This window comes from Clostridium aminobutyricum (assembly GCF_017255415.1).
GTDB classification, from domain to species: Bacteria; Bacillota; Clostridia; order Peptostreptococcales; family Anaerovoracaceae; genus Aminipila; species Aminipila aminobutyrica.
On the sequence record NZ_JAFJZZ010000001.1, the window covers coordinates 229,060 to 286,730 of the forward strand.

54 protein-coding genes (2 of these 54 only partly in view) are annotated in these 57,671 nt (G+C 39.3%); 36 read left to right on the forward strand and 18 right to left on the reverse strand.

Translation table 11 applies throughout. The features are described 5' to 3' along the window. From addA to JYB65_RS01160, 9 genes are all read left to right on the forward strand, one after another. Positions 1 to 788, forward strand: the 3' end of a protein-coding gene (addA, locus tag JYB65_RS01120; RefSeq protein ID WP_206580742.1) for a helicase-exonuclease AddAB subunit AddA. It extends 2,788 nt beyond the left edge of the window; only the last 788 of its 3,576 coding nucleotides appear in the window; its start codon lies off the left edge, out of view; the stop codon is at positions 786 to 788. A 113-nt stretch (positions 789 to 901) separates the two neighbouring features. Beyond that, positions 902 to 1,072: a hypothetical protein gene (locus JYB65_RS01125; protein ID WP_206580743.1), complete on the forward strand. Its 171-nt coding sequence runs from the start codon at positions 902 to 904 to the stop codon at positions 1,070 to 1,072. A gap of 66 nt (positions 1,073 to 1,138) precedes the next feature. After that, positions 1,139 to 2,065, forward strand: coding sequence for an aspartate carbamoyltransferase (gene pyrB, locus JYB65_RS01130; protein ID WP_206580744.1), 927 nt, complete (start codon positions 1,139 to 1,141; stop codon positions 2,063 to 2,065). 20 nt (positions 2,066 to 2,085) lie between these two features. After that, entirely contained in the window at positions 2,086 to 2,517 is a 432-nt protein-coding gene (locus tag JYB65_RS01135) for an aspartate carbamoyltransferase regulatory subunit (protein WP_206580745.1), read from the forward strand. Position 2,518: 1 nt separating this feature from the next. Next, complete coding sequence (locus JYB65_RS01140; RefSeq protein WP_206580746.1) at positions 2,519 to 3,790, forward strand: dihydroorotase; 1,272 nt, start codon at positions 2,519 to 2,521, stop codon at positions 3,788 to 3,790. Between the two features lie 29 nt (positions 3,791 to 3,819). Next, on the forward strand, positions 3,820 to 4,722 hold the full coding sequence (pyrF, locus tag JYB65_RS01145; RefSeq protein WP_206580747.1) for an orotidine-5'-phosphate decarboxylase: 903 nt from the start codon (positions 3,820 to 3,822) through the stop codon (positions 4,720 to 4,722). A 14-nt stretch (positions 4,723 to 4,736) separates the two neighbouring features. Further along, on the forward strand, positions 4,737 to 5,543 hold the full coding sequence (locus tag JYB65_RS01150; RefSeq protein ID WP_206580748.1) for a dihydroorotate dehydrogenase electron transfer subunit: 807 nt from the start codon (positions 4,737 to 4,739) through the stop codon (positions 5,541 to 5,543). Further along, the gene (locus JYB65_RS01155; protein ID WP_206580749.1) at positions 5,536 to 6,468 is read left to right on the forward strand and encodes a dihydroorotate dehydrogenase; all 933 of its coding nucleotides are present in this window, start codon (positions 5,536 to 5,538) and stop codon (positions 6,466 to 6,468) included. The genes JYB65_RS01150 and JYB65_RS01155 overlap by 8 nt, the downstream gene beginning before the upstream one ends. Positions 6,469 to 6,568: 100 nt before the next feature. Further along, the gene (locus tag JYB65_RS01160) at positions 6,569 to 7,573 is read left to right on the forward strand and encodes an S-layer homology domain-containing protein (protein WP_206580750.1); all 1,005 of its coding nucleotides are present in this window, start codon (positions 6,569 to 6,571) and stop codon (positions 7,571 to 7,573) included. A 111-nt stretch (positions 7,574 to 7,684) separates the two neighbouring features. Here the strand turns inward: JYB65_RS01160 and JYB65_RS01165 are convergent, their stop codons facing one another. The 3 genes from JYB65_RS01165 to JYB65_RS01175 all read right to left on the reverse strand — a co-directional run bounded on the left by JYB65_RS01165 (position 7,685) and on the right by JYB65_RS01175 (position 9,884). Then, entirely contained in the window at positions 7,685 to 8,374 is a 690-nt protein-coding gene (locus JYB65_RS01165; RefSeq protein WP_206580751.1) for a hypothetical protein, read from the reverse strand. Positions 8,375 to 8,614: 240 nt separating this feature from the next. Then, complete coding sequence (locus tag JYB65_RS15180; protein ID WP_206580752.1) at positions 8,615 to 9,334, reverse strand: DUF4367 domain-containing protein; 720 nt, start codon at positions 9,332 to 9,334, stop codon at positions 8,615 to 8,617. Further along, complete coding sequence (locus tag JYB65_RS01175) at positions 9,327 to 9,884, reverse strand: RNA polymerase sigma factor (protein ID WP_206580753.1); 558 nt, start codon at positions 9,882 to 9,884, stop codon at positions 9,327 to 9,329. The genes JYB65_RS15180 and JYB65_RS01175 overlap by 8 nt, the downstream gene beginning before the upstream one ends. A gap of 296 nt (positions 9,885 to 10,180) precedes the next feature. On the opposite strand from JYB65_RS01175, the gene JYB65_RS01180 reads away from it, so the two are divergent. From JYB65_RS01180 to JYB65_RS01195, 4 genes are all read left to right on the forward strand, one after another. Further along, positions 10,181 to 10,729 carry an RNA polymerase sigma factor gene (locus tag JYB65_RS01180; RefSeq protein ID WP_206580754.1) on the forward strand — a complete coding sequence of 183 codons (549 nt, stop codon included), beginning with the start codon at positions 10,181 to 10,183 and terminating at the stop codon, positions 10,727 to 10,729. Beyond that, positions 10,710 to 10,937: a BhlA/UviB family holin-like peptide gene (locus JYB65_RS01185; protein WP_206580755.1), complete on the forward strand. Its 228-nt coding sequence runs from the start codon at positions 10,710 to 10,712 to the stop codon at positions 10,935 to 10,937. Before JYB65_RS01180 ends, JYB65_RS01185 begins: the two co-directional genes overlap by 20 nt. Before the next feature lie 120 nt (positions 10,938 to 11,057). Next, the gene (locus tag JYB65_RS01190; protein ID WP_206580756.1) at positions 11,058 to 11,516 is read left to right on the forward strand and encodes a hypothetical protein; all 459 of its coding nucleotides are present in this window, start codon (positions 11,058 to 11,060) and stop codon (positions 11,514 to 11,516) included. A 147-nt stretch (positions 11,517 to 11,663) separates the two neighbouring features. Further along, positions 11,664 to 12,146, forward strand: a complete 483-nt coding sequence (locus tag JYB65_RS01195) for a hypothetical protein (protein WP_206580757.1) — start codon at positions 11,664 to 11,666, stop codon at positions 12,144 to 12,146. A 15-nt stretch (positions 12,147 to 12,161) separates the two neighbouring features. Here the strand turns inward: JYB65_RS01195 and JYB65_RS01200 are convergent, their stop codons facing one another. Beyond that, positions 12,162 to 12,503, reverse strand: a complete 342-nt coding sequence (locus tag JYB65_RS01200) for a hypothetical protein (protein WP_206580758.1) — start codon at positions 12,501 to 12,503, stop codon at positions 12,162 to 12,164. Between the two features lie 255 nt (positions 12,504 to 12,758). Here JYB65_RS01200 and JYB65_RS01205 point away from each other — a divergent pair, with 255 nt between their 5' ends. After that, positions 12,759 to 14,198 carry a spore germination protein gene (locus JYB65_RS01205; protein ID WP_206580759.1) on the forward strand — a complete coding sequence of 480 codons (1,440 nt, stop codon included), beginning with the start codon at positions 12,759 to 12,761 and terminating at the stop codon, positions 14,196 to 14,198. Positions 14,199 to 14,383: 185 nt separating this feature from the next. Further along, positions 14,384 to 14,977, forward strand: coding sequence for a hypothetical protein (locus JYB65_RS01210; RefSeq protein ID WP_206580760.1), 594 nt, complete (start codon positions 14,384 to 14,386; stop codon positions 14,975 to 14,977). A 76-nt stretch (positions 14,978 to 15,053) separates the two neighbouring features. On the opposite strand, the gene JYB65_RS01215 is transcribed toward JYB65_RS01210, so the two are convergent. Then, complete coding sequence (locus JYB65_RS01215; RefSeq protein ID WP_206580761.1) at positions 15,054 to 15,809, reverse strand: LytR/AlgR family response regulator transcription factor; 756 nt, start codon at positions 15,807 to 15,809, stop codon at positions 15,054 to 15,056. A 205-nt stretch (positions 15,810 to 16,014) separates the two neighbouring features. On the opposite strand from JYB65_RS01215, the gene JYB65_RS01220 reads away from it, so the two are divergent. The 8 genes from JYB65_RS01220 to JYB65_RS01255 all read left to right on the forward strand — a co-directional run bounded on the left by JYB65_RS01220 (position 16,015) and on the right by JYB65_RS01255 (position 24,330). Next, positions 16,015 to 16,968, forward strand: a complete 954-nt coding sequence (locus JYB65_RS01220) for a LysO family transporter (RefSeq protein WP_206580762.1) — start codon at positions 16,015 to 16,017, stop codon at positions 16,966 to 16,968. 29 nt (positions 16,969 to 16,997) lie between these two features. After that, positions 16,998 to 18,509: a B12-binding domain-containing radical SAM protein gene (locus JYB65_RS01225; RefSeq protein ID WP_206580763.1), complete on the forward strand. Its 1,512-nt coding sequence runs from the start codon at positions 16,998 to 17,000 to the stop codon at positions 18,507 to 18,509. Beyond that, positions 18,499 to 19,467, forward strand: coding sequence for a KamA family radical SAM protein (locus JYB65_RS01230; protein WP_206580764.1), 969 nt, complete (start codon positions 18,499 to 18,501; stop codon positions 19,465 to 19,467). Before JYB65_RS01225 ends, JYB65_RS01230 begins: the two co-directional genes overlap by 11 nt. Before the next feature lie 228 nt (positions 19,468 to 19,695). Then, complete coding sequence (locus JYB65_RS01235; RefSeq protein ID WP_206580765.1) at positions 19,696 to 20,835, forward strand: acyl-CoA dehydrogenase; 1,140 nt, start codon at positions 19,696 to 19,698, stop codon at positions 20,833 to 20,835. A 22-nt stretch (positions 20,836 to 20,857) separates the two neighbouring features. Beyond that, the gene (gene pyrE / locus JYB65_RS01240) at positions 20,858 to 21,547 is read left to right on the forward strand and encodes an orotate phosphoribosyltransferase (RefSeq protein WP_206580766.1); all 690 of its coding nucleotides are present in this window, start codon (positions 20,858 to 20,860) and stop codon (positions 21,545 to 21,547) included. 70 nt (positions 21,548 to 21,617) lie between these two features. Beyond that, positions 21,618 to 22,175, forward strand: coding sequence for a DUF2284 domain-containing protein (locus JYB65_RS01245; protein WP_206580767.1), 558 nt, complete (start codon positions 21,618 to 21,620; stop codon positions 22,173 to 22,175). Between the two features lie 170 nt (positions 22,176 to 22,345). Continuing rightward, entirely contained in the window at positions 22,346 to 23,986 is a 1,641-nt protein-coding gene (gene hcp / locus JYB65_RS01250) for a hydroxylamine reductase (protein WP_206580768.1), read from the forward strand. A 74-nt stretch (positions 23,987 to 24,060) separates the two neighbouring features. Next, the gene (locus tag JYB65_RS01255) at positions 24,061 to 24,330 is read left to right on the forward strand and encodes a TIGR04076 family protein (protein ID WP_206580769.1); all 270 of its coding nucleotides are present in this window, start codon (positions 24,061 to 24,063) and stop codon (positions 24,328 to 24,330) included. 45 nt (positions 24,331 to 24,375) lie between these two features. Here the strand turns inward: JYB65_RS01255 and JYB65_RS01260 are convergent, their stop codons facing one another. Beyond that, entirely contained in the window at positions 24,376 to 25,431 is a 1,056-nt protein-coding gene (locus JYB65_RS01260; protein ID WP_206580770.1) for an HD-GYP domain-containing protein, read from the reverse strand. Positions 25,432 to 25,711: 280 nt separating this feature from the next. On the opposite strand from JYB65_RS01260, the gene JYB65_RS01265 reads away from it, so the two are divergent. After that, positions 25,712 to 26,638 carry a chemotaxis protein gene (locus JYB65_RS01265; RefSeq protein WP_206580771.1) on the forward strand — a complete coding sequence of 309 codons (927 nt, stop codon included), beginning with the start codon at positions 25,712 to 25,714 and terminating at the stop codon, positions 26,636 to 26,638. A gap of 152 nt (positions 26,639 to 26,790) precedes the next feature. Here the strand turns inward: JYB65_RS01265 and JYB65_RS01270 are convergent, their stop codons facing one another. The 4 genes from JYB65_RS01270 to JYB65_RS01285 all read right to left on the reverse strand — a co-directional run bounded on the left by JYB65_RS01270 (position 26,791) and on the right by JYB65_RS01285 (position 31,070). Continuing rightward, the gene (locus JYB65_RS01270) at positions 26,791 to 27,198 is read right to left on the reverse strand and encodes a hypothetical protein (protein ID WP_206580772.1); all 408 of its coding nucleotides are present in this window, start codon (positions 27,196 to 27,198) and stop codon (positions 26,791 to 26,793) included. 74 nt (positions 27,199 to 27,272) lie between these two features. Then, complete coding sequence (locus JYB65_RS01275; RefSeq protein ID WP_206580773.1) at positions 27,273 to 28,106, reverse strand: deoxyribonuclease IV; 834 nt, start codon at positions 28,104 to 28,106, stop codon at positions 27,273 to 27,275. A 138-nt stretch (positions 28,107 to 28,244) separates the two neighbouring features. Beyond that, complete coding sequence (locus tag JYB65_RS01280; RefSeq protein WP_206580774.1) at positions 28,245 to 29,882, reverse strand: DUF5711 family protein; 1,638 nt, start codon at positions 29,880 to 29,882, stop codon at positions 28,245 to 28,247. 15 nt (positions 29,883 to 29,897) lie between these two features. Further along, positions 29,898 to 31,070 (reverse strand): stalk domain-containing protein, encoded by a 1,173-nt coding sequence (locus JYB65_RS01285; protein ID WP_206580775.1) that lies wholly within the window; start codon positions 31,068 to 31,070, stop codon positions 29,898 to 29,900. Between the two features lie 205 nt (positions 31,071 to 31,275). Here JYB65_RS01285 and JYB65_RS01290 point away from each other — a divergent pair, with 205 nt between their 5' ends. Genes JYB65_RS01290 through pfkA form a run of 3 tightly spaced genes read left to right on the forward strand, consistent with a single transcriptional unit; the run spans position 31,276 to position 35,990 of the window. Next, positions 31,276 to 31,461 (forward strand): hypothetical protein, encoded by a 186-nt coding sequence (locus tag JYB65_RS01290; RefSeq protein WP_206580776.1) that lies wholly within the window; start codon positions 31,276 to 31,278, stop codon positions 31,459 to 31,461. A gap of 44 nt (positions 31,462 to 31,505) precedes the next feature. After that, positions 31,506 to 34,970 carry a DNA polymerase III subunit alpha gene (locus JYB65_RS01295; RefSeq protein WP_206580777.1) on the forward strand — a complete coding sequence of 1,155 codons (3,465 nt, stop codon included), beginning with the start codon at positions 31,506 to 31,508 and terminating at the stop codon, positions 34,968 to 34,970. 57 nt (positions 34,971 to 35,027) lie between these two features. Next, positions 35,028 to 35,990, forward strand: a complete 963-nt coding sequence (pfkA, locus tag JYB65_RS01300; RefSeq protein ID WP_206580778.1) for a 6-phosphofructokinase — start codon at positions 35,028 to 35,030, stop codon at positions 35,988 to 35,990. 84 nt (positions 35,991 to 36,074) lie between these two features. On the opposite strand, the gene JYB65_RS01305 is transcribed toward pfkA, so the two are convergent. The 3 genes from JYB65_RS01305 to JYB65_RS01315 all read right to left on the reverse strand — a co-directional run bounded on the left by JYB65_RS01305 (position 36,075) and on the right by JYB65_RS01315 (position 39,917). Further along, entirely contained in the window at positions 36,075 to 36,758 is a 684-nt protein-coding gene (locus JYB65_RS01305) for a GntR family transcriptional regulator (protein WP_206580779.1), read from the reverse strand. 1 nt (position 36,759) lies between these two features. Next, the gene (locus tag JYB65_RS01310; protein ID WP_206580780.1) at positions 36,760 to 37,896 is read right to left on the reverse strand and encodes an isocitrate/isopropylmalate family dehydrogenase; all 1,137 of its coding nucleotides are present in this window, start codon (positions 37,894 to 37,896) and stop codon (positions 36,760 to 36,762) included. Positions 37,897 to 38,000: 104 nt separating this feature from the next. Next, positions 38,001 to 39,917 (reverse strand): aconitate hydratase, encoded by a 1,917-nt coding sequence (locus JYB65_RS01315; RefSeq protein ID WP_206580781.1) that lies wholly within the window; start codon positions 39,915 to 39,917, stop codon positions 38,001 to 38,003. Positions 39,918 to 40,275: 358 nt separating this feature from the next. Here JYB65_RS01315 and JYB65_RS01320 point away from each other — a divergent pair, with 358 nt between their 5' ends. Both JYB65_RS01320 and hydA read left to right on the forward strand, forming a co-directional pair. Then, on the forward strand, positions 40,276 to 41,859 hold the full coding sequence (locus tag JYB65_RS01320) for an NCS1 family nucleobase:cation symporter-1 (RefSeq protein ID WP_206580782.1): 1,584 nt from the start codon (positions 40,276 to 40,278) through the stop codon (positions 41,857 to 41,859). A gap of 134 nt (positions 41,860 to 41,993) precedes the next feature. Then, entirely contained in the window at positions 41,994 to 43,397 is a 1,404-nt protein-coding gene (gene hydA / locus JYB65_RS01325; protein ID WP_206580783.1) for a dihydropyrimidinase, read from the forward strand. Between the two features lie 92 nt (positions 43,398 to 43,489). Here hydA and JYB65_RS01330 read toward each other — a convergent pair whose 3' ends face one another. Genes JYB65_RS01330 through JYB65_RS01340 form a run of 3 tightly spaced genes read right to left on the reverse strand, consistent with a single transcriptional unit; the run spans position 43,490 to position 48,411 of the window. Beyond that, a complete protein-coding gene (locus tag JYB65_RS01330; protein WP_206580784.1) occupies positions 43,490 to 44,104 on the reverse strand; it encodes a TetR/AcrR family transcriptional regulator in 615 nt (204 codons plus the stop codon). Beyond that, complete coding sequence (locus JYB65_RS01335; RefSeq protein ID WP_206580785.1) at positions 44,101 to 47,247, reverse strand: efflux RND transporter permease subunit; 3,147 nt, start codon at positions 47,245 to 47,247, stop codon at positions 44,101 to 44,103. The genes JYB65_RS01330 and JYB65_RS01335 overlap by 4 nt, the downstream gene beginning before the upstream one ends. Positions 47,248 to 47,259: 12 nt before the next feature. Next, positions 47,260 to 48,411, reverse strand: a complete 1,152-nt coding sequence (locus JYB65_RS01340; protein ID WP_206580786.1) for an efflux RND transporter periplasmic adaptor subunit — start codon at positions 48,409 to 48,411, stop codon at positions 47,260 to 47,262. Positions 48,412 to 48,694: 283 nt separating this feature from the next. On the opposite strand from JYB65_RS01340, the gene nth reads away from it, so the two are divergent. Then, positions 48,695 to 49,324: an endonuclease III gene (gene nth, locus JYB65_RS01345; RefSeq protein WP_206580787.1), complete on the forward strand. Its 630-nt coding sequence runs from the start codon at positions 48,695 to 48,697 to the stop codon at positions 49,322 to 49,324. 149 nt (positions 49,325 to 49,473) lie between these two features. Here the strand turns inward: nth and JYB65_RS01350 are convergent, their stop codons facing one another. After that, positions 49,474 to 49,974: an SEC-C metal-binding domain-containing protein gene (locus JYB65_RS01350; RefSeq protein ID WP_209010469.1), complete on the reverse strand. Its 501-nt coding sequence runs from the start codon at positions 49,972 to 49,974 to the stop codon at positions 49,474 to 49,476. 11 nt (positions 49,975 to 49,985) lie between these two features. After that, entirely contained in the window at positions 49,986 to 50,957 is a 972-nt protein-coding gene (locus JYB65_RS01355; protein ID WP_206580789.1) for a homoserine dehydrogenase, read from the reverse strand. Positions 50,958 to 51,220: 263 nt separating this feature from the next. Here JYB65_RS01355 and trmL point away from each other — a divergent pair, with 263 nt between their 5' ends. The 6 genes from trmL to tpiA all read left to right on the forward strand — a co-directional run. Then, complete coding sequence (trmL, locus tag JYB65_RS01360) at positions 51,221 to 51,691, forward strand: tRNA (uridine(34)/cytosine(34)/5-carboxymethylaminomethyluridine(34)-2'-O)-methyltransferase TrmL (RefSeq protein WP_206580790.1); 471 nt, start codon at positions 51,221 to 51,223, stop codon at positions 51,689 to 51,691. Positions 51,692 to 51,765: 74 nt separating this feature from the next. Further along, positions 51,766 to 53,271 (forward strand): RNA polymerase factor sigma-54, encoded by a 1,506-nt coding sequence (gene rpoN, locus JYB65_RS01365; protein WP_206580791.1) that lies wholly within the window; start codon positions 51,766 to 51,768, stop codon positions 53,269 to 53,271. 161 nt (positions 53,272 to 53,432) lie between these two features. Beyond that, positions 53,433 to 54,449, forward strand: coding sequence for a type I glyceraldehyde-3-phosphate dehydrogenase (gene gap, locus JYB65_RS01370; RefSeq protein ID WP_206580792.1), 1,017 nt, complete (start codon positions 53,433 to 53,435; stop codon positions 54,447 to 54,449). Between the two features lie 163 nt (positions 54,450 to 54,612). Then, the gene (gene gap, locus JYB65_RS01375) at positions 54,613 to 55,623 is read left to right on the forward strand and encodes a type I glyceraldehyde-3-phosphate dehydrogenase (RefSeq protein ID WP_206580793.1); all 1,011 of its coding nucleotides are present in this window, start codon (positions 54,613 to 54,615) and stop codon (positions 55,621 to 55,623) included. Between the two features lie 11 nt (positions 55,624 to 55,634). Further along, entirely contained in the window at positions 55,635 to 56,822 is a 1,188-nt protein-coding gene (locus tag JYB65_RS01380) for a phosphoglycerate kinase (protein WP_206580794.1), read from the forward strand. Between the two features lie 187 nt (positions 56,823 to 57,009). After that, on the forward strand, positions 57,010 to 57,671 hold the 5' portion of the coding sequence (tpiA, locus tag JYB65_RS01385) for a triose-phosphate isomerase (RefSeq protein ID WP_206581743.1). Its footprint extends 85 nt past the window's final position; the window shows 662 of its 747 coding nt (coding positions 1-662); it begins with the start codon at positions 57,010 to 57,012; the stop codon falls past the right edge of the window.

A 57,671-nucleotide genomic window follows, 5' to 3' on the forward strand; every position in this document is an offset into this window, starting at 1 on the left:
TATCCGCACAACTTTGGACTCAAGTGGATTTGCAGCTTTCTTTCCAATACGGATATCCTTATGCAAGGCTGCTGAAATCAAAGTTTTCGGTCAGCAAGTTGAACGAGATCAGTGCATTGCTTGAAAAGGAAGATTTGCAGCCTGAGGAATATCAGCAGATGTATTTTGACAGCGATTATCAAACGGCATTGGCGGTTCCTCAATTTGCTGAAATGAAGAAAAAAGGCTTCTCTGCTGCGGAAAGAGGCACCATCCTCCATGAAGTCATGGAACGATGGGACTTTAAAAAGGGCTATGAAATTTGCTGCCAAACAGCGGTAAGTAAGGACAACAACGGTGAGAAAGATGCTGCATGGGTGTATACGGTGGACTTTATTCAACACTTAGAAGACAGGCACATTTTAACAGCAGAAGAAGCAGAGGAAGCGAAAAATAATACGGAATTAATCATCCGGCTCCAACGTTCTGAGCTGGGGATTCGATTGGCTAAAGCAGATGCAATCTTTAGAGAAATACCTTTCAATTTGATGAAGGAGATTCATGGGGAGAAGATCATTGTTCAAGGTATCATTGACTGCTATTTCAGAGAAGGGGATCACTATATTCTGGTGGATTATAAAACCAACCGCATCGAAGAAAGTCCGAATCCTGAAAAAATAGAGCTGTTAAAAGAGCAGTATGAGGAACAGATTGCGCTGTATCGAGAAGCGATAGAAACCATAAGGGGGGTACAGGTCAGCGAGGCATATTTATACATGGTGAATTCAGGAATTATGATTAAATTTTAAAGAACCCTATTGACGCTTTAAAAAAATCATGATAAAATATCGAAGATTTGGGCATGTGAAAGAAAAATCACGAGAATGCAAACGATAGTGTAATGTAGGAAAGGGAGGAAAATATGTTATTATCTTTTGAAAAATATTTGATGGAAGAAAGGGACAGGGCGAAGAGAGAAGAACTTCTGATCGCTTACCCGTCCGTTTTTGAATTAATTTGTTTACTTCCGCTTTCTGGGAATAACGTATCTCTTGATACCGCGAATATGTCCTCAGATGATTGTCTTATTTAATCTTCCTTTTAGGAAGATTTTTTTTATGTGCTAGGAGCTATCCGCTCAACAGGAAAGGAGATTGAAATGTTAAAAGGCAGAAGTTTATTAGAACCAATGGATTTTTCAGTAAGTGAGTTAGAGGAAATCTTTGATTTAGCAGATAGAATTATAGAAAATCCCGTAAAATATGCACATGCTTGTGACGGGAAGTTATTAGCAACCTTGTTTTATGAACCAAGCACAAGAACAAGGTTCAGCTTTGAAGCAGCGATGCTGAGACTAGGGGGGCAGGTAATCGGTTTCTCAGAACCAAACTCCAGCTCTGTCGCAAAGGGAGAAAGCATTGCGGATACCATTAAAACGGTTGCCTGTTATGCAGATTTGGCGGTGATGAGACATCCGAAGGAAGGTGCCCCGAAAGTGGCAGCGCATAGTACGGATATGCCTGTCATTAATGCCGGAGACGGAGGCCATCAGCATCCGACACAAACCTTGACGGATCTGTTGACGATCAGAAGAACGCTGGGAAAAGTGGGGGATATTACGGTTGGCTTCTGCGGTGACCTAAAGTTTGGAAGAACGGTACACTCTCTGATAAAGGCACTTTCCCGCTATAAAGGAATCAAAATTGTGCTTATTTCACCGGAAGAGCTTCGGATTCCGGACTATGTGAGAAAAGAAGTTCTCGTAAAAAACGGGATTGAGTTTGAAGAAGTCAAAAGCATGCAGGAAGCACTTCCTAAGCTGGACGTCCTCTATATGACAAGAGTCCAAAAGGAACGTTTCTTTAATGAAGAGGATTACATTCGTTTAAAAGATACATACATCTTGGATAAGCCAAAGATGAAGCTGGCGAAGGAAAATATGATTGTACTGCATCCGCTGCCAAGAGTAAATGAAATCGCTGTAGAAGTGGATGACGATCCAAGAGCAATGTATTTTGCACAAGCGAAAAATGGAATGTTCGTCAGAATGGCATTGATTATGAAGTTACTCGGGATGGAAGAGTAAAAGGAATAGGAGGGTTTAATATGTTAGTAAATAGTATCGAATGTGGAATCGTAATAGATCATATTACAGCAGGCCTTGGAGCCAAAATACTGGAGTTCTTAGATATTGATTTGAATACAAACACCATTGCTTTTATCATGAACGCATCCAGCAAGAAACATGGAAAAAAGGATATCGTTAAAATTGAGAGGGTAACGGATATTGACTTAACCGTTCTTGGATTGATCGAACCAAATGCAACCGTAAATATCATAAAGGACGGAAAGATCGTAGAAAAGATTGCCTTGGAAGTGCCGAAAACGGTGACGAATGTAATCAAATGCAAGAATCCAAGATGTGTAACGTCCGTAGAAGCAAATGCGCCTCATGTGTTCCATCTGATTGATGAAGAAAACAGAGAATATCGGTGTGAATACTGCGATGAAATTGTATCCATGAAGGGAGAATATTAATATGAGAATACTTGTCAGAAATGGCTTGATTCTTGATCCGGATATAAATTTGCAGGAAATAGGAGATCTTTGGATCGAAAACGGTAAGGTAGTATGCATCAAGACAGCTTCCATATCTGAAGGTGAAATACCGGCAGAGGAAGAAGAGCTAACAATTGATGCCCAAGGGAAATGGGTCGTGCCCGGTTTGATCGATTTGCATGTTCATTTCAGAGATCCGGGATTTGAATATAAAGAAGATATTTTTACAGGCTGTCAGGCAGCGGCAAGAGGCGGATTCACCACCGTTTGCTGCATGCCCAACACAAAACCGGTTATTGATTGTCCGGAAGTCGTGAAATATATTGATGAGAAAGTAGAAAAGGCGAACGGTGTCAATGTGTTGGCGGTAGGAAGTATTACACAAGGCCAAAAAGGAGAAACGCTTGCCGACATAAATGGAATGGCAGAACTTTTAACCAGATCGACGAAGGTGGTGGGTAAAGGAATCTGCGCGGTTAGTGAAGACGGTCGTTCTGTTATGAATGCAAAATTGATGCTGGAAGGAATTCTAGAGGCAAAAGAGAACGGATTAATGGTTTTCTCACATACCGAGGATGATAGTCTGGCAGGAACGAAAATAGGTGAGGAACTGATTGTAGCACGTGATATCATGCTTGCAAAAGAAGCAAAAGCACCGATTCATCTATGCCACATCAGCACAAAAGGCAGTTTGGACATCATTCGTCAAGCGAAGACAGAGGGGGTTCACGTAACGGCAGAGACGGGGCCGCACTATTTTGTTTTCGATCAATCTTGTGTGAATGATGACGGAAATAAGAAGATGAACCCTCCTTTGAGAGATCAGGAGGACGTGGAGGCTGTTATCGACGCTTTAAAGGATGGCACGTTGGATGTGATCGCAACCGACCATGCCCCTCACAGCAGTGAAGAGAAAGACCACGGGTATGAAAAGGCTATGAATGGTGTGGTTGGATTAGAGACCTCCTTTGCGGTGAGTTACACTATGCTTGTGAAGAACGGAATCTTGACGCCATTGGAACTAATTGATAAAATGAGCTGTAAACCCGCTGAAATACTGGGGGCTGACAGAGGAACGTTAGCAGTCGGAAAGACTGCTGACCTGGCGATTATCGATATAGATAAGGAATACGAGATTAAAGCGGAGGACTTTCTGTCTAAGAGCAAAAACTCCCCTTTCTTAGGGCTGAAGGTTTTTGGAAAAGTAGAATATACCATTGTAAATGGACAAATTGTTTATGCGGCACACTAGCCGCATAATTCTTAAAGAGGAGAAAGAGTATGATTGATGCACTGTTAAAGAAGATAGAAGAAATGAACAATCCAACGGTGGTTGGGCTTGACCCGACATTGGACATGATCCCGTCCGGATTAAAAGCAGAAATGATGGAACAATACGGAAAGACGCCAAGAGCTGTTGCGGAAATGTTCTTGACGTTCAACAAGTGCATTATGGATAGTGTTTATGATATCGTGCCGTCCGTGAAGCCTCAAATCGCCATGTATGAAAAGTATGGGCTTGAGGGAATCCGCGCTTATTTGGAAACCATTGAGTATGCAAAGGAAAAAGGGTTGATTGTGATCGGTGATATCAAGAGAGGGGATATTTCTTCTACCGCTGCAGCTTATGCGGCCCATATTGAAGGGACTCAAATTGAAGAGGAATATTTTGACTTGTGGAAAGAGGATTGGGTAACCTTAAATCCGTATCTTGGAATAGATGGTATTCAATCTTTTATTGATGCGTGTAATAAGAAAGACAGAGGAATCTTTGTTTTAGTTAAGACGAGCAATCCTTCCAGCAGCCAGCTACAGGATATCCTGGTCGGTGACAAGACGATTTATGAAACTGTTGCGGAGCTGGTAGAAGAATGGGGCTCGCAATCCATGGGCACGATGGGTTACAGCCGTGTCGGTGCCGTTGTGGGAGCTACTCATAAGGAGCAGGGGGAACAGCTTCGAAAGCGGATGCCGCATACCTTCTTCCTGGTGCCGGGATATGGCGCTCAGGGGGCAACGGGAGCGGATTTAAGAGGGTTTTTTGATAAAGAGGGTAAAGGATGTATCGTGAATTCCTCTAGAGGAATCATCGCTGCATATAAGAAAAATGAAAAGTTCGGAGAAGATATCGGTGCTGCTGCAAGAGAAGCTGCTTTAGAAATGAAAGCAGACTTACAGTACTAGAATCAGGAGCGAAAATGAAAAAGATTTTAACAGGAAAAATAATAGAACATGTCGAAATCGCAAGCGATGTTTTTAAACTGCAAATTCAGGTTGACTTTGAAGACGTGAAAGCGGGACAGTTTGTTAATATTTATCTGGATGACAAAAGCATGCTGCTGCCAAGACCGATCAGCATCTGTATGGCGGACAAGGATTCCATAACGATCGTTTATCGGATAGCCGGAAAGGGAACAACAGAACTCTCTACGTATGCAGTAGGTACAGTTATCAGAGTGAGCACACCCCTTGGAAACGGATACTTTATCGATGGTACGGCACTGGGCGGCAAGACGGAGACTTATGCCGACAGAAAGGTTGCGGTTGTTGGAGGAGGCATCGGGGTTCCTCCGATGGTACTGCTTGCAAAAAAATTGAAAGAAAAAGGCGCACTGGTGACTGCAGTAGTAGGATTTCAGGCCGAGCCTTTCTTAATAGAAGAGTTAAAGCTGTATTGTGAAAAGATTTATGTGGCTACCGACAACGGCAGCGTTGGTTTTCACGGAAATGCGGTGCAGTTGATTCAGAAAGAGGCCATAGAAGCGGATGAATTTTTCTCTTGCGGACCGAAGGTAATGCTAAAAGCTTTAAGTAAGCTTTGTACGGAAAAGGCGATTCCCTGTCAAGTGTCTTTGGAAGAGCGAATGGGCTGCGGTTACGGTGCTTGCGTCGGTTGTACCTGCAAAATAAAAGTGCAGACAGAAAACGGTGTAGAAATACAGCAAAAGGGAGTTTGCAAGCATGGACCTGTATTCTTCGGAGAGGAGGTAGCTTGGGATGAATAATGTAAAACTGAGTGAGAAAGACTTGGATTTAAGCGTGAATTTTGCCGGAGTTCTTTTAAAGAATCCGATTACCACAGCTTCCGGCACATTTTCTGCCAGAGAAAGCGGGGAGTTTTACGATATCAGCCAATTGGGGGCCGCGATTACAAAGGGTGTGGCTTCGGAACCGTGGGCGGGAAATCCTACTCCTCGAATTGCCGAAACCTACGGCGGTATGCTAAATGCTGTAGGCTTGCAGAATCCGGGGGTGGATTCTTTTATTGAAAATGAACTGAGTTATTTGAAAAATTTCGATACGAAAGTGATCGCCAATGTAGCAGGAAGAACCATCGAAGAATATTGCGCGGTAGTGGAGAAATTAAATGATACAGATGTTGCAATGATGGAAGTCAATATTTCCTGCCCCAATGTCAAGAAGGGAGGGATCGGATTCGGAACGAATCCGTTGATGGCTGCTGAAGTGACGAAAGCCGTTAAAGCCATTGCCAAAAAGCCGATCATCATCAAATTGACGCCGAATGTAACAGACATTACTGAAATCGCAAAAGCAGTGGAAGCGGAAGGAGCAGATGCCGTTTCCCTAATCAATACCCTGCTCGGAATGAAAATTGATGTGCAACGAAAAAAAGCTATTTTGGCCAATATTATGGGAGGCTTTTCAGGACCTGCGATTAAGCCGGTGGCCGTAAGGATGGTCTATCAGGTGCGACGTGCAGTTAACATTCCGATTCTAGGGCTTGGCGGAATCATGACCGGAGAAGATGTGGCGGAATTCATCATGGCAGGAGCAGATGCCGTTTCTGTTGGTACAGCTGCGTTAGTGAACCCGACGGCGCCCATCGATATTCTGCAAGAGTTAAAACAGTATATGATGGAGCAAGGCTTCAAGACGATAGGAGAAATCCGCGAAGCATTTACGGAATAATTTACGAATGCAACATAAAAATGTTTCATAAAAAGTGAAACATTTTTATGTTTTTTTAGTCTTATTATATAGAAATCATAAGACCGAAAAGGAGATTGAAATGAAAAAGAATAAATGGACCAAGCTTTTACTGGTTGGCCTTGTTTGCAGCACGGTTGCATTGAATTATAGTCCGGCATTTGCGGCGAATAGCAGTTGGTCGGCACAACCTATAAGTGACTTTGTAGAGAATAAGATAGAGGCGCCCACCGTTTTAAACGATGAAAAATACACAAAATATATAACGAGAGAGGAATTTTCTCAATTAATTGTCGGGCTTTATGCAAAATCTGAAAACATCAGCAAAGAAAATATTCCTACTAAAGAAAATCCATTTAAGGACACGGCTAATATAGATGTGCAAAGAGCCTATTCTTTGGGGATTATTCAAGGCGTAGGTAAAAACACATTTGACCCAAACAAGAATATAACAAGAGAGCAGATAGCAACTATGTTAACTCGCTTTTTAAATATTAAGAAGATAGATACAAGTTCAACGAATAGCTTAAATGGTTTTACTGATAAAAATGATATAAGCACTTGGGCATTTGATTCATTGGCTTATTGTGTGGATAATCAAATAATCCAAGGATCTGAAAATCAATTGCAGCCTAAAGAATCAACGACAGTAGAACAAGCGATCACTATGTTGGATAGAATAGCCATTAAGAATAATTGGATAACTCAATCTAATGATTTGTATCTGTATGGATTTTTGCTTCCAAATAATACGGAATTAAATTATAAACTGATCGATAGTTACACATTTAAGTTAGAATTTAATTGGAATAATGTAAAAGATACTGAAAAAATTAAACAAGATTTAAATTATATGTTTAATAAAAAATTTAAAGAAAACAAAAATCAAATAAATGAAATCATTGAAGCTGTAATAAAGACAAAACAAGGAGGATTTCATAGTGACGATTTTACTATAAATGAATCTAAAACATATAGAATATGGGTATGGAGAAATGAATATACCACAGAAATAAATATTGAAAATTCTAGTGATATGGGTGAAATACCACCTATTCCATCTGCTCCAACAAACTTAATCCAATAGATTTTGAAGATTGAACATTTTATAATATAATCAAAAGAGCATTTGTGCAGAGATACCAAAAGGGAAAACTGCACGAATGCTTTTTTGTTTTTTACGTTGATATTTTACATATTAAACTGCAAAATTAGAATCTTTCTGATTAAAGCTTGCACTTGATGTATCTGAAACAAAAGTTGTCCCACTTGGAGTGTTAACACCTTTACAGTATGTGTCAAAAGTGCTTTGAGATACATTAGGATCTAGTTTATTTAGAACACACGTTGATTTAGAATCAAGTGCAACATAGGTTCCATTCACGTTAGTAAGTGTTGTATTTGCAAATTTAGCATTTTTATAATACGCATTTGCGGGGATTGTTGACTTTGCATTTGACGCAATTACCATTTCACGATAGATTTGAGATCCTTTATTTAAAGAGTTATACATTGTTGTTGAAATTGGTGCTTTATCTACAACAGAACCAAATTGAGTGACAATATATCTATTAGTTCCTTCAGCAGAAAACCAACTTTTCAATGTTTTAGTCCCAGTAGCTTTAGCAAGCGGACCGCTATGCCAAGTTCCGTTTATATTTGCAAAAAGCCTGTAATATCCGTTGTTTTCATAGGCAACACCTGCATCTATCGTGTATACTCCATTATAAAAAACATGGAAAAATTCCGGAACTGTGTTATAACTGGCATCATTTGGATTTGGATAGGATGCTAACGCGTCTGTCGGTACGGTTAGGTCGCTGGATACCGCATTAAAAATATTTTGGGCTGGTGATTTTCTAAACACTATATGTGCTCCTCCACTCATTTTTTTACCTCATTCTTTCTTTAAGTCTTTAGATGTAACGGTTTGTTATCACGTGACATAAAGAAAAACGAGAAAGTTTTTAATTTGTAAACCTTGATTTTTTGTTTTATCTAAGTTTCGGGATTGTTTGAAGATCAAGTAAAAAATAAAGTGCGTTTCCGTGTTATGGAAACGCACTTTTCCGTTTTCTAATGATACTTTCCTTTTTATGAGATCAAGATGTTGATAAAAATCTATAATTTATTTTTCAAAAGAAGAAATAACATCAATCATAGTTTCCTGATCTGAGACTCCGCTGATAGAAAGAAGGGTATTATTATCCAACAAACATACACCTCTTAAAGCTTCGGAAGTAGGGTCATACCAAACATATAAATCGGTATCGTCCAGCTTAACTAATTTGGTTTCCGTCGCTATTTCTAAAGTCCCAGGAGTAGTGGAAGAGTTTATAATAATGCTAATTATATGTTTGTTATTGTCACTGTAAATATAATTTACAAAGTATTCTTCATCAGCCAGTTTATCTATTCGGAGCTGTTGCAGTTCATATCCTTTAGGGATATAAGAGGGTATATAAAGGGCCGGATAAAATTCCTTTGCTTTATCAATATCTTTCGGCGAGGTTGTCTGATAAGATATGGCATCCTCTCTGACAGAGATATTGTCCGTATCATCTTTCATTTGATACATGATTTGATCCAGTTTAAATTTTGTAGCTACGGCTTGTTCTGAATTGATCCAAATAGCAATACCGCTTGAAAGAAAGATAATGATTAAAAAACTTACAGCAACCTTTGAAACCTGATTCCACCCAAAAGATGATAAAAAAGATTTACTCATGAAAGAAAGGTCTGGCTGAGGTTTACTTCCGTTTGCTCCTAAAATATAGTCATCATAAATTTGTTGAAATTCTTCTTTTATTTTCAATTCTGAATCATTCCATTCATTTTTATTATCCACAGTCGATATCCTCCTTCCCTTTCTCTAAAAAAAGATATACTTCTTTTAAGCGCTTCAATCCTCTCTTTAAATGAGTTCGAGTAGTATTGTAATTGATATCGAGGATATAGGCAATATCTTTAATATCAAGGCCGGCAATAAATCGAAGCTTGATAATTTGTGCATATTTCTGATCCAGAAGTTCCAATGATTTTAAGATTAATTTACTTTCTTCTCTTTTTAGAAGAATAGATAAAATATCAGATTCAATAGGTTCAGTAAATTCTTGTTCGTTTGGGATCAATTCGGTTTCATACGTTACTGTGTTCCCCGATTTTTTATAAAATGTCTTTGCCTCATTTCTAGCTATCTGAAAAATCCAGCTTTTTGATTTTTCGGGGTCTTTTAGCTGATATAAAAATTTCCAAGCTTTTTCCATCACATTTTGTGTTAAATCTTCAGCATGACTTCTGTTATTGGTTAATACCATAAGAAATCGAAATATATCCTGGTAGTATATTAAAATATGATTTTCAAAAAATGTTTTATTGTATTTTTTATTTAGTAACATCAAACACCCCTGGGAGTCTTAGCAAATCTCTTATATTATTCACAATTAAATATAGTGTTAGATTTAATTATAAACGGTAATGTTAAAATTACAAACACTTTTGAAATTATTTACATTATTAATATAAAAATACTGAAATATTAAACCAAATTATTAAAAATTTTACATTAAATGAAACAATAACCAGAATAAATTATCTAATCAAATAAATAAAGAATTTAAAAATAATTTGGTAAGGTTTACATCTTGTCCATTGAATTCGTTTTTTCCCTGAAACGGGGAAAAGGGGTGTATTCATGGATGAGAAAGGATTGCTAGAAATTTTACAACTAGCAAAAAATAATAACGAGGAAGCTATATATTATTTGTTAAAAAAATTTGATTTACTAATTAAAAAATACGCTAGACAATTAAATTATGATTGTGCTGAAACAGATTTAATTATATGCTTGCTGGAATTTACAAAAAAAGTACAGCTGAAGAAATTAGAAACGTATTCAGAAGGACAGCTTGTAAATTATATTGTTAACATCCTCCGTAATAAAAAAATCGATATTTACAGAAAAAGATGTTTAGACATTGAATTAGTTCATATGGAAGAAATTACAGAAATGAAAAATAATAATCAGATTGACGATCATATGAACCTACAATCACTTTTAAACTCATTGACGGACAAGCAGCGAGATGTTATTATTGCAAAATATTTTCAAGGCTATTCTGACTTTGAAATAGGAGAAAACCTTAACATTTCAAGGCAGGCAGTAAACAAATTAAAAAAGCGATCTTTAGATAAATTACGTGAAATATTGATGGAGGATAGTTATGGAAAACCAAATTATTGAAATCGCATCATCCCAAGGGGTATGGGCAGCTTTATCTATGTTTCTGATTTTTTATATTATTAGAACACAGGAGAAAAGAGATCAGAAGCAGGATGAAAGAGAAAAAAACTATCAGCATTTACTGGAAGATTTATCTGCAAAATTAAATATTGTACAAGAAATAAAAAACGATATATCGGAGATAAAAGGAGCCGTTAAAAAAGCATAAATAGGAAATTACTTTTCCAATCGGGAAAAGTAATTTTTTTATCCATAAGTGAAACATTATATGATTTTATTAGTCTTTAATAATATAGAAATTAATATTTAATAAAAAAAGGAGAAAAAAATGAAAAACAAAAAAAAATCTTTATTTATCATCGTATTGTTTATAATGTCTATGTTGATGATCCCCAATAGCATATTTACTACAGAATTTGTATTTGCTACATCATCTACTTCTGCTAATTCAACTTTAATTCATCCTATGAGTGTAGACACTAGTACATATTCATTTGTAAGATTATCTGCCACAAAAGCACAGGCTACAGTAAAAGGTTACTCTTCTGGAGTAACTCCATTTATTAAACTAAAGATTACGCTGCAATCGGCTCCATTAAACTCTAGTACATATACAAATGTAAGTTCCGTAAATTCTATAGAATATGAGGTATATGATGTGAATTTTATTTCAAAGACAAGTTCTTTTCCAGTCACTGCTGACAAAAACTATAGAATAAAAATTGAGATTACTGATAAAGTAAATGGAAATCAAACTACGCAAACGTATTATTGCAAGCTTTCTTAATAAAGGAAGAAAGAAGATGGGAAATTGGAGCAGTAGTTTCTGTCTTACTTTTATCCATTATTTATTCTGTTTTGCATAAAGTAAGATATGTTGTATTTGGTTATCTTATTTTTATTTATTTTATTTTTAAAGGGGGAATGAGGCTCTATGAATTTAATTTCTTATATAACCTTTCTAATGTTTTTATTTCCGTTGTTTTTAAAATGTTGTTATATGGAGGAAGAAAAAAAAGAAAGGTTTTTTTCAATAATAGGGAAAGTACAATATTTAGCCATATTTGTATTACTTGCAATAGCTGCTTTAAATATTGATAATGGAATAAATACAATTAAAACGTCTTATTTTTACATCACTGTGGGTAGTTTTGCTACAGTATCAACGATTATTTTTTGTTTAAAGATAGATATTTGGATAAATAACTTTTTAAATAAATGTATTGGAAGTAACTTTGTTAAATTTATTTTTATAATAGCAAATGTATGTAATATAATAATTTTTATTATTTATGCGTTTTTGACTGAAAATAAACATCCTTTACTTTTTAAACATTTATTCTTTATTTTAACAATAACACTCTCATTAAGCTTTGTTAGCGGAAAATATTTTCAAGAAAAAAATAGCATTCATTGAATGCTATTTTTCTTTTTAGTAAGGAACAACGCTAATACTGTCAATACTGTAGCCACTGACATATTCGCCAATTGATGGATTTAGCTTAGTAATATACTTCAATGTGACAGTTACGTTGAAACCGGAATTTCCAAAAGCAGTGTTAATTACTCCAATAAGTGCCACTGCTGCTGCAACCTGATTTACGATAGGGATAAATTTAACGCTAGTTGCAGCAGTTACCTCTTTAACAACTATTTCTGCAAACTTTTTAATACCTTCACTACCTAGTTTATTAACAGCTGTCGGAACTGCTGTTCCCGCAATTAACTGACCATTTGTAACTTTAAATTTACATGTTTTTACTTCATTAGCCATATTTTTTACCTCATTCTTTCTTAAATTTAATTGAGATTTAACAATTTGTTATCACGTGATATAAAGAAAAACGTAATACATTTTGATTTGTAAACCTCAAATTTTTAGCTTTATCTAAAAAAAATAGCGCTAATAAAAACAATCATAGGACTCAGTAAGAAAGAAGAGTTGTCTGCATTGCTGTTTCATGCATGATATTTGCCGTATTTTACATACTAATAACAAGTAATTTATTAGATAGAAACGGATGGGAAAATGATGCAAGAAAAAAATTATTTGGCTGATACATTAAGGACAGCTTTACCGATAGGGGAAAGTTTCGACTTAATGGAGAGAAAGTTAATGATCGGCGGGCGTGATGTTTCCATGTTCTTCGTGGACGGCTTCGTAAATAATCAAGTGATGCCTATCGTGATCGGATATTTGCAGGATATTACAAAGGACAGCATACGGAAAGCGGAAAATGCAAAAGAGTTAATTCAGATGAGTGTCCCTTATTTGGCCGCTTCTACAGAATCAAAGCTGGATATGGTGTTGAAGCAAGTTTTTTCAGGGCTGATTGCTGTAGCAATTGCCGGATTTGATGAAGTTATAATGGTGGATGCCAGAGTTTATCCGACTAGGAGTGTATCAGAACCGTCGAAGGAAAAGAGCTTGAGAGGGGCAAAGGACGGATTCACCGAAGCTTTTATGATGAATATTGCGCTGATTCGCCGAAGAATTCGAGATCCTAAATTGATCTTTGAAGCTCATGTTGTGGGAGAGCGTACTAAAACCGATGTTAGTTTGGTGTATATCAAAGGATTGGCCGATCAACAGCTAGTAAAAAATATATCGACCAAATTAGATCAGATAAAAATAGCCTCTGTATCGGTAGGGGAGCAGACCATTGTGGAACAGCTGCTCCGCTTAGATAAAAGTAAAAAAAGTTTTTTAGGCTGGCTGAATCCTTTTCCAAAGGTTCGATACACTGAACGGCCGGACGTCGTTACTGCACATCTCGCGGAGGGGAAGGTTGCGATTATTGTAGATACAAGCCCTACGGTTATCTTGCTTCCAACTGGGATATTCGAGTTCTTACAGAACGCAGATGATTATTATTTCCCGGCCTTAACGGGGAACTTTTTCAGATTTCTTCGTACCTTTAATTTTATTGGAATTCTGTTCCTTACACCAGTTTTTTTATTGTTTGCAGAAAAACATATTCCGTCCTATGAGTTTATTAAGTTTTTTATTCCGTCAGGAGACTATGCGATTCCGGTATTTTGGCAGCTTATTCTTTTGGAGATCGCAATAGATGCGTTAAAGCTTGCTTCGCTCAGTACACCGGATTCCTTAGGGATGTCTTTATCTGTGATAGGGGCATTGATTCTTGGTGAATTTGCCGTATCCTGCGGATGGTTTATTCCGCAAACTATCCTTTGCATGGCAGTACTTGCTCTTGCGGGCTTTACGCAGCCAAGCATAGAATTGGGCTATGCCATGAAATTTATGAGGGTGCTTATGTTATTCGGAATAGAAATTGGTGGAATATGGGGGCCTATCGGAGCTATTTCCGGTGCCATCGTAGCATTGATTATTAATTTTATCTCTTTATCTACGGCGAAAACATTATCGGGAAATTCTTATCTCTATCCGCTCTTTCCGTTTGACAAGGAAGCGATGAGGCACTTGATTTTCCGAACAAAGCAATAAAGACTAGTAAAAAACCACGAATCAATAAAGTAACTCTGCATTTTGAGAACACTTGATTGACGCGTGGTTTTTCTTTGATGAAAATATATGGGAAGAACTATAATTTATATATTGAAAAATTTTACTTTAAGGCATATGATTTACATATATTTCATCGGTATCATTTTTAATTAAAGAGGAAAATAATGGACATACAAATTGAATTGAATATAATTTCTGATACCGATTTAAAGAATCAATGGGATAATGAGATTAGTTTTAATATTGAATTAAGTAAAAATTCTTATAGAGTATGTGAAGTTATTTTTAAATACAATGATCTACTCGCAGGGACAGACTTAGAAAATATCATGGAAAAAAGCTATCAGTTCATAAAAGAGAAATATAACGATAAAACGAAATCATTTAAGTTTTATAGGATTATGCAAATTAATGATGGCGTGTTGTATTGTTATATAGTAGCCGAAAACTATAAACAGTTAAAAAAGGTGATTAGAAAATCATATAAAACAATATTAAATTATCAAACATATTTAAAATACCACTATTTAAAATTCATGGAATCTCATAAAACAGCAATAAATAATATTTATTTAATTGAACCCCAAAAAATATTAAAAAAAGAAGAGCATAGACTTTTGTATAATGTAATATCTATTTTAATTTCATTGGGTATTTTTCGTATTTATGATAAATTAATTTTTTTAATTTTAAGCTGTTTAATTATAATTGGTATTTTTATATATTTAGACAGACTAGGTGGAATAAAAAGAGCGTAGTTGATTACGCTCTTTTTAATAGATCAATATGATTATTTTATAGATTATGTGGTCATTTCTTTAGAGGGTGGATAACCTATTTTCTGTATGTATTATATACGTTTTTTATATAAGTAATACTGATGGGGCAAGTTTGATCTAGTTCGTTGAAGTATGCAGTCCAATTCTTCTTGCTGGATTTCTCTATGGAAGATAGATGATTTACATTTAATAAATAGCTGCGATGGCACTGAACAAATGAATCAATGTGAATCATAGATTGCAGCGTTATCAGATTTGTATTTTTTAATTCAAATGCTCCTTTGGCAGTATATAATTTACAACACTTGTTTTGAACCTCTATGAACGCTACCTTTTGTATATATACCTTAATATAGCCCTGAGAATGCTTGAAAACCAGGGGCTTATCTTTATTTTCCCTTTCCGAATTTTCCGATATAATGTTATCTAAATATAGGCCGAGCTTGCCTTGTACGTCAAGGTCGTCAATCGGTAGAGAGATGTAATTACGCTTTTTGTAAGACTGATAGGAAGATAATGGGGAAGAACCTATGAGGTCATAACTAATTTTCGTAATAAAAATAATAGGCGTTTCTTCGTAGATATTTATTTTCCTTATTTCTGTTTCAAGTTTATATCCTCCGGACTCTTTTAAATTGACATCCACAAAGAAAAGATCGATTGCTTGTTTCGTATCTTTAATTATATTCAAGGCCTCACTTGCAGTAGTTGCATAAAATATGCATACGGCATTACCCGTACTGCGGATTATGTTGCGCGCGATCTTTTCCATATTCAATAAATCACTGCAACTTAGTAAAATTGTAATCATAAAAAATCCTTTTCTACAATAAATATGTTAAATTATACCATATTCCTCTTCTGTTTTAAATTGATTTATTTATTTCTGCTTAATAATTTTTTCCAGAGTGCTTTTAGCGACGTATAGGACCTTTTAAGGAGCACGATATTGCATAAAAATATTTTTGCTCTATCATGAAAATATAAACATGTTTATATTTGAGAGGTGTAACTTTATGACATTAATACCATTTGTATGTTTGTTTATCGGAAGCTTCATTGGTTTGAAAAAATCGAATGATAGTTTCTTAAAGGGGGTTGATAGAGTAACCACTTTCGTTTTAATCCTATTAATGCTGACTATTGGCACAAACATAGGGGCAAATGATTCTGTCATGTATGAACTCGACACGATAGGTATAAATTGTGTAGTCATTGCTCTATGTGCTATTGTATTTAGCGTTTTAGGAGTCTGGATTATTGAGAAAACCATTCTACCATTGGAGAAAATTCAAAAGGAACTATCCCTAGATAACCTTGAATTGGATTATAAAGTGGATGCGGAAGCAGAAAAAGAGAAGAAAACATCGCCGTTAGTTTTTATCATGCCAGCCAGTATCGTTATTGGAATTATAATAGGCTTTTACATTCTCCCTAAGACGCATATAAATATGTTGGATAATATACTCACCGGCACCTTGATTGTACTGTATGTAGGTGTGGGTATCAGTATAGGAAGCAATAAAGATGTATTAAAATATATAAAAGTTGTTGGTCTCAGGGTTGTTTACATTTCAATAGCAATATTCCTTGGCAGTTTAATCGGTGGTTTCGTCTCAGGAATCATTATGGATATACCGTTTAGAGCCTCTGTTATTTCAGCAAGCGGCATGAGTTACTACAGTATCACAGGGGCCTATATGACAAAGGTATATGGAATAGAAATCGGCACCTACGGATTCATGGTGAATGTGATGAGAGAATTCTTTACCGTGTTATTGCTGCCCATTCTGATTAAAATCAGTAAGGGCAGTCCCATTGCCGGAGGGGCGGCGGGAAACATGGATACCATGCTCATGCCCGTCACTAAATTTGTCGGAGCCGAGCTGGGGCTTATCACGTTAATTACAGGTACCATATTGACTTTCGCAGTTCCGTTTATTCTGCCTATTCTACATAGTGTTCTCTAGGGATTGTCAAGGGGCAAGGAGAACTTAATATGAGAAAGATACGTGAGATATTATTTAGTAAACAGGAGTTAGACATCGCTTTAATACAACCCAACTTTTTAATGCCAATTTTGGAATCCGATCAAAATGAAATTGTTAGAGAATATTGGAAATCGATGAACAACAGCGAACCGTTAGGAGACACTCCGAACGAACCCAATCATGGACTTTTTAGTTTGGCGGCCTCATTACGCCAAGCCGGTCATTCCGTAGATGTACTAGATTTTCAAGCATTTGATCGCTTCCTTAGAGAAACTGAAAATAGACTAATCACGCTGGAAGATATAAAAGCTTCTATAGCAATGAAACAGGCAAGATATTTTGGCATATCCACCATAACTGTTGCATCAGAAAATGCCTTACATATAGCAAGGATAATCAAAGAGATACATCCGGACTCAAAAGTTATTTTTGGCGGCATGCATCCCACCCTATATGGTGAACATTTTATAAAGCATGAAGAGGTTGACATTATTATCCCTGGCGAAGGAAACCAAGTTATAGTTGATATAGTAGAGACTTCTGGCAGCGAAAGTGAGCTCGCTAAAATTGACGGAATACTATTTAAGGATCATACCGGAAACGTTGTCGTAACTAAAAAACGGTCTTGCTGTCACATTGAATTAGATGAGTTGCCTTATCCGGCATACGATTTAATTTGTCAGGAATCATTGCCGTTAATGCCACGAATATTTTCCGTACGGGGGTGTCCTTTCAGTTGTGTCTTTTGCTCTTGCAACGCATTTTATAGCATTGCATATGATGATTATGTCGTGGGAGTCAGAGACCCTAAAAAAGTTGTTGATGAGATTGAACATCTGTATAATAACTATTCTATTAAGTTCTATTGCTTTGGTGATTTAACTTTCATGACAAACAAAAAACAATCCCACGAAATATGCAATGAACTCATCAAGAGAGGGTTAGGCCATATTTCATGGTGGTGTCAAACGACAGTGGGCAGACTAAATTTAGACGATTTGCAGCTGATGAAGAAGGCGGGCTGTGTCCAAGTTGGATTGGGAGTGGAGAACAGTTCTCAAGATGCATTGGATTTAGTTGGGAAACCTTTCGATTTTAGAAGCACAGAACAACAATGTAAATTAATAAGACAAGCTGGAATCGATCCGATAACCTACTGGATGGTAGGCTTAGGTACGGAAAATTTCCAAACCTCTAAAAATATGATAGACCGAATTTGTTATTTTATTAGAAATGACTTAACGGAATTGTCACATATAGGAGTACCTGTACCTTACCCTGGGTCGCTATTGTGGAATACACCTGAAAAATATGGCCTTGAAATTGTAAGTAAAGATTTTTCTAATTATTGGATGAATTCCGATGAGTTGGGATATAGTTTGCCTGCTGTACGGACAAAGTATCTCTCCCGGGAGCATATTTACGCAATATGGCAATATGCATTGATTGCCACGGCAGAAGAATATAAAAATAGAAGTTTACGGAGATTAAATAAGGGGGAATCAAACAATGAACAATAAGACGGATGTTTTAAAAAATAAATTTACAAAGAAAATAGAAGAAATTATTGATTATGATCGTCCCAACGATCCGGTCAGTCTCCAATTCTTAACCGATATCGAGAAAGAATCAATCATTCTCAAGGAAGAAATAAGTGATCCGATAGGGGATGATCGATGCTCAAAAATTAAAGGAATCATTCATCGATACCCGGACCGGGTGCTCCTGATTCCAAAAGGCGATTGCCTGGTAACTTGCCGGTTTTGCTTTAGAAAATGGAAACTTCCTCATGAGAAGACAGAGTTAACATATGAAGAGCTGGAAGGAGCTTTGGATTACATTCGATCGGATCCGCAAATATGGGAAGTGGTCCTTTCCGGAGGTGAACCTTTAGCCACCAGTGAAGAAAAATTAGAGTATATTTTCAAGCAATTAAATAATATCCCACATATCGGCGTGATACGGATTCATACCAGATTGCCGATAGTCGCTCCGGAACTTGTAACAGAAAAGACCATCAAAATATTAAAAAAGAATAAGCCGGTATTTATTGTTATCCATTGCAATAATGAGAAAGAAATAACGGATGACGTTAAAAAATGTTGTGATCTATTTGTAGATTCCGGCATTCCATTATTAAGCCAAACCGCATTATTAAAGGGGGTAAACAGTGAGGCTGAAGATTTGGAGGCGCTTTTCAGAAAGCTCATAACTATAAGGGTAAAGCCTTACTATTTGCATCATTGTGACTTAGTGGAAGGTACCGGACATTTTAGAACTACCATAAAAGAAGGACAGGCACTCATGAGAAAACTAAGAGGAAATGTCTCCGGTATTTGTCAGCCTACCTATGTTTTGGATATTCCGAATGGGTACGGGAAGGTCCCTATCGGACCTGACTATGTCTCATTTGACGCAAATGAGCTTATTACAGTTATGGACTATGCGGGAACTCAACATCAGTATCCTCCACAATAGAAGAATAGATTCTACATAATGAGATCATCAGTGAAGACTGCCGGCATAACAGAGCCGGCAGTCTTCACTTTTAGAAACTAAATATCCTAGAACGTATTGTCATGCATTTTTAATGAGTATATAATAAAAAATGGTTTGATTTGCGATTTAATATAATAAATGGCTTGTACGAATATAGTTTAACTAGAATGAAAATCAGAAATGAAAAGGTAAAGCGAGGTATTAACAATGATTTTTGAACTGAATCCACAGCAGCAGAAATTGCAGGCCCAATTTAGGGAATTTGCGCAGCAGGAAGTGGCTCCGATTGCGGCTGAAATTGATGAAAATGCAAGATTTCCGAGGGAAACTATTGAAAAAATCGGACAGTTAGGCTGGATGAGTCTCCCGTTTCCCAAAGAGTATGGCGGATATGGAGCAGATTATGTTTCCTATGCGATCATGATTGAAGAATTATCAAAGGCTTGCGCATCTACCGGTGTTATTGTTCAAACGCATCATGGCCTATGTACTTGGCCGATCCTTACGTACGGAACAGAAGAACAGAAAAAGAAATACTTACCGCCGCTCATGAAAGGCGAGAAGATTGGAGCATTTGGCTTAACAGAACCGAATGCAGGCACGGACGCAGCAGGGCAGGAAACGATAGCAGAAGATAAAGGCGATCATTGGCTGTTAAACGGACAAAAGAAGTTTATTTCCAATTCAGGCGTAGCAGGGACTTATGTGATTATGGCGATGACGGATAAATCCAAAGGAACAAAAGGCATCAGCGCATTTATCGTAGAAGACACGTTTCAGGGATTCAGAGTCGGGAAATCCGAAAGAAAAATGGGAATTAAAGGTTCGGTGGCAAGAGAATTGTTTTTTGAAGACTGCATCGTACCAAAGGAAAATTTATTGGGAAAACTCGGACAGGGCTTTAAGGTTGCAATGACGTCTCTGGATGTCGGACGAATCGGAATCGCTTCTCAGGCACTTGGTATTGCACAGGGCGCCTTGGATGTCACCTTGGACTATGTAAAAAACAGAAAACAGTTTGGCAAAGCAATTGCAGAATTTCAGGGACCTGCGTTTGAACTGGCACAGATGAGAACGAGAATTGATGCAGCAAGATTTTTAGTATATAACGCTGCTTATAGAAGAGAAACCGGAAAACCGAGCACTGTCGAAGCAGCTCAAGCAAAATATTTTGCATCTGAGACAGCCATGTATGTAACCACAAAAGCGGTTCAGCTGCATGGCGGATATGGATATCTTCAGGACTACCCGGTAGAACGGATGATGAGAGATGCTAAAATAACCGAAATCTATGAAGGTACCAGTGAAGTTATGAAGATGGTTATTTCCGGATCCATGATCCGATAAAAGAATACAAACAAGGAGAGAGATGATGAGCTATAAGGAATACTTTATTGAATTTATGGTGAGATCGGGCGTATTAACGTTTGGTGATTTCACGACAAAAAGCGGAAGGAAGACACCGTATTTCGTCAATACGGGAAATTATAAAACAGGTGCACAGGCGGACAAGCTGGGCCATTTTTATGCAAGCTGTATTGCGGAAAACATTCGCAACGGTGTGATACCTTCCGATATTGCCGCTATCTTCGGGCCCGCATACAAAGGAATACCGATTGCTGTCGCGGCTGCCATCGCTCTGTCCAGGGATTTTGATATGGATGTCAACTATTGCTTTAACCGAAAAGAAGAGAAGGACCACGGCGAAGGCGGTAAAATGGTAGGATATAAGCTTCAAGACGGGGACTCAGTATTAATTGTAGAAGATGTTATCACAGCCGGCACGGCGATAAGGGAAACTCTTCCTCAAATTAAAGCAGCTGCTGATGTAAACATTGCAGGACTGATCATTTCGGTTGACCGTATGGAGAAAGGGCAGGGAGAAAAGACGGCTATTCAAGAAATTGAAGAGGAATTTGGTATAAAGACATACCCCCTCGTTACTGTAAGAGAAATCATTGATACGATGCACAACAAGGAAATCGACGGAAACATAGTGATCAATGATGACATGAAACAGAAAATGGAAGAGTATTTAGAAAAATACTGTGTGAAATAGTAAAAAAGGCTTTTGCTTTACGGCAAAAGCCTTATGACTATAGGGCTGAATATTTTAAAGGAGACTGAATATGTATCATGTTGAAAGAATGGATGCTGAAATTTCCATTGAAGAATATATGAGAGATTATGTGGATGTAGACACATTTTTGGAAGCTTGTAAAGTCTGTCCGAATTACAATAAAATTTGGACCTGTCCTCCCTATACATTTGATCCGGAGGAATATTGGGGACAATATAACACTTTTCATGTAATCGGAAAGAAAATTAATTTCGATACAGAGACCATAGAGAAAACATATTCCAGAGATGAGATGAGAGCACTATTGGATCAAACCCTTTTTAAAGAAAAACAGAAACTTGCAGAAGAACTTTGGGAGTTGGAATTGAAGGAACCCGGAAGCAGGAGTCTTTCTGCAGGAAACTGCTCCATCTGCGGAAATGGTAATTGTTCGAGACCCCAAGGAGAAACGTGCAGATATCCGGATAAAATGCATTATTCAATCGAATCGTTAGGCGGCAATGTGGGGAAAACTTGCAGCAAATTAATGGGCGTAGAATTGGAATGGCTTACTGAAGGAAAATTGCCAACGTATTTTATGCTCGTTTGCGGTCTTCTTAGAAAGTAAAATCTAAAATAGCAAAGATTTTTGCAAAATGTTTTTTTTGTTGGATTTACAACATACAGCATTTGACTTTTCAGATAAACTACATTCAATGATAAAACTATTACAAATTAGCGAATAAAAAGCTTTTATAAATTTTACTTTTAATGATTCGAAAAGAGAGGTTTAAGCGTATGGAAAATAAAATGTTTTGTTATCAGTGCCAAGAAGCAGCGGGATGTAAAGGCTGCACTCAGATGGGGGTGTGCGGAAAAACTCCTCAGCTTGCAGCAAAGCAGGATTTGTTGATATGGATGACAAAAGGAATATCAGAGGTGGCCACTCGTTTGAGAGAGGAAGGAAATGATATTCCGCCTATGATAAATAAGTTAGTTACTGAAAATTTATTTATGACCATTACCAATGCAAACTTTGATGAATTGGTTATACAGACTCGAATTGAAATGACTTGGCGATACAAAAAGGATTTACTTTCTATGTTAGAAAGTAAACGCGGATTATCGTATGCAGGGCTATGGGTACAGCAACAAGGGGCTCAAGATATGGATGCAGTCAGCAGCACAATCGGTGTGTTGACTTCGGATAACGACGACATAAACAGTCTCAGAGAGCTTCTAATCTATGGAGTGAAAGGGCTGGCAGCTTATTCAAAGCATGCAAACGTATTGGGAAAGCAAAGTGAAGAGGTGGATGCCTTTATGCAAAGGGCATTAGCTGCAACTCTTGATGACAATAAGACGGTCGACGATCTCATTGCGCTGGTGCTGGAGGCAGGAAAATTCGGTGTAGACGGTATGGCGCTTTTGGATAATGCAAATACACAGGCTTACGGGAATCCGGAGATTACCAAGGTAAACATCGGTGTTGGAACCAGACCGGGAATCTTGATTTCCGGACATGATCTTCGTGACCTTGAAATGTTATTGGCTCAAAGCGAGGGGCAGGGTGTAGACATCTATACTCACTCCGAGATGCTCCCTGCTCATTATTACCCTGCGTTTAAAAAGTATTCTCATTTTGTTGGAAATTACGGCAATGCATGGTGGAAACAGAAGGAAGAGTTTGATTCTTTCAACGGACCGATTTTAATGACCACAAATTGTATTGTTCCTCCGTCAGACTCCTATAAAGAGCGTGTATATACAACCGGAGCGGCAGGTTTCCCCGGATGCACTTATATTCCAATTCGTGCAAACGGAGAAAAGGACTTTTCAGAAATCATAGAGTATGCTAAAAAATGTGCTCCTCCTACCGAAATAGAAACCGGAGAAATTGTCGGAGGCTTTGCGCACAATCAGGTATTGGCTCTCGCAGATAAAATTGTTGACGCGGTTCAATCAGGGGCTATTAAGAAGTTTGTCGTAATGGCCGGTTGTGACGGACGTGCAAAATCCAGAAACTACTATACCGACTTCGCACAAGCGTTGCCGGAGGATGCGGTTATTCTGACTGCAGGCTGTGCAAAATATAGATACAACAAATTAAACTTAGGAGATATCGGTGGAATCCCTCGAGTTCTAGATGCAGGGCAGTGCAATGATTCCTACTCCTTGGCAGTCATTGCATTGAAACTGAAAGAAGTATTTGGCCTAGATGATATCAATGATTTGCCGATCATCTATAATATCGCATGGTATGAACAGAAGGCGGTTATTGTACTGCTTGCATTATTATATTTAGGTGTAAAGAATATTCATCTCGGGCCAACTCTTCCGGCTTTCCTTTCGCCAAATGTAGCGAAAGTCTTAGTGGAGAATTTTGGTATTGCAGGAATTGGAACGGTTGAGGAAGATATCAATCTGTTCTTTAAATAAAAAAATAAGTGATATACTTTTAAAGATTAGGCCGGAGAAAACGAGCCTAATCTTTTTTCCAAGGAGATGAGCATATGGCGAAAAGACCTAAGATCAGGATTAAGATGATTGATAAGATCGGCAGCGGCCCCTGTCATTATGGGCATAAAAAAGGAGATATTTTTGATTTTGATACGGATCGCGGAAAGATGTGCCCGATGATGCTGCACACGGCGTTCCCTTATATTGATATATTACGCTATGGAGGGCAGGTGCCGGGCGGAGAAACACCGAACAAATGTAAGTTCTGCTGCCCTGATGCCGATGTGATTAATGTTTTTGAGATAGAGAAAATAGAAGAGTAGGTATAGAACCCTACTCTTCTATTATTATTCGCAGTATACACTTGTTTAATCGACCATTTTTACTATACTAATCTCGGGTGTGACCGATAAATCTATAAACTGACCATCATCAACCTTTACAAGCGGTTTTGATCGTATATTCTTATTGATCAAAATAACTTTTGCCTCTTGTCCATTACTTAACAGCACTCTTGTATGAAGATAGGAATTTAATATTTTACTTAGAAATTTTAACACGTATTTCGTTTCAAATTTATGTAATCCTTCTTCTTCAAAATAGCCGACCACTGTAAATGGACAGATAGGTTCCCGATAGGCTCTTTCTGAGGTCATCGCTTCATAGGCATCGGCAATGGCTATAATTTTTGAGAATTTGTCAATCTGATCGCCTTTCAAATGCATATAATATCCGGAGCCGTCACATCGCTCATGATGCAATAGGGCTACTTTCTTTACCCGATCATCGATATCCTTAAATTGGTCCAGAAGTTCAAAACCTTTGGATACATGTGATTGCATAATTTTATTTTCTGCAGGGGTAAGCTTATCCGGCTTTTCTAGGATCTCTTTCGGAATAAGGAGTTTCCCAATATCATGGAAGAGTCCGCAGGTAACCAGAAGCTTTATTTCTTCTTCCGGCAGTCCCAGCCAGTGACCTAAATGGCTTGCTATCATTCCTACATTGACAGAGTGGGTATATACCGTGTCTGAGTATTCATGCATATTGTAAACCATATCGATTAAGTTAATATTCTTTTTGTTCTTTTCATATAACAATGCACTTAAGTCTTTAATCATGTCTATATTGCAATTATTGGGGTCCTCACTTAAAATGCTATCAAGTGAAGTAATCAGGTTTTCTTTTGCTTCAGTACATTCACTTTGAAATGTTATAAACCCCGGGGTACTTTTTATATCGAAAATAGTATCATCCAGACTATCCGAAATAACTTCGACACAACTGATCCTAAACTTTTTCAGCTTTGCAATTAACTCAGGCGTAACAACTGAATTCTTTGGTGTAATCAGTTGTCCGTTTTCTGTGTACAAATCTTGCCCAACATTCATACCAATTTTGATATTTTCTAATGACAGTTTCATTTTATACACACGCTCCTACTTTTGAAATTAAAATTATAGAATTTTCACTCATTTCGGTCAACCTGATTGTAACATTTTTCTTAAAATTTTACAATATTCTCTTTTTAAAGAACGAAAAAAGAGTTATAAACGGGGCATATGGATAGTAAAATTTGATTTAGATAGCGGCACATTTTAAAGAAGTCTATGCAAGTGAATTTTAATATTGTATAATAATAGTAATTTTTTAACATTCTTACGGTAAATTGATACAAATTGTATTTTTGTGGGAGGAATGAATATGGCAATTCCAGAGAATTTAAATAAGACCAGTATTCTTTTAGAATCAGGAACAAATGAACTAGAGATCATTGAATTTACAGTGGCGAATGAGATTTTCGGAATAAATGTTGCCAAAGTACGTGAAATTATGGTGGCTAAGGATGTAAAAGTTATGCCTAATTCACATCCTGTAGTGGAGGGAGTATTTAAACCGAGAGATGAGATTATAACTGTTATAGATCTGGCTAAATATCTAAACCTTCCGGAATGTGACTCTGAACGTGATATATTTATTGTTACCCATTTCAATAAATTAAATTTTGCATTTCATGTACACAGTGTTATAGGTATTGACCGAATTTCATGGACAGCGATTAAAAAGCCCGATCGCGCAGTTTATGGCGGACAAGATGGTGCGGCTACCGGAATTGCGGAATATCAAGGTCGTCTTATAACTATTTTGGATTTTGAAAAGATTGTTGCAGATATAAGCCCGGAATCCAGTATTCAGGTGGAATCCATAGCAAAGCTGGGAGAGCGCCATACGATGGAAAAGCCCATTTTGATTGCAGAGGATTCTATGCTTCTCTCAAAAATGATTATAGAGTCTTTACACAAAGCTGGATATAAAAATACGATTAAAACCGATAATGGACAGGAAGCTTGGGATTATTTACGGGAGGCAAAAGAATCAGGGGATCCTATCAAAGAACATGTTGCCTGTATTGTATCCGATATTGAAATGCCTTTGATGGACGGACATCGGTTAACGAAGCTGGTGAAAGAAGATCCTGTGCTTAGAAGTATTCCTTTAATATTATTCTCCTCTTTGATAAGCGAAGAAATGCGAATAAAGGGCAGACAGCTTGGTGCTGATGAGCAGATCAGTAAGCCGGAAATAAGTAAATTAGTTTCAATTATAGATCATCTGACAGGTGATCATTAATAAAACATTTCAATTATAGATCTATAACAACTTGTTGTTGAAAATTATGATATTTTTTGAGCAGAGTATAAATATACTCTGCTCAATTAAAATTTGTATTTAGTTTGCATTCGTAAAGATTATGTTCCATTTTCTTTGTATAAAAACAACCATTATTCTAAAGTAAGATCTACAGCTAATTCATCAATGTCTAATCTATAATCATTTTTATCATAGTGCTTAACTTTAAACATAATAGAATCACCTACTTTTAAATTGTCAATCGTTTCTCCCAGTTGCCCTAAATAAAGTTCCTTTCTTTTTTCATTTCGTTCACTTAATCCTGAAATCCCTATATCATCGGCAAATTCAATTTTATGAGCTGCTTTAATTTCAGATGCAAAACTACGGTTGCTTTGAACAGGTGAAACCTCTACTGTAGTAATACTGTCTTTTTTCTCCATGCTTTCGATTTTACCAATATAGTAATCGTGCTGCTTATTAATATTAATAATAAGAATCAAATTAATGATTGTTATAATAAATATGAAACATAAGAAGATATTTTGTCTCTTTTTCATAATCTTGCTCCCTCTTCTACTATAATGGATTGGAATGTCTCTTCAGTTTCCCTTGGCATCTTTCGAATGCAGAATCAATATTTATAATGATCTTTCAATAGTGAAATTTCTTTTGCGTATCCGTCAAGCTCGTTAGGTGTCTCAAGAATAAACGGCAGATGCCGAAGCTTGGGATGGTTTATGATGTTACTAATTCCATCCAGTCCAATATATCCTTCTCCTATTTTAGCGTGTCGGTCTTTGTGAGCAGAAAGGGTATTTAAGCTGTCATTGATATGCATGGCGTAGAGCTTTTCCAACCCTATGATGTTATCAAATTCTGATAAAACGCCATCTAGATCGTGAACGATATCATAGCCTGCATCGTTTACATGGCAGGTATCCATACATACCCCAATCCTATCTTTTAATTCAACTCGGTCAATAATTGCCTTTAATTCTTCAAATCTACTGCCGACCTCACTCCCTTTGCCGGACATGGTTTCCAGCAGTACAATGGTGGATTGATTTGGCGTCATGAGTTCATTCAGTAAATCGGCAATGATCTCAATTCCTGCATCTGCGCCTTGCCCTACATGGCTGCCCGGATGAAAATTGTAATAATTGCCCGGCAGATATTCCATTCTCTTTAAGTCGTCTTCAATGATCATACGGGCAAATTCACGGATATTTGCTTCTTTCGAGCAAGGATTAACCGTATAGGGAGCATGAGCGACCAATTTCGTAAAGTTGTTTTCTTCCGCAAGTTTTAAAAATTCTTGCACATCTTTTTCATCTATTTCTTTTGCCTTTCCGCCTCTTGGATTTCTTGTAAAAAACTGAAAGGTATTTGCACCAATAGAAAGGGCAGTGAGACCCATGTTTTTAAAACCTTTTGAAGAAGATAAATGGCATCCTATATGAAGCATATTCGGCACTCCTTACGTTATAAAATCATTTTAAGTTCTTGTAGAAATAATCTTTCCGAATGAACAGGATTTATTCGGATTCATTTCTAATTCATCATAATAGAGAAGGGTCGTAATTCAATCAAGGATATAAGCAAACTACCAATTACCCTTGCAAATCGTTTCGGTAGTATTGTTATAGAACATGATTTGATTTCCTTTGATCGATATATTATTGCAAAAAGTTTTGTCCGAGGTTTTGAACACCACCTTACCGGACTGGTCAAATACCATGAGCCGATATTTTGAAGCCTGCGTTTCTTCAAAGGTACAAACAAAATACTCTTCCTTGTCACCAAAGATGCCCATGCTGTCTACTTTCGCACCCGGGTTTAAAGATTCCGTTTTTCCCAGCATATGCAGCTCTCCGGTTGCAGCGTTTGTCCAATAAATCTTTTCGCCGGCCACAGCAAAGAGCCCATTCGAATCGGAGTTAGAAATTCCAGTAGCTGCACCTAAACGTTCTTCGGTTCCGTCTTTCAGTGAAATCCTGTAAAAATTTTCACTGTTGAAGTAATACAGAAAATCATCGGATATTTGTGCCCCCTGCGCATATTGTGTACTTACCCGAGCAGTTTCTTTCGTTTTTATATTGACTTTGTAAATGGCGATGTCATCCAGTTTGATATTGGCGTCGAGGCTTGTTCCGCTGAGAACTTTAGCCGCTCTTACATAAAGTTCATCGCCTATTCGTGTGAGCTCAGGAAGTCCATACACCTTGCACAGACTGTAATACCAATAACCTGAATCACCGAGCTGAATGTCTTCGGAACTGCCTTCCTGCATTCTCAAATTTCCGGGACCCGGTGTCGGCCCTGTCCAATAATAAAAAAGAGTATCTCCAATAAGGGTGGTTTGCCAGTAGCTGGATTGAATTTCCTGCGTACTGCCGTCTGCTTTTAGTTTATGCTTGTGATCCGAGCCCATAACGGCCCCGCCGGAGTGAAAAAACAGAAAAGGCTCACCGTTTTCCAAGTAAAGAGAATGGTCATCGTAAGTTGTTCCGTCTCCATAACTCCAAACATTCAGCTGATACACCTTTTTCCCTTTCGAAGGGGCAGACAGAGGGGCTTGAATGATAGCACCTTTCGTATCGTCATAATATACATAATCGCCGACTGGAAGGACGCAATTGCTTCGTTTCCCCGGATAAGGAGCATATTCTCCTTGAACCGGCCTGCTGGTTGGCAGGGAAATTTGACTGAGTTTGATATTATCCGAATGGATCACTAAGCCTTTTTTATTATCAAAACTGTAATCCCAACCAAACGCTTCTGCACCGTATTTCCATGTCATCGGGAAATAGGTAATATCTCTGAAAGATAAGAGAGGAAACTCTTCCTTGCTGTTATCGATGATTTTGCCGTTTACTTTTACAGGAAATGTTGGGATGGTAGCGGTGTAATTTTTGCTATTTTTTGCAGAAGATTTGTATAGTTGGTAGGCTGCTGTAACACCTGTTTTTTCGATAGTAAGCCCTTGGGTGTTTCCTTTCCAAGTGGATTCAATCCCTAGAAACCGGCAATCACTATAAGTCATTGGAAAATAAGTAATATTTTTATAGACGATCAAGGGATATTTACTGTAATCGTTGTTCACCACTTCACCGTTCATCGTAACGTTGAAATTCGGCAAGGATACTGCTACAGCGTTTGTTTTCTGTGCGCCAAAAGCAAAAATGGAATGACTGCCGACCAAAATAAATAAAGCAATAAAAATCATTAGTTTTCTTCTCATATTTTACACACCCTTTTAAAACTCCTCGACGAAGCTTTTTTTATAAATGGAGACGGAACCGTCTGAATTATAATGAAGGTAGGATGGAATACATTCGACCGTTCCATACCACATCCGCTCTGTTTCTCCTTTTGGTTTCCATGACCGATACAAATCAAATGCATCGAAATCAGAATAGCTTTCTGTATTGATCGTGGATACTTTTATATTTGCTATCTTTGCGTTTTCCGATTTGGAAAAACAATTGCTGCCGTCAAATATTTTTGACATGGCCATAGAGGTGACGGCTTTTATAGAAGCATGACTAAAGTCAGTAACCGAAGAGGCTTTACGAATGATTTCTTTATTGTCCAATTCCACTACTAGATCTACTTGAGATTCGGAGATTGCTTCACTATAAAATTTTAAGTGATGGGTGGAACCCTGGTCCAAGTATACCGGATTTCCCCAACCCCAGAAGTTCCCTTGACGCAGGTAGACGGTCCATTTGTTGTAATTCGGATTCGTGGAATCTTCAATAAACTGAAACCCTGCCTCGGTATTGCCTATATCATTTTGCCAATCAAAACCAAAATAGACATACGGACAGTCTCCCTTTTCTGCAATACTTACAGTTGGCAGTGTGATATCGGCTTCCATGCCGTCAAATCCGGAATAGTTCAGTTGCTTTCGCAGAAATATCCCGGTGGAACCGCCATTTATGTTGGACGGCGTTAAAGGATAATACGTATTCGTAGCATTTTGGTTTTGAGCATCTGAGACGACTGATATCGAAAAGGTCTGGTTGTCCCAATTGACGTCATAGCCGTAAGCAGATAGGACCGCTCTTAAAGGCAGATAGGTGCGTCCGTTTTTCAACACGGCCGGTGTATCTGTAGCTAGGATGGTCTGATCTTTAAAAAAGAACGATTCTCCTACGGGAATTTGGACTTGAACATGATCTTTTCTTGCAATAACCGTTTGTTTTTCCTGATTCCAATTGACCTCACATCCGATGGAGGCTAAACAAACACGTAAAGGGAGCATGGTACGGCCGGATTCCGTGATATAGGGGTATCCGGTTGAATCATCAAAGGTCACCGCCTTACCATCTATCGTCAGTGAGAGCTGCTTTTCTGCACCATAGCAAGGAAGGGCATTCGCCCATATCAATAAGCAGCATAAAGACGTCAGTATTATTTTTTTCATTCTATTCATCCTCCATTTATCTTTCTACTATATAGGACAGAAAAAAGTGTGATAATGTTTCATTTAATCTGCAATATTTTGGGTATCTATAATTTCATACGATATATTTTTTATGGATTAGCCTGCTGGCCGGAACATCAAATCACTGTTATTTTACTCAAAAATATGATATAATGAATGCCATTATTGATACGGCGTTGCCTTTTTGCCCCAAGCTTGCTTGGCAAGGCAAAACGGACAGCAGGGAGCGGAGCGAGTCGGAGCCGAAGGCGTTGCCTTTTTGCCCCAAGCTTGCTTGGCAAGGCAAAACGGACAGCAGGGAGCGGAGCGAGTCGGAGCCGTTGCCGTAAGGAAGCATTCATTGAATCATACTGCGACGCTGCTTGTATGATATCATGTTGTAGGATACGATACAAGACAAGAAAGGGGATAACCATGGCATTTACACATTTGCACGTACATACGGAATATAGTTTGCTTGATGGTGCTGCACGCATTACAGATCTGATCGGAAGAGCAAAAGAACTGGATATGAAGTCCATTGCTATCACTGACCATGGTGTAATGTTTGGGGTTATCGATTTTTATAAAGAAGCACGAAAGCAAGGAATACGGCCGATTATCGGCTGTGAAGTATATACTGCGGCAAGAACAATGCTTGATAAAGACGTTGATAAGGATAAGCATCAAGGGCATTTAGTACTATTGGCGAAGAACAATGAAGGTTATCAAAACCTCATTAAAATTGTTTCGGAAGGATTTACAAAAGGATATTACTATAAACCCAGAATAGATAAACATGTCCTTCGAAAGCACCATCAAGGCATTATCGCATTATCTGCCTGCCTAGCTGGTGATATACAGCGAAAATTAATGAATAGAGACTACGAAGGAGCCAAGAAAGAGGCCCTTGAACTGCTGGATATCTTCGGAGAAGGGAATTTCTATTTAGAGCTTCAAGATCAAGGCTTAGAAGAGGAATATGCGATTCTCGACGGGATGGTAAAATTGCATGAAGAAACAGGAATCCCTTTTGTGGCTACCAATGATGTGCATTATGTTCGTCAGGAAGATGCGGCCGCACATGACGTGTTACTTTGCATTCAGACGGCCACCAATGTGGACGATGAAAATCGCATGCGTTTTCCGAACGACCAATTTTATCTAAAATCAGAAGATGAAATGCGAAAGATATTTGCCAATTTTCCGGATGCGATAGAAAACACCAATCTCGTAGCAGAACAGTGTCAGGTTGATTTTAACTTTGGTGAGCTTCATTTACCGGAATTTAAGGCACCGGATGGAAAGAGTAATGATGAGTATTTGAGGGAACTTTGCATCGCAGGGTTGAAAGACCGGTACGGTGAAGGAACGCCTGAAATCTGGGAGCGCTTTGAATATGAATTGAAAACCATTGAAAAAATGGGATATATCGAATATTTCTTAATCGTATGGGATTTTATTAACTATGCGAAACAAAATAAGATTGTGGTAGGACCTGGAAGAGGTTCTGCAGCAGGCAGTATTGTGGCCTATGCACTGCGGATTACCGATATCGATCCGATTCGTTATGCTCTTATTTTTGAGCGTTTCTTAAATCCGGAGCGAATCAGTATGCCGGATATCGATATTGACTTTTGCTATGAACGACGCCATGAAGTTATTGAGTATGTCATTGAAAAATACGGTGAAGATAAAGTAGCTCAAATTATTACCTTTGGAACGATGAAGGCAAAAGCGGCGGTCCGGGATGTGGGCAGGGCACTCAATATGAGTTATTCGGAGGCCGATGCAATCGCGAAGGCGATTCCTTTTGATTTAAAAATGACAATCGATAAAGCCCTTCAATTAAATCCGGAATTAAAGAATATGTACGAATCCGATAAACGGGTAGCCCAAGTGCTGGACATGGCAAAAGCTTTGGAAGGGATGCCGAGACACGCCTCTACCCATGCAGCAGGTGTGGTGATTTCCAAAAAAAGCATGAATGAATATGTACCGTTATATTTGGCGGAAAAGGGCATTTCCACCCAATTTACCATGACGACGATCGAAGAGCTTGGCCTATTAAAGATGGACTTTTTAGGACTTCGTAATCTGACGGTTATCCGGGATGTGCTCGAGATGGTAGAAAAAAGCTATGGAAGAGTCATTGACTTCTCCAAAATGACTTACGATGACCCAAAAGTATATGAAGTGATATCGAGCGGCAACACGCAAGGGATATTCCAGATGGAAAGCGGCGGGATGACGCAGTTCATGAAGAATCTGAAACCGGACTGCTTTGAAGATATTGTCGCCGGAATCTCCCTTTATCGGCCGGGTCCGATGGCTTCCATTCCGACGTATATTGATAATAAGAAAAATCTGGGAAACATCGAATATCTGCATGAGAGTCTGGAGCCGATTCTGTCTGTTAGCTACGGCTGTTTGGTGTATCAGGAACAGGTTATGCAGATTGTTCGAGATTTGGCGGGCTATACGTATGGACGAAGCGATCTGGTGCGTCGTGCGATGGGCAAAAAGAAAATGTCCGTCATGCTCGAAGAAAAACAGTATTTTATTCATGGAAAAGAGGATGAGCAAGGCAATATAGAGATCATGGGCTGTATTCGAAATGGAATTCCGGAAGAGATTGCTGAGGAAATCTTTAATCAGATGGTCAGTTTCGCTGAATACGCGTTCAATAAATCACATGCTGCGGCTTATGCCGTTATCGCTTATGAAACCGCTTACCTGAAGGCCTATTATCCAACAGAATTTATGGCAGCTTTGATGACCAGCGTGATGGGCGATTCCGTGCAGATTTCAAAATATATTCGAAATTGCAATGAAATGCATATTGAGGTGCTTCCTCCCAGCATTATAGACAGCAGCAAAAAGTTCACCGTAGTGGATGGGAAAATTCATTTCGGTTTGCTGGGTGTCAAAAATGTCGGGGCAGGAGCTATCGATGAAATTATACACACTCGAGAAGAAAAGGGGAATCCGAAAGATATTTTTCAATTTGTCAATAATATCAATATCCATGAGATCAATAAGAAGGCAATGGAAAGTTTGATAAAAGCCGGTGCGTTTGATTGCTTAAATGAAAATCGTGCGCAGCATTTAGCTGTATATGAAAGCCTGTTGGAGTCCGCGCAAAGCAATTCCAGAAAAAATATCGAAGGGCAAATGTCTTTATTTCAGCTTCATAGTGAAGAGATGGAAGTGGATTCTGTGGCAGGGAAATTACCGGATATCGCAAATTTCTCACAGGATTTACTGATCGCTATGGAAAAAGAGATGTTGGGCGTCTATTTGACCGGACATCCGCTGAAAAATTATGAGGATAAAATACAGAAATTAGCCACTGTAACTGCAGAGGATTTGGCTCATGCGGAAACGAACGAAGCTATTTCAGATGGTATGCAGGTGACGATTGCGGGAATTATAAACAGTAAAAAAATGCTGACGACCAAAAATAACAGACAAATGGCTTTTCTTGATATCGAGGATTTGTACGGCACGACTGAGGTGATTGTTTTTCCGAATATTTATGAAAAATATTTGCATTTATTAAAAGAAGAGGGCATACTTGTGGTAAAAGGCAGTCTCAACTTTAAAGAAGATGAAGCTCCTAAAATTATTGCAGATAAACTCTTTGATATAGAAGCCTTTGGGGAGTTACCTGCCGATACTCTTGTAAAGATTAAAATCCCGAAAAGGCTTGAGGAACTGGAAACGTTATCGGAGCTGCGGCGTTTGATTATGCTCCATAAAGGCGATTCTCCCGTGATGATCTATACAGAGAACACCGGGAAAAAGTTTAGAACGGACAAGAACCTATGGGTCGATAGAAGTCAAGAATTTCTGGAACAAGTGACAGAATTGGTCGGGAGAGAAAATGTGAAACTGTAAATACGGAAAAGATGATCTGTTGACTCGTTGGTTGCTATAGAGCAGGGAGGTGCTACAATGAAAAAAATAGGCGTATTAACAAGTGGGGGAGATTCACCCGGCATGAATGCAGCCATTCGTGCCGCAGTGAGAGGCGCTATTTATTTGGGCATGGAAGTGTATGGCATTGATAAAGGCTATGAAGGACTTATTGATGGTGAAATAGAACCGATGACGATCTCTTCCGTATCCGATATTCTTCAGCGAGGGGGAACCATCCTGAGAACAGCACGAAGTGAGCGGTTTATGACAACGGAAGGACAGAAAAGAGCCATTTCCATGTTGGAAAACTTTAACATAGACAGCCTTGTGATTGTAGGCGGAGACGGATCATTAAAAGGTGGGCTGGACTTGCACAAGCAGGGCATCACGGTGATGGGATTGCCTGGAACAATCGATAATGATTTAGGTTATACGGACTATACTATTGGGTTTGATACCGCTGTCAATACGGTACTCTCTGCCATCAGCAATATTCGAGATACGTCATCTTCTCATGAAAGAACGACGGTCATAGAAGTAATGGGCAGGCATTGCGGAGATATTGCTCTTTATGCTGGCCTTACCGGAGGCGCGGAAACCATATTGATTCCGGAAGTGCCTGTTGATATTAATGCGATTTGCAGAAAAATGGTTCAAGGCCGAAACAGAGGCAAGCTGCATAATATTATCATAAAGGCCGAGGGGATTGATTTATCGACACAGGAGTTGGCAGATATTCTAAAAGAACGAACGGGTATGGAAACAAAGATTGTTGTTCTTGGCTATATTCAAAGAGGAGGGTCTCCTACAGCAAGAGACCGCATGCTGGCGAGTCGAATGGCGTATAAGGCAGTGGAATTGCTGGCCGAAGGAAGCGAAAGCCGCGCAATTGGTATCAACGGCAATGAAATCGTTCAGTATCCGCTTGCAGATGCTTTAAAAATGACCAGAGAGTATGATAAGGATGTCATGAAATTGGCAGATATTTTATCAATCTAATAAATGAAAATCCATGCATTGGGAACGTTTCTTGTTCGCTTAATGCATGGATTTTTTACTTTTATATAATACTTTAATTAAACCTTACAGTTCAGTGCTTTTGACGGCGTTTTTGATGCGGGAAATGGAAGTGTCCATGTGTTTTCCCATCGCTTGAGCGCCGGCTTCTACATCTTTATTTTGGAACGCTAAGAAGATCTCACGATGTTCCTCTAATACCTCTGCTAAATAGTTGTCCGGAAAAGTCTCCGATTTACGGCTGTGTTTGATATAAATTTGATACGACGACAGAACATGCTGCAGCATTCGGTTATGAGATGCAGTATAAATCAGTTGATGAAATCCGGTATTAATGTTCAGCATTTTATGAATATCATTTTTTTGAGTATAGAATTCCATGAATTCAAAGGTCTCTTCTAAATCTGCCATTTCGTCATCTGTGATCCGCTCTATTGCCCATCGTACGGCTTGGATCTCATAAGCTTTTCTAAGTTCATACATGTCCGCCATATCTTGCTGCGAAAATCCGATGACAAAAGCACCGCGATTTGGAATGGTTTCAATCAAACCTTCCATCTCAAGCTGCCGTAAAGCTTCCCGGACGGGAGTTCGGCTCACTTTATATTTATCGCAGATACTTTGTTCTGTGAGTTTTTCTGAAGCACGCATTTTACCTTGTAAGATATCTTTTTGCAGCATCGAAAACAAATTGTTGGAAATAGGCAGATTCTTAGCCTTAGAGTTTTCGTTGTACTGATATAGTACCATACTAGGCCTCCTTTAATTTTGAAATGACGCAATCCGCAAAATCGGTAGCTGTATCACCGGAAGCATCCCCCGTCATATTTTTGCTGCTTTGTGAAAAATCAACTGCAGCAGAAAGACTATCCGCTTTTGCAACAAATCCAATGTGTCTTAAAAGCATTTCAGCCGCTTTTAGGATGCTGGAGGGATTTGCGTACGGAGCAATGCCATCTGTTACCATTCTTGGTGCGCTGCCGTGGATCGCTTCGAACATGGCATATTTACCGCCTACATTGGCACTGCCGGCTGTCCCGACACCGCCCTGAATTTGAGCTGCTTCATCGGTAATAATATCACCATATAAGTTTGGAAGGATAAATACATTAAAATTGCTGCGAATTTGTTCATTCACAAGATTCGCTGCCATAATATCCACGTACCAGTCATCTGTTTTGATATCCGGATATTCTTTCGCGACTTGGTAGCATAGGTCTAAAAACTTTCCGTCGGTTTTCTTCATGATGTTCGCTTTTGTAACGATGGAAACGTTTTTATTTCCGTTTGCCTTTGCATATTCAAAAGCGGCACGAGCAATTCTCTTCGTTCCTGCTGTGGTAGTCACCTTGAAGTCGACGGAGATGTCTTCATTAATATCGACGCCGCGGCTCCCCAGTACGTATTCGCCTTCGGTATTTTCTCTGTAGAAAATCCAGTCAAGGTTCTTTTCGGGAATGGAAACCGGTCTTACGTTCGCAAATAAATCCAGTTCCCTTCTCAAGGTTACGTTTGCACTTTCGATATTCGGAAGATTATCCGCTTTACTTGGTGTCGTAGTAGGACCTTTTAGCAATACGTGACAGGATTTAATAGCTGCCAGCACGTCTGCCGGAACGGTTTCATTCTTAGCAATTCTGTTTTCAAGGGTTAGTCCTTCGATGGTGCGAAGTTCAATCTTACCGGCTTCAATTTCTGCCTTGAGAAGTTCGTTTAACACTCTTCTTGCTTCCGTGAGGATAATAGGGCCGATGCCGTCGCCGTCAATCACGCCGACTACAATTTTATCCAGCTTTTCAAAATCAACAAACTCATCGGCAGTTTTCATTTTTTCGACTCTGACTAGCTGCTCTGCTATGATTTTTTCAAAACTTTTCATGTATTCCATACTATATACTCCTTTATATTAAGCATTGTCTTGAAATAATTCCTTTGGACAGCCAACGCCGATGGATATTTTGAGGGATGAGATGTTGGCTGTATCAAATGAATTTATTTGATTGAGTTGATTTTTCCGCCGCAAAGAATCATATCAATTTCTAAGTCGGAGAAATTGGTAACAGCCGTGTATTCTTTACCATTCGTCAAATCCTTAATGGTAATAGTGGCATTTCTTACTTGATTTTTTGCATCTTCAATCATAAGCTTGTGACCCAGGCTGAAATCCTCATAATCGGAAGGATTTTCAAATACGAGAGGCATGATCCCGCTGTTGATTAGGTTGGAACGGTGAATTCTTGCAAAGGACTTCACCAATACAAACTTTACACCAAGATAAAGCGGTGCAAGAGCAGCATGTTCACGGCTGCTGCCTTGGCCATAGTTTTCGCCGCCGATGATTGCACAGGAGCCCGCTTCTTTGCAACGAGCAGAGAATTCACTGTCAATTTTTTCGAAGCAGAAGTTTGCAAGGTAAGGAATATTGGAACGATACGGCAGTAGCCTGGAATCGGAAGGCATGATGTCGTCCGTTGTGATATTGTTTCCTGCATGAAGAACGACGGTGGCTTCCACTGTATCACCTAAAGCTGTATTTCTAGGGAACGGCTTAATATTTGGCCCCATTTCAACCGGTGTATTGTCTTTGCTCGTTCCCTTTGGATAAACGATAAAGTTATCGTTGAAGTTGAAGTCTACAGCCTCAATTTCAGGAAGTGTTTCACCGGATTCTATTCCGTCCGTAACAACCCCTGTAATGGCGGAGATCGCAGCAGTTTCAGGGCTTACTAGGTAGACATCAGCATCTATTGTTCCGCTTCTGCCTTTGAAGTTTCTGTTAAAAGTACGTAGGGAAACTGCACCGGATTTCGGAGATTGTCCCATCCCGATACAGGGACCGCAAGCGTTTTCAATAATTCTTGCACCGGCGTTGATCATATCTGCCAATGCTCCGTTTTCAGCCAACTTGGAAAGGATTTTGCTGGAACCCGGAGAAATCACAAGGCTTACATCCGGATGAATCTTTTTGCCCTTTAAAATGGCAGCAACCTTCATCAAATCTGTATAGGAAGAATTGGTACAGCTTCCGATCGCAACCTGATCCACTTTGATTGATCCGATGTTTTTGATCGTATCAATATTGTCAGGGCTGTGTGGCTTTGCAGCAAGCGGAGTCAACTTAGAAAGGTCTACTTTCAGAGTTTCGTCGTAAACGGCATCGGGATCTGCGGAAAGCTCTACATAATCTTGCGGACGGCCTTGCTCTGTTAAATATTTTAATGTATTTTCGTCACTAGGGAAAATGGAGGTTGTCGCACCAAGTTCAGCACCCATATTGGTGATGGTTGCTCTGTCTGTAACAGAAAGGGATTTTACTCCTTCACCTGTGTATTCTACGATCTTGCCTACGCCCCCTTTAACGGTAAGTTTATCAAGAACATGGAGAATGACATCTTTTGCAGAAACCCAAGGTCTTAGTTTACCGGTTAATTCAACATTGACTACCTTTGGCACAGTCAAGCTATAAGTACCTTTGGCCATTGCCATTGCGACATCCAGGCCACCGGCACCGATCGCGATCATACCTAACCCGCCTCCGGTTGGCGTATGACTGTCAGAACCTAAAAGGGTTTTACCGGGTTTGCCGTAGTTTTCCAAATGAAGCTGATGACAAATTCCGTTCCCCGGTTTAGAGAAAAGGACGCCGTGCCGCTGTGCAACGCTCTTAATAAAAGCGTGGTCGTCTGCATTTTCAAAACCGGTTTGAAGTGTGTTGTGATCTATGTATGCAACGGACAGTTCTGTTTTAATTTTATCTACATCCATGGCTTCAAGTTGTAGGTAAACCATCGTACCTGTAGAATCTTGAGTCAGCGTCTGATCCATTTTGATGGTAATTTCTGCACCGGGGATAAGCGAACCTTCTACTAAATGATTTTCTAAAATTTTGTAAGCTAAAGTGTTTCCCATTAAGTCCTCCTAAAATCTTTCAATACTATTGACACGGTATGATAAACTATTTTGTACATTTGTATACAAATATACAATTAATTCGGCTAAAAGTCAATAAAAATGGTAAAAGATTATTGAAATTTGATAAAAAGGAAGCTGTTAAAAATAATTCTTTATGGTACAATAAGCGCTTCTTAATGATGGGTTTAAATTGATTAAAAAGTCGAAAGAGAGAGGTATTGTACAAGAAATAGAAGACGCACTGAATTTTCAAAAAATTTTATACAATAAAAATAAAAAACTAGTTACATTTTTCAAATTACAACAATATAATTATCTGTAACGATTTTTGTTATCCATTTTGGGAGGTGTTTTAATGTCAATATGCACACAAATTGAGTGCAACGGTCTGTATGAATTGACAGACGAAGCGCGTGCAGAGTTAATCTCTTCAAAGTATTACAATGAGGACTTGGCTCCAACGTCGGTTTCACAGAGAACTTGGACTACATACAATATTACTGCGCTTTGGATTGGCATGTCCATTTGCATTCCGTCGCTTTCTCTAGCGGCGGCTCTTATCGGAATGGGGGTATCCCCTTGGTTATCCGTTCTTAATGTCGCATTAGGAAATTTAATCGTCCTTATCCCGATACAGTTAAATTCACATGCGGGTACAAAATACGGAATTCCGTTCCCCGTATTTTCTAGGTTAACGTTTGGCAGTATCGGAGCCCATGTTCCGGCAATATTAAGGGCTTTGGTAGCTTGCGGCTGGACTGCGGTTCAGTCTTGGGTAGGCGGCGGTGCTTTTGCAGCGATATTGGGCTGTTTTATTGCTGCGTTTAGAGATCAGAGTTGGAATATTGTTATTTTGGGAAATACCTGCAATGTTGGACAGCTGATTGGTTTCCTCCTGTTTATGGCATGGACCGGTTGGATTGCTTACAGAGGGTCAGAAAGCATCAAAGTTGTTCAAAATATAGGCGGACCTTTACTTATTATCGTTGTTATCTGTCTTTTCGGCTGGTCTATCATGACGGCTCATCAAGCAGGATATGGCTTTGGGGAAGTAATGGCTCAGGGGAATGACCCTGCTCTGATGGAACAGTTCGGCGGTTTTTGGTATATCTATCTTGCAGGATTAACCGGAAATATAGCATTCTGGGCTACGATGGCACTTAATATACCTGATTTCTCAAGATATGCCCGGTCTCAAAAAGATCAATTCCGAGGCCAGCTTTATGGGATGCCGTTTCCAATGTTTCTTTGTGCCTTCGTGGGTGCATTCTTTGCGATGGCTACAAAGCTTGCTACAGGGAAGGCCATGTTTGACCCTACCAACGTTTTCTACTATGTAGATAATAGGCTTCTAGTAATTATTTGTGCGGTTGGCGTTGCAGCGGCTACGATCACAACTTGTGTTGCTGCCAATGTAGTGGCACCGGCAAACGGCTTCTCCAATTTAGCCCCTACAAAGATCACCTATAAAATGGGTGTTGTTGCAACTTGTATTATAGCTGTATTGGCACAGCCATGGTGGATTTACGGATCGGGTGCAGCCTATGTATTTACTTGGTTGAACAATTACGGAACGATTTTGGCGCCTGTAGCGGCTATCTTTATTGCTGATTACTATATCTGCAAGCAGAAGAGAATTGACGTAGCAGGTCTTTATGCCGGTGCGAAGGGGAGATACTGGTATAAAGGCGGATGGAATGTCTCAGCTATTATCGCTTGGGTTGCGGCCTTTATTATTCCGCTGTTAGGAAACACTGTTTTCTTATATAACCCGGCAACAGCGGCAGGAGGTCCAAATTTCATTCAATGGCTAGCCGCCAACGGCTATATTGTATCCTTTGCGATCGGATTTGGGGTATATTTCCTTCTGATGAAAAATGAAAAGTCTGCGCTTGTAACACAAGAAGAACATGATGCAATGACACAGAAAACTGCATAAATTAACAAATTCAATCGTAAAATGAAAATATGGTAATACGATAGGAGCCTTTGGGGAGACTCAAAGGCTTTTTTCATAGAAACAGAATGGCTAATCTAATTTGTACGAAGGAATCATGAAATGGGGGATGGATTATGGATTTACTTATTAAAGGCGGAACTTTAGTGACTGCCCAATCTACTTTCAAGGCAGATATTGCAGTAGTAAACGGGAAAATTTCAGCAATAGGAAAAAATTTAAAAGCGGACAAAAATACCGAAGTTATTGATGCAAAAGGAAAGCTGGTACTTCCGGGAGCTATTGACGGACATACGCATTTGGCAATGCCTTTTGGCGGGACGATCTCTACGGACGATTACTATGCGGGAACCCGGTCAGCGGCCTGCGGAGGAACCACAACAGTATTTGATTTTATTTTGCAAGCAAAGGGTGAACCAATGCAGGATGCCATTAAACGAAGAGATGCGTTAGCCGCTCCTGATGCGGCTGTGGATTACTCTTTCCATATTGGGGTGACGGATGTTTCCACGGATGAATTGCTGGATTCTATGGAGGAGGCAGTACAGGCAGGAATCCCTTCCTTTAAGGTATTCATGGTCTATGATTTCGGCGTAGATGACGGTTCTTTCTATAGGGTATTGCAAAAAGCAGCCGGAATAGGGGCACTGGTAGGGGTTCATGCCGAAAACAGAGAGGTAAATAATGTACTTATTAAGCAATTCCTCGCAGAAGGAAAAACGGAGGCTTGGTGGCATTATGTTTCAAAAAAGGAAGACGTAGAGGGGGAAGCGGATGTCAGGGCTATTAATTTAGCTAAAATGGCAGGGACTTCACTTTATATTGTTCACTTGGCCAATAAACAAGGAGTAGAGGCGGTTAAAGAAGCCAGAGATCAGGGATATCCGATCTTTGCAGAAACTTGTCCGCAGTATCTTTACTTTACCAGCGAAGTTTATAAGAGAGAAAGGGCGAGAGATTTCGTATGTTCTCCTCCAATGAAGGGAAAAGCTTCTCAGGAAGCTCTTTGGGAAGCTATTAAAAGCGGAGATATTGCTACGGTTGCAACAGACCATTGTCCATTTACCCGAGCAGAAAAAGACTGGGGTATTGTGACAAAAGATGGAAAACCGGGCAACTTTACAACCATTCCAAATGGATGTGCCGGAATTGAAACGATGTATCCGTATATGTTATCTGAGGCCAATAAAGGACGGATTACTTTCAATAAAGTGGTTGAGCTTTGTGCAACCAATCCGGCTAAATTATTTGGATTGGATCATCAAAAGGGTGCGCTGCAGGTAGGTCTCGATGCAGATATTGTGCTGTATGATAAGAAGAAAGAATTTACCATAACTAATTCAGCTATGCATGGGGATACGGATCATACCATTTGGGAAGGTGTCAGCCTGAAAGGATATCCGGTAGCGACTTACAGCAGGGGGAGATTGGTCTACAAAGAGGGTGAATTCCTTGGAAAACGAGGTGAAGGTAAGCTGATTAAATGCAAACCGATTAAACTGACGACGCCCGAATTATAACAGATAAGATTAACTATAAAAAAGAGTGTAGTCAAAAAGAGGTATCTCAAGAAAATTTCTGAGATACCTCTTTTCATTTTATAGTCATAGGATTATTTAACGATACCTTTTATCATGAGGTCAAAAAACTCTCTTTTTCGAAAGGTTGATAGGTCAAAAGGAAGTTTTATCTTTTCAAAATGAGAAAGACCGTATTTTACCCCTAGGAAACTATGAGCCGCTCCTATGATGGAAAGCGCCGCTAAATCGACATTAACTTCTCTAAATTCTCCGCAAGCTACTCCGTCAGCAATGATTCTTTGAATATAGGAAAATTTCTTCACCCAAATATCCTGAAGCGTATCCATCAGTGAACAAGGAATATCGGATTTTGAATTCATAAACTGCTGCGAAAACAGCATCATTTTAGGTCCCATTTTTTTAGCATGTGCGATTTCGAATTCAAGAATACCATAGAGCATTCCCGTATGAGATTGCTTGGAGTGAATGATTCTTTCGCAACCTTCAAAATACTCATCTATACCGCCTAGCATGATATTTAACAGTAAATCCTCTTTGCTGCTGAAATATTCATATACGGTACCTTTTCCGATACCCGCGCCTTCTGCAATATCGATAATTTTGGTATTGACATAGCCTTTTTGAATAAATAGGTCCAATGCCGTATCCAATATTTTATTTTTCTTTATTTCTTTTGCATTTCTCATTGTTTAGCGTCCTCGTTCTGCCATTTTGCTTCCAAGATTGCAAGTTTTTCATCGCGAATTCTTTGTTTGTTTTCTCTCTTCATCTTCATATCATCAAATGAAGCGTAGAGAACCGGAATAAGGATTAACGTGACTAAGGTAGATGCAATGAGTCCTCCAATGATGGATATGGCCATTGGTGCCAGCGTTTCGCCGCCATCTCCCAGTCCCATAGACATTGGAATCATTCCGACGCAAGTAGTTGCAGATCCCATGAGGATCGGCCTTAATCTTAATTTCCCCGCTTGAATCAGTGCCTCATCCCGTCCCATGATGAGCTTATTTCGGTGAATAAATTCAACAATCAGGATGGAGTTATTGACAACGATACCGGCGAGCATAATCAACCCGAGGAACGAAATCATGGATAGCTTGGTACCCGTTATAAATAGTGCAAGGAAAGCTCCTGACATCGCAAAAGGGATCGCCATCATAATCATAAACGGCTGAGTCAGAGATTCAAATTGTGCTGCTAAAAGAAGATAAACCAGCGCAAGAGCTACCAACAATGCTTTGGTCAGGTTGACAAAGGTTTCCATCATTTCTTTCTGCTGTCCGCCTGTTTCATAATAATAGCCATCAGGGAATTGATAGGAATCTGCTATCTTAATTATTTGCGTAGAGACTGCGTTCAAATCCTTGGCATCGATATCGATGTTAACCGTCACAAAGCGTTGCTGATTCAATCGGTTAACAGCACTTGGCGAGTTGTCAAACTCCAAGTTGGCAATCTGACCTACCGGAACTTGAAGTCCTGTAGAGCCTGTAATCATAATCTGTTTCATATTGTCAATAGAATCCGTATAGGAATCCGGCAGGGAGAGGTTGATTGCGATTTCTTCCCCATCAATTTTTAAATTGGTTGCTGTATTGCCGGATAATGCGGTAGAAAGCCCATTGGCAAGTTGTGATGCGGTAATCCCGTAATAGGCAGCCGTATTTCGATTAAGAATGACCTTTACTTCCGGATTGCCCTCCGTCACATCCAATTCTGCGGAAACGACCTCTTTAATGGCACCAATTTTTGTGCACAGATCATTTCCAAGGCTTTCAAGGTCGGCCAGTTCCTTTCCCTTAATGATCAACGACATGTCTGTGCTAGTACCTGACATGTCTCCCATAGAAGAGGATTCGTCTACCGAAATATCTGCACCGGATAATGTAGATAAATCCTTCTTGACCTTTTTTACAATATCAGCTGTGGTTTTGTTTCGTTCATTTTTGTCGACCAGTGTGACACTGAGCGTAGAACTGTCATCGCCTATTGACATAAAACTGGACGTACCGATGTTAAGCGTACAATGTTTTACTTCCGGCATGGAACGAATATATTCTTCGATTGGGCTTATAAATTTGTCTTTATCCTGCAGTGAAGTTCCGTAAGGTGTATCGATAGAAACCGTGAACATACCTTCGTCGGAGGCAGGAAGCAGTTCTGTTCCTACGATGCCTACTAGTACAATCGAAATAACAAATATTAATGTGCAGGCAAAAATAACTCGTTTTCTTTTCTTTAGTGCCTTCTGCTCAAAAATACCGTAATTTTCTTTTAAATCTTCAATCATTTTAGTAAATTTAGGAAGAAGCCTAAATTTATACCGTCTCGTACCAAAACGAATATAATCCGTTGGTAAAGACTTAGATAACAATCTGGAGGTGAGCATTGGTACAATAGATAGCGAGACAATTAAGGAAGCGAGCAGGGCGATGATAATGGTAAAACAAAAATCTTTGAACATGAGTCCTGCCATTCCTCCGCTTAGTGCAATCGGTAAAAATACGACAACCTTTGTTAATGTGGAGGCTAAAACAGCCAGAAAGATTTCTCCGCTTCCTTTTTGAGAGGCTTCAATAGCAGAATGCCCGTTTTGCCGAAGCCTAAATATGTTTTCCAGTACAATGATCGAGTCATCGACCAGCAACCCTATGGCAATTGTGAGAGAGCATAAAGTAATCAAATTTAACGTCATGCCTCTTGCACTCATCATGGCGAAAGTCGCTAAAAGGGAAATCGGTATGGAAAGAGCAATAACCAATGTAGTTCGGATGTTCTTTAGGAATAGGAACACCACCAGCACGGCTAATATTGCGCCTTCAATTGCAGACGAAGCAACAGAGGAAATGGAGCTTTCAATAAAATCAGCCTGATTAAAGCCTACTGTAAAGGTTAGATCAGGGAATTTCTGTTCCAGTTCTTTAATGGTATGTTGAATTTCCTTTGCGGTAGCAACGGTATTGGCATCGGATTGTTTGGTAATCATTAAACCAATTGCTGTCTTGCCGTCAATACGGCTGATAGAATCTTGATCTTGATATTGTTCGGATATATTGGCAATCTCGCCTAATCGGACAATACTTCGATCCGAAAGTGTAATCGGTAGATTTTTTATACTTTCTGCGGAATCAAATTCACCGATGGTTCGAACAATAATTTCAGTTGATCCTTTGGTAACATTACCGCTCGGCATATTAATATTTTCAGCTGCAAGAGTTTGAGCAATCTGCGCAAGGGTGATACCATATCCAGTTAATTTTTCCTGGCTGATTTGAACGGCCACTTCTTCGTCAACTGCGCCATTTACCTGAACAGAGGCAACACCGGCCACGCGTTCGATGTACGATAATACATTATTTTCAATCTCTGTATTCAAATCGTTTAAAGGCATATCACCGGAGACGTAAAGCTGAAGGATAGGGATCGAACTCATATCCATCTTCATAACCATAGGGTCTCCGGCATCATCCGGCAGCATATCAGATACCAACGCTATTTTCTCTCTCATATTTAAGGTCGCAAAATTCATGTCAGTATCCATCTGGAACTGAATCATTACGTAAGAAGTCCCTTGCATGGTCATGGATTGCATTTCGTCTAAACTTTCTACGGAGGCCAATGCTTGTTCAATAGGTTCTGTAACCATACTTTCCACTTCCTCCGGAGAGGCGTTGGGATAAGAAGTAATGACAAGAGCCACGGGGTATTCTATATCCGGAAATAGGTCTCGTGGTAAACCAATTAATGAATAAAAACCGACAACCACAACCATTAACATGAGCATGACGGTTGCAACCGGCCGCTTTATGGATAAACTTGCTAAATTCATAATATCACTCCTTTATTTATCTTCTAATACGATAACAGGAGTGCCTTCGGTCACATATTGCTGTCCGGATATGACAATCGTATCCCCATCCTTTAATCCGGAGGTGATTTCAACATATTTACCGTTATCAATACCGGTCGTTACTTCGTTAAATACCGGAAGTTCATTTTTATCCAAGGTCACGACAATAGACTTACCTGCTTTCAAAATGACACAGTCGGAAGGAACACAGAGCGTGTTTTCTTTTTGTGTGGAAACGATTTTTATTTCTGCAAACATTCCGGCATGTATTTTTCCGGAAGAGTTATCGACTGAAATCTTAATTGGATAGGTTAAGCTTCCTGATGCAGGAGCAGGAGAAATCGCGGTAATCGATCCCTTATACGGTTCTTCACCAAGTGTTTGTATATATATATCAACGGAATCACCTACTTCTAATTCGGTGACAATATATTCGGAAACAGAACTACTGATTTGAAGCTGGCTTACATCTGCTACGGTCATGGCAGCGGTTACCTGTGAAGCAATATTTCCTACCGATACATCCACCGCTGTGACATAGCCGTTGATCGGAGAGGTAACGGTACAATGACTATAAGCATCCCCAGCTGCAGTAAGAGATTCTTGTGCGGATACATAAGACATTTTTGCCTGTTCGTAATCTTGCAAGGAGGCAGCCCCTTGATTATACAGCACACTGACTCTGTCAAAGGCTGATTTTGCTACATTGTAGGATTCTTTTGCCTGATTATATGTAGTAGCTATTTGAGTTCCATCAATTTGGAATAGCACTGTTCCCGCAGAAACTTTGTCTCCGATGGATACGTTTACGCTGGTAATTTTTCCTGAAGTCATGGGAATAATGTCTACTTCTTTGATAGGTTCTATTCTTCCTGTGATAGGAGAAGACGTATAGATAGACATAATCTCTGCTTTTGCAATCTTGACATTGACTAGACTTTCCTCTTCTGTGGAGCCTGTAGACATAGATGTTACAATTCGAAAGATAACAAGGCCCAAAATGAGAAGGACGGCAACAATGGTAATAAGTTTCTTTTTCTTTTTCTTGGATTGCGGAACCGGAGAATCCGGCGTTCCTTCCTCCGAGGAATCCAAGATGGTTTCTTGAATTTCCGGTGTTTGTGATTCGTTCGTGTTGTTCAAGTTTTTTACCCCCCTATAATGCAAATATATGACAATAAACCGACCGATGGGTCGGCAGTTATATAATATAAGATGACTAGATTGATGTCAATAAAAAACTGACCAATGGGTCGGGTATTTTTGGAAGAACAAGGAATTTTTGATTGTTGTCATACAAGCCATATTTTGTCTTTGATATTTTTCCTAGTGATATGTTAAAATAATAGCGTCGATTGACAAAATACAACACAGTTTGCAAGTGCTGATAAAATCACAACAGCACAATAAAAGGATAGGAAGTTCAATGAAATTTACAGACAGACAAATAGAGGACATCTTAAATCAATTAGAAGCAATATATCCGGAGGCTGATTGCGCATTACATTATGGATCGGTTTTTCAGCTGCTGGTGGCCGTTGTACTTTCGGCTCAGACGACGGATAAAAGCGTTAATGTAGTGACGGAAGAACTGTTTCAGAAATATCCGGATGTAGAAAGCTTAAGCCGCGTATCAGAAGAAGAATTGGCGCAAATGATAAGGCGTATCGGCATGTATAAGACAAAGTCGAAAAACGTATTAGCCTTATGCAAGGAGCTGGTGAGCCAATATGAAGGGGAGGTCCCGGGGGATTATGAACAATTAATTAAACTTCCGGGTGTAGGCCGTAAGACTGCTAATGTTGTTTTATCGGTGGGATTCGGGCAGCAGCGGATTGCAGTAGATACGCATGTTTTTCGAGTGTCCAATCGAATTGGGTTAGTGGAAGAAAAGGATGTATTGAAGACAGAATTGGCGTTGATGAATGTCATTCCGGAACACCGGTGGTCAAGAACACATCATAGTTTAATCTTTCACGGCAGAAATTGCTGCCATGCCAGGAAACCGAAATGTGAAGAATGCGGCATTGAAAAGTGGTGCATGAAGAGGCTTTAATCTGTCCTATCCCAAATGGTCTTATTACATAAAAAAAGCTAGTCCGACGATGCATGAAGGCATCAAACGACTAGCTTTTATTACGCGCCTAACCTCATTTGCTCAGGCAAATGTCTGGTAGGAATTTTTCCGTTTATTGATTGGAGTTGTTACTGATTTGTACCGCAGCACTTCTTATATTTTTTGCCGCTTCCGCAAGGACAAGGGTCGTTTCGACCCGGTTCTTTTTCTTTTACAACCGTCTTAGACTTCTTGAATTCCTTCACAATTTCTTCTCTTGCTTCTGCGGAAAGCACCTTGTCCCAAGCGGGAATAGTATAAAGGTAGTCTGCCTCAGCAACAAGCATGTTGTAAAATAATTTTTCAAAGTCAATATCCAGCTTAAGAACGGCTGTTTCATCGAGAGCTTCGATTTTCTGCTCTTCCTTTAAGCTCGTGTTGATACCGTCCAGAAATCCCATAAAGATAATAGGATCGGCTTGATACTTGTCCACTAATTCCTGAAAGGTACCGGATACCTGTTGTGTATGATGCTCCAAGATATCCGTATAAATTTTTGATTCGGTAGAGCTATACTTTTCCCAAAAATCAGGGAAGGATTCATCTGTCTGATTATTAATTAAATCTTGCCACTGTTCATATAAATTCATGTCATTCACTCCTATTTATAAATATTTTTTGCGATTTCCATCACATCGCCCATGACAGCACTTCCTGTTGGAAGCGGGCCTGCCCCTTTTCCATAAAACATTAATTCACCTACCGCATTGCCCGTTACATAAACTGCATTAAACTCGTTGCTAACAGAAGCGAGCGGGTGAGAAGCTTTCAGCAGAGTCGGCTTTACGCTGTATTCGAGCTTATCTCCTTCTTTACGCGCAGAAGCGATCAGCTTAATTTTGCAGCCTTGTGCTTCCGCTATTTCTATATCCTTTGGTGTAATTTTGCTAATCCCTTTTGTAGGGATATCATTTGGAGAGATATGCTTGTCAAACATAATCGCCATTAATATAGAAAGCTTATTGGCTACATCAATGCCTTCTACATCTGCAGTCGGGTCTGCTTCCGCAAAGCCTTTTTCCTGCGCGACCTTCAATACATCCGCATATTTAAACCCAAACTCGGTCATCTGCGTTAATATGTAGTTTGTTGTTCCGTTTACAATGCCGAGCACTTCCACAAACTCATTGGACTGAAGGACAGTTGTGAGTGCATTGATAATGGGAATACCTCCGCCTACACTTGCCTCAAAGCGAAATTCTACGTTATTGGCTTTAGCTGTTTCATTTAATTTTTGGAAATTAGCGGCAACAGCGGCTTTATTCGCCGTTACAACAGCTTTCTTGTTTTTCATTGCTTCTAACATAAAAGTAGTAGCAGGTTCAATCCCTCCAAGAAGCTCAATAACGATATCTATCTCAGGATCCTTGAAAATTTCATCAGGATCTTGTGTAAACTGTTCCGGTGTAACTGTAATGCCTCTTTCTCGAGTGGTATCTTTTTCTAAAATTTTAGTAATTTCTAGGTTCAAACCGGTAGCTCTAGTAATTTGAGCCCTGTTCATTTCCAATGTCTTATACGTACCAGTTCCAATGTTTCCTAGACCTAAAAGTCCGATTCTTACTGTTTTCATTCATGTACCTCCTAAAAATACTGTATTAGATTATATACTATATACACCAATTTGTCTTTACTTTTTTGTCTGTTTCAACAAAGAATGTGTCTTAATGGTGTTTTTCACGTTGGTTTGTGGCATCATATAGCTGTATGTGTTATCATATATATGTATTCTAATACAGTGGATGTGACAGAGTATAAGTCTATAAATGATAAATGAATTTATTTGCTGGTAAGCATTTTTTACCAAATAAAATGAGACAGAAAAGGAGAAAAACTATGGCGATTCATATTGTGTTTGTGGAACCGGAAATTCCGCCTAACACAGGAAATATTGCAAGGACTTGCGCAGCGACAGGCAGTGTTTTGCATTTGGTAGAACCCCTTGGATTTTCCATTGATGATAAGAGCGTGAAAAGAGCGGGATTGGATTATTGGCCTTTCGTAAAGCTGGAAGTACATAAAAGTCTAGAGGCTTTCATGGCAAAATACGGCGATCGGCAAATCTATCTTGCAACGACCAAAGGGGGAAGAAGATATACCGATGTTGCGTTTCAAGATGAAGATATGATTTTATTTGGAAGGGAAACGGCTGGATTACCGAAAGATTTCATTGCAGAACATCAAGAAAAAGCGATCCGGATTCCAATGAGCGGAGATACTAGATTAAGATCACTGAATTTATCGAACTCAGCGAATATTATATTGTTTGAAGCATTAAGACAACTGGGGTTTCCAGAACTTGATTAATTTATATAAAAATGGTACAATATTTGCATACAAATTTTATGGTTTTTATGGTTTTTTACGAATTGAGGTAGAGCATGAGACTGGGATATGATTTAACAATTGAACAAACGCAAAAATTGGTCATGACTCCTGAATTGATTCAGGCCATCCAAATATTGCAGTTTAATACTCAAGAGTTGGATAATTATGTTCAGGAGCAGCTTTTGACAAATCCTGTGTTGGAACAGGGAAGCTCGTCTGAAAGCGGCGAAGCTGGAGAGGCAGATGCTTCAGAAAATGACTATGCACAAAAATCAGATGAATATAGAAGTTTATCAGAGAATTACACAAGTATTTCTCAAGAAAAAAGAGAGAATAGTACCGGAGCACTTGGAGAAGGCAGCAGAGAGCTTAGCACCGCAGAATGGCTGGAACACATAAAAGAAAGAGATTATGATGATATCAGCTATAAACAGGGAGAATATTCCAAGGATGACAAGGAATATTCCTATGAGCAGTTTGTGACTTCTGACGTCACTTTGCCGGAACATCTAATGTTCCAGCTTCAATTTGCGCCGCTCAAAAAAAGTTGCAGAACCATAGGGAAATATATCATTGAATCCCTTGATGACAATGGATATATGACGTTAACCATTGACGAAATTGCCCGAGCGATGAACGTGGACACGGAAAACGTGAAAATCGTGCTGGATGCTATTCATACATTTGATCCGGCAGGTGTTGCGGCGGCAGACTTGAGAGAATGTCTGCTGATTCAATTGGAACATAACGGCGGACGGACCGAAATTTCGGAACAGGTTATTTGCAATTACCTGGAGGATATCGCGGCCAATCGGCTGGGTCTAATTGCAAAGGAGCTCGGTGTCTCTGTAAAAGAGATACAGGATGTCAGTGATATGATTCGAACGTTAGAGCCAAAGCCCGGCAGACAGTTTGCTTCGCAGGCCACTACTCGGTATATTGTGCCGGATATTATGGTAGAAAAAATCAATGGTGAATATGTCGTCTCAGTAAATGAAAGCAGCACGCCAAAACTAATGGTGAGCTCTTATTATGAAAAAGTATTGCAGGAATCGAATAATGACCCAAACTTGACGAAGTTTCTTTCGGGTAGATTAAATTCGGCAATTTGGCTGATCAAAAGCATTGAACAAAGAAAACAGACTATTTATAATGTAGTGAGCGCTGTGGTAAAATACCAAGAGGAATTTTTTGAAAACGGTCCTAAATATTTAAAAACACTTACCTTAAAGCAGATTGCAGAAGAAGTCGGCATACATGAATCAACCGTGAGCCGATCGATAAACGGCAAATATATGCAAAGTCCTAGGGGCGTATTTGAGATAAAATATTTCTTTACGAGTGGAGTAGCAGGAAATCAAGGAGAAAGTATCTCTTCAAAGAGTATAAAAACTTTTATTAAGGAAATTGTATCGAATGAAGATCCGAAATCACCTTATAGTGACCAAGACATGGTGAAGCTTTTAGGTGAGCGCGGCATTGATATTTCAAGAAGGACGGTTGCAAAATACCGCGATGAGATGAATATCCTATCCTCTTCCAAAAGAAAAAGATATTAAGACATAGGAATTTTTTATTGGAGTAATAAATTTGCGGCAGTGTAAAATAGATTTTAGGTAAGCATTGTCAAATAGTTGATGCTTATTAATTTTTATTAATACTATAAAAAACATGCTTTGACAACCAAATAGGAAGCAAAGAAATGCTAGGAGGAAAGAAAATGGCTATTAAAATTGGCATTAGTGGGTTCGGACGTATCGGAAGGGTTGTAATACGTGCCGCAATGGATTTCGAAGATATCGAAATTTGCGGTATCAATGTACGTAACGCAGACCTGGATTACATGGTGTACATGCTAAAGTACGATACGATATTTGGAAGATTTCCAAAGAGCCTGGATGTATATGAAAAGGGAATCGTTATAGATGGCAAGAAGATCCCTGTATACAGCGAAAGTGATGCCGAAAACATTCCATGGAGCGAATGCGGAGCGGAGTATATTGTGGAAGCAACCGGTGCTTATGTTACGACAGAAGGCTCTATGAAACATATGAAAGCGGGTGCAAAGAAGGTTATTATTTCAGCTCCTGCAAAGGACAAGGAAACCCCTACATACGTAATGGGTGTAAATCATAAAGACTATACCAGTGATGTTCATGTTGTATCCAATGCTTCTTGTACAACAAACTGCTTGGCTCCTTTAGTAAAAGTCCTCGAAGATAACTGGGGAATTGAGCAGGGATTAATGTCAACGATTCATGCCGCAACGGCTAAACAGAAGGTCGTTGATGCCCGTTCCATGAAGGACTGGCGTACGGGCCGGTCTTCCTTTGGAAACATCATTCCGTCTTCTACAGGCGCGGCAAAAGCAGTAGGACTAGTTATTCCTTCGGTAAACGGCAAAATGACAGGTATTTCTTATAGGGTGCCTGTAGCAGACGTTTCTGTTATTGACTTAAACGTTCAATTGAAAAATCCAGCTACATATGAGGAAATTTGCACGAAGATAAAGGAAGCGTCTGAAGGAACCATGAAGGACATTATTGAATATGTTGACGACGAAGTCGTATCCAGTGACTTTATCGGTGATCCTCATACATCCATTTTCGATGCCAGAGAAGGTATCATGCTGAATGAAAAGTTTGTAAAGCTGATTGCTTTCTATGACAATGAATATGGGTATTCCAGCAAAATTCTTATGTTAATCAGACATATGCATAGTGTAGATATTGGATAAAATATAACATGCTAAATATGGACTCCACTTCGAACTGTTGAAATAGCCTGCCCAATTCGCAAGGCGAATGTCGGCAGACTTGTGCAACTGGATTCATACTCTGTGAGATATAGAATTTGACTGCAATATATACAAATGAAAACAGTATAAGGAGGATTACTTTATGAAAGTAAAAGTAGGTATTAATGGTTTTGGCAGAATAGGAAGAAATGCGTTTAAGATTGCCCAGGACAAGGATATTAGCTATGAGATTGTTGCGATTAACGATTTAACAACTCCTTCAACGCTTGCTCATCTTTTGAAGTATGATAGTTGTTTTGGAAAATTCCATGGTTCCGTAGAAGCAACGGAGCATTCGATTGTAGTGAATGGAAAAGAAATAAAAATCTTCGCGGAAAAAGATCCTGAAAATATTCCTTGGGGTGATTTAGGTGTAGAATTAGTGATCGAATCAACGGGCATATTTACGGATAGAGAACACGCGGAAAAGCATCTTAAAGCAGGAGCGAAGAAAGTGGTGATATCTGCACCGGCAACCGATGAGGACATTACAATTGTATTGGGCGTAAATGAAGAAAAGTATGATTCGAACAACCATCGCATTATTTCCAATGCATCCTGTACGACGAATTGCCTTGCCCCTTTTGCGAAGGTGATAGACAAAGAGTTCGGGATTACAAAAGGCCTTATGACTACTGTTCATTCTTATACAAACGACCAACGGATTTTAGATCTTCCGCACTCCGATCTGAGAAGAGCAAGAGCGGCGGCTTTGTCAATGATTCCTACGACGACAGGAGCAGCAAAAGCAGTAGCTCTTGTATTACCACAGTTGAAAGGAAAATTGAATGGGATGTCACTTCGTGTACCGACTCCTACGGTTTCCATAGTGGATATTGTCTTTGAACTTGACAGAAGTACGACGGTGGAAGAAGTGAACCGTGTATTAAGAGAAGCTTCTGAAAATGAGCTTCACGGTATATTAGGTTATTGTGAAGAACCATTGGTCTCTATCGACTTTAAGGAAGATAACCGCTCCTCTATCATTGATGCCAGATCTACGATGATGATAGGGGATAACATGGTTAAGATTCTTTCATGGTATGATAACGAGTGGGGTTATTCAAACAGAGTGATTGATCTAGTTGACTTTATTATAAATAAAGGGCTATAGGAGAGAGAAATATGAAGAAAACTATTCGGGATATGGATGTTTCAGGTAAAAAAGTCATCGTCCGGTGCGATTTTAACGTACCTTTGAAAGACGGTGTGATAACCGATGACATCCGTATTACTTCAGCGTTGCCTACTATTCGATATTTAATAGAAAACGGTGCTAAAGTGATCTTGATGTCGCACCTTGGACGGCCTGAAGGTGAAGCTAATATGAAATATACGTTGAAGCCGGTAGCTGAACGTATCTGTGAACTACTAAACAAAGAGATTATTTTCATCAGTGCACCGGAAGTAGTCAATGATCAAGTAAAAAAGGCGGCAGAGGCACTCCAGGCGGGTGATGTGATGCTTCTCGAGAACGTGAGATTCCGAAAAGAAGAAACGAAAAACGGTGCTGAGTTTTCAAAAGAATTGGCAAAGCTAGCCGACATTTTTGTAAATGATGCATTTGGAACAGCCCATCGAGCGCATTCTTCAACAGCAGGAGTAGCAGACTATCTGCCGGCAGTATCCGGTTTCTTGATTGAAAAAGAAGTGCAATTCTTAGGAAACGCCGTGGAGAGTCCGGAAAGGCCGTTTGTTGCCATTATGGGCGGTGCAAAAGTCGGTGATAAAATTTTAGTCATTGAAAATTTATTAAAGAAGGTTGATACGCTAATTATTGGAGGCGGAATGGCCTATACTTTCTTTAAGGCGCAAGGGTATGAAATCGGAACTTCTATTTTGGATGCCGGCAACATAGGGCTTGCTGCTGAGTTATTAAAGAAGGCAGAAGAAGCAGGTGTTCAGCTATTGCTTCCGATCGATGTAAAAGCAGCGAAAGCTTTTGATAACGAGGCAGAAACCGCGATTTTTGACAAAGACAAGATCCCGGCAGATTGGATGGGACTGGATATCGGGCCAAAGAGCATGGAATTATTTGCAAATGCGATTAAGGAAGCGAAGACCGTTATTTGGAACGGCCCTGTTGGGGTATTTGAAATGTCTAATTTCGCAGCAGGGACCATTGCCGTTGCAAAGATTCTGGCTGAAAGCGATGCCGTTACCATAATCGGCGGAGGTGATTCGGCAGCTGCGGTGGAACAATTTGGATTGGCAGATAAAATGACCCACATCTCAACTGGAGGAGGAGCCTCCCTAGAATTCCTAGAAGGAAAAGTACTTCCTGGAATCGCATGCCTACAAGATAAGAACTGAAAAATTGCTGCCAGCTAAACTGAAAAATTGCACGCTAGCTAAAGCTAGGCAATTTCTGTATGGCACCTTCCAAACATTTTCTTTGAAAATGAGGATAGGTGCGCAACCTGGGCAATTTCTGTATAGGACCTACCAAACATTTATTTACATAAATGTTTGGTAGGTCCGTAAAAGGAGGTTGGATATGATAAGAAAACCATTTATCGCAGGTAATTGGAAAATGTATAAGACTACTGCGGAAGCAAAAGCCTTTGCACGGGCGTTTACCAAGCTGTACAACAGTTCAGATGTTCAAACTGCCATATGTGCACCTTATACTCAGTTGGAAACTTTAATTGAAGCGTTTAAAGGAACAGACATCAAAATCGGTGCACAAAATATGCATTTTGCGGAGGAGGGGGCCTTTACCGGGGAAATCTCAGCGAAAATGCTAAAAGAAATTGGTGTGGACTATTGCATCATCGGCCATTCAGAACGAAGACAGTACTTTGGAGAAACAGATGAAACGGTTAATTTAAAATTGCGTAAAGCTTTTTCTGCCGATATTATACCTATTCTATGTGTTGGTGAAAGTTTAGAAGAGCGAGATGGCGGCAAGGCCTTTGACGTTGTAAAAAATCAGCTGGCAAGCGGATTAAAGGAGATCACAAAGGAACAGGCGAGCAGTTTGGTAATCGCCTATGAACCGGTATGGGCCATCGGCACAGGCCGCAATGCAACGCCTGAGCAAGCCGATGAAATGTGCGGATTTATCCGAGACACCATAGAGGAACTATATGATGACGTTGTTTCAGATCAGACTATCATTCAGTATGGAGGCAGTGTGAAACCGGCGAATGCGACTGATAT

Bases quoted from the DNA above. Each gene is read 5' to 3' on its own strand.
- JYB65_RS01125 (WP_206580743.1), top strand. From the start codon at position 902: ATGTTATTATCTTTTGAAAAATATTTGATGGAAGAAAGGGACAGGGCG.
- pyrB (WP_206580744.1), top strand. From the start codon at position 1,139: ATGTTAAAAGGCAGAAGTTTATTAGAACCAATGGATTTTTCAGTAAGT.
- JYB65_RS01135 (WP_206580745.1), top strand. From the start codon at position 2,086: ATGTTAGTAAATAGTATCGAATGTGGAATCGTAATAGATCATATTACA.
- JYB65_RS01140 (WP_206580746.1), top strand. From the start codon at position 2,519: ATGAGAATACTTGTCAGAAATGGCTTGATTCTTGATCCGGATATAAAT.
- pyrF (WP_206580747.1), top strand. From the start codon at position 3,820: ATGATTGATGCACTGTTAAAGAAGATAGAAGAAATGAACAATCCAACG.
- JYB65_RS01150 (WP_206580748.1), top strand. From the start codon at position 4,737: ATGAAAAAGATTTTAACAGGAAAAATAATAGAACATGTCGAAATCGCA.
- JYB65_RS01155 (WP_206580749.1), top strand. From the start codon at position 5,536: ATGAATAATGTAAAACTGAGTGAGAAAGACTTGGATTTAAGCGTGAAT.
- JYB65_RS01160 (WP_206580750.1), top strand. From the start codon at position 6,569: ATGAAAAAGAATAAATGGACCAAGCTTTTACTGGTTGGCCTTGTTTGC.
- JYB65_RS01165 (WP_206580751.1), bottom strand. From the start codon at position 8,374: ATGAGTGGAGGAGCACATATAGTGTTTAGAAAATCACCAGCCCAAAAT.
- JYB65_RS01175 (WP_206580753.1), bottom strand. From the start codon at position 9,884: ATGTTACTAAATAAAAAATACAATAAAACATTTTTTGAAAATCATATT.
- JYB65_RS01180 (WP_206580754.1), top strand. From the start codon at position 10,181: ATGGATGAGAAAGGATTGCTAGAAATTTTACAACTAGCAAAAAATAAT.
- JYB65_RS01185 (WP_206580755.1), top strand. From the start codon at position 10,710: ATGGAAAACCAAATTATTGAAATCGCATCATCCCAAGGGGTATGGGCA.
- JYB65_RS01190 (WP_206580756.1), top strand. From the start codon at position 11,058: ATGAAAAACAAAAAAAAATCTTTATTTATCATCGTATTGTTTATAATG.
- JYB65_RS01195 (WP_206580757.1), top strand. From the start codon at position 11,664: ATGAATTTAATTTCTTATATAACCTTTCTAATGTTTTTATTTCCGTTG.
- JYB65_RS01200 (WP_206580758.1), bottom strand. From the start codon at position 12,503: ATGGCTAATGAAGTAAAAACATGTAAATTTAAAGTTACAAATGGTCAG.
- JYB65_RS01205 (WP_206580759.1), top strand. From the start codon at position 12,759: ATGATGCAAGAAAAAAATTATTTGGCTGATACATTAAGGACAGCTTTA.
- JYB65_RS01210 (WP_206580760.1), top strand. From the start codon at position 14,384: ATGGACATACAAATTGAATTGAATATAATTTCTGATACCGATTTAAAG.
- JYB65_RS01215 (WP_206580761.1), bottom strand. From the start codon at position 15,809: ATGATTACAATTTTACTAAGTTGCAGTGATTTATTGAATATGGAAAAG.
- JYB65_RS01220 (WP_206580762.1), top strand. From the start codon at position 16,015: ATGACATTAATACCATTTGTATGTTTGTTTATCGGAAGCTTCATTGGT.
- JYB65_RS01225 (WP_206580763.1), top strand. From the start codon at position 16,998: ATGAGAAAGATACGTGAGATATTATTTAGTAAACAGGAGTTAGACATC.
- JYB65_RS01230 (WP_206580764.1), top strand. From the start codon at position 18,499: ATGAACAATAAGACGGATGTTTTAAAAAATAAATTTACAAAGAAAATA.
- JYB65_RS01235 (WP_206580765.1), top strand. From the start codon at position 19,696: ATGATTTTTGAACTGAATCCACAGCAGCAGAAATTGCAGGCCCAATTT.
- pyrE (WP_206580766.1), top strand. From the start codon at position 20,858: ATGATGAGCTATAAGGAATACTTTATTGAATTTATGGTGAGATCGGGC.
- JYB65_RS01245 (WP_206580767.1), top strand. From the start codon at position 21,618: ATGTATCATGTTGAAAGAATGGATGCTGAAATTTCCATTGAAGAATAT.
- hcp (WP_206580768.1), top strand. From the start codon at position 22,346: ATGGAAAATAAAATGTTTTGTTATCAGTGCCAAGAAGCAGCGGGATGT.
- JYB65_RS01255 (WP_206580769.1), top strand. From the start codon at position 24,061: ATGGCGAAAAGACCTAAGATCAGGATTAAGATGATTGATAAGATCGGC.
- JYB65_RS01260 (WP_206580770.1), bottom strand. From the start codon at position 25,431: ATGAAACTGTCATTAGAAAATATCAAAATTGGTATGAATGTTGGGCAA.
- JYB65_RS01265 (WP_206580771.1), top strand. From the start codon at position 25,712: ATGGCAATTCCAGAGAATTTAAATAAGACCAGTATTCTTTTAGAATCA.
- JYB65_RS01270 (WP_206580772.1), bottom strand. From the start codon at position 27,198: ATGAAAAAGAGACAAAATATCTTCTTATGTTTCATATTTATTATAACA.
- JYB65_RS01275 (WP_206580773.1), bottom strand. From the start codon at position 28,106: ATGCTTCATATAGGATGCCATTTATCTTCTTCAAAAGGTTTTAAAAAC.
- JYB65_RS01280 (WP_206580774.1), bottom strand. From the start codon at position 29,882: ATGAGAAGAAAACTAATGATTTTTATTGCTTTATTTATTTTGGTCGGC.
- JYB65_RS01285 (WP_206580775.1), bottom strand. From the start codon at position 31,070: ATGAAAAAAATAATACTGACGTCTTTATGCTGCTTATTGATATGGGCG.
- JYB65_RS01295 (WP_206580777.1), top strand. From the start codon at position 31,506: ATGGCATTTACACATTTGCACGTACATACGGAATATAGTTTGCTTGAT.
- pfkA (WP_206580778.1), top strand. From the start codon at position 35,028: ATGAAAAAAATAGGCGTATTAACAAGTGGGGGAGATTCACCCGGCATG.
- JYB65_RS01305 (WP_206580779.1), bottom strand. From the start codon at position 36,758: ATGGTACTATATCAGTACAACGAAAACTCTAAGGCTAAGAATCTGCCT.
- JYB65_RS01310 (WP_206580780.1), bottom strand. From the start codon at position 37,896: ATGGAATACATGAAAAGTTTTGAAAAAATCATAGCAGAGCAGCTAGTC.
- JYB65_RS01315 (WP_206580781.1), bottom strand. From the start codon at position 39,917: ATGGGAAACACTTTAGCTTACAAAATTTTAGAAAATCATTTAGTAGAA.
- JYB65_RS01320 (WP_206580782.1), top strand. From the start codon at position 40,276: ATGTCAATATGCACACAAATTGAGTGCAACGGTCTGTATGAATTGACA.
- hydA (WP_206580783.1), top strand. From the start codon at position 41,994: ATGGATTTACTTATTAAAGGCGGAACTTTAGTGACTGCCCAATCTACT.
- JYB65_RS01330 (WP_206580784.1), bottom strand. From the start codon at position 44,104: ATGAGAAATGCAAAAGAAATAAAGAAAAATAAAATATTGGATACGGCA.
- JYB65_RS01335 (WP_206580785.1), bottom strand. From the start codon at position 47,247: ATGAATTTAGCAAGTTTATCCATAAAGCGGCCGGTTGCAACCGTCATG.
- nth (WP_206580787.1), top strand. From the start codon at position 48,695: ATGAAATTTACAGACAGACAAATAGAGGACATCTTAAATCAATTAGAA.
- JYB65_RS01350 (WP_209010469.1), bottom strand. From the start codon at position 49,974: ATGAATTTATATGAACAGTGGCAAGATTTAATTAATAATCAGACAGAT.
- JYB65_RS01355 (WP_206580789.1), bottom strand. From the start codon at position 50,957: ATGAAAACAGTAAGAATCGGACTTTTAGGTCTAGGAAACATTGGAACT.
- trmL (WP_206580790.1), top strand. From the start codon at position 51,221: ATGGCGATTCATATTGTGTTTGTGGAACCGGAAATTCCGCCTAACACA.
- rpoN (WP_206580791.1), top strand. From the start codon at position 51,766: ATGAGACTGGGATATGATTTAACAATTGAACAAACGCAAAAATTGGTC.
- gap (WP_206580792.1), top strand. From the start codon at position 53,433: ATGGCTATTAAAATTGGCATTAGTGGGTTCGGACGTATCGGAAGGGTT.
- gap (WP_206580793.1), top strand. From the start codon at position 54,613: ATGAAAGTAAAAGTAGGTATTAATGGTTTTGGCAGAATAGGAAGAAAT.
- JYB65_RS01380 (WP_206580794.1), top strand. From the start codon at position 55,635: ATGAAGAAAACTATTCGGGATATGGATGTTTCAGGTAAAAAAGTCATC.